Source organism: Kocuria sp. p3-SID1428 (assembly GCF_025149945.1).
In the GTDB taxonomy this organism is placed as follows: Bacteria; Actinomycetota; Actinomycetes; order Actinomycetales; family Micrococcaceae; genus Kocuria.
The window spans coordinates 1-42,767 of the sequence record NZ_JALXVH010000024.1 but is presented as its reverse complement, the minus strand read 5'-3'; the positions used below and the strand labels follow the sequence as shown (position 1 = coordinate 42,767).

Below are 42,767 nucleotides of genomic sequence, written 5' to 3'. Positions count from 1 at the left end.
GCGCAGTTCACCGCGAAAGGACTCCACGCCAGCTCTCGGAGCACCCACCCCGTCGACCATCTCGCGTCGCCGCGTCCTCCACTCCGCATATGATCCCGTCACCCGCACCACGCGCCTGCAGTGGATGATCCCGGCAGGGACCCGCGTGACGAGCGAATCGCGCTCCAGCAGGAACCCGCGGATCCTGTTCACGTTCCGCGACGGCGCCTCGAGCACCAGCGGGGCCGGCCGGATCACGAACAAGGTGGTGATCCGCAGCATCGCCGGCGGACGCATCGTCGAGCCCGGAAGCCTCCCCCTCGAGTCCTCCGTGGTCAAGGACTACAACCAGAGGGCGACCAGCCCCGACGGCATCTACTGATCCCGTCGGGCTCGTCCCGCACATATGGGCCATCTGTCATGGTCAGGTCGTGACACCTCATGACGGCGGAAAGCACCCCGCGCCGTGGACCATGGAGGCATGCGAACAGCACCCGATGCCCCAGACCCCCGCGCGGAGCCCGTCGCTCCCCCGGCTGTCGAGCTGACCGACCTGCACAAGAGCTTCCGTACACGCTCCGGCCGGATCGCGGCCGTCGACGGGCTGGACCTCACGATCACCCAAGGCGAGATCGTCGCCCTGCTGGGCCCCAACGGGGCCGGCAAGACCACAGCGCTGGATATGGTGCTGGGCTTCACCGACCCCACGTCCGGGACCTGCCGCGTCCTGGGGCTTCCCCCGCGCCAGGCGGTCAACCAGGGTCGGGTGTCGGCGGTGCTGCAGAGCGGAGCCCTGCTGGATGACCTGACGGTGCGCGAGACCGTGGCGATGGTCGCCACGCAGCATCCCCGCCATCTTCCCGTCGACGAGGCCCTGGAGCGTGCCGGAGCCTCCGGCATCGCCCGCAGGAAGGTCTCCAAATGCTCGGGAGGCGAGCAGCAGCGTCTGCGTTTCGCCCTGGCTCTGCTGTGCGAGCCCGAGCTGCTCGTGCTCGACGAGCCCACCGCCGGCATGGATGTGACCGTGCGACGCGAGTTCTGGGCCTCCATGCACCAGGAGGCCCAGCGGGGGCGCACGATCATCTTCGCCACCCACTACCTCGAGGAGGCGGAGCAGTTCGCCGACCGCATCGTCGTGGTGAGCGCCGGGCGCATCATCGCCGACGGCACGACCGAACAGATCCGCGCCATGGGCGGGCTGCGTCGCGTCACCTGCCGCTGGGACCCCGACGACGGCGACCCCGCCTCCGTGCTGAGCCGGCTTCCCGAGGGCGTGCAGATCGAGCAGACCCCGGAGCGCACCGTCTTCAGCGGCGCCGATACCGACCTGATCGCCCGCACGCTGCTGACCACGACCCGGGCCAGCGACCTGCTGATCGCCCAGGCCGGCCTCGAAGAGGCCTTCGTGGGACTGACCTCGACAACCGCCGACGACGCCGCCTGAGCGTCCCCGGGCAGCCGTCCACCCGCATGAAGGAGCCCTCGTCATGACCACCTCCACCGCATACGGCGCGCAGGCAGCGCCCTCGCCTGTCTCTGCAGCTCGACGCAGCCCCGTCCTGGCCGTCCTGCGCTACGCCGCCTACGACCTGCGACGGAATCTGCGCATGGTCGAGAGCCTGTTCTTCGTCATCGTGCTGCCCTCTGCGCTGTACCTGATGTTCGGGGCGCTCACGGAGTTCGGCGACTTCCCCGCCGGCTCAGGCAATGTCGCGGGGACGATCGCCGTCTCCATGGCCGTCTACGGAGCCACTGTGGCCACGACCAACATCGCCGGCACCGCAGCCGTCGAGCGCTCCAAGGGATGGGGCCGACTGCTGGGGCTGACTCCCATGCGCCAGGCGGAGTACGCCGCCGCGAAGGTCCTGGTGGCGCTGGCCATCGCAGCGCTTCCGGTGATCGTCGTCTTCATCGTGGCTGCGCTGACGGGCGCCGACATCGGCCCGATCGGCACCTGGCTCGCCACCGGCCTGATCACCGTGGCGGCCTCGGCCATGTTCGCGCTCTACGGGCTGACCTTCGGGCTGCTGTTCCGCTCGGAGTCCGCCGTCGGGGCCGCCTCGGGCCTGCTCGTGGTGCTCGCGTTCTTCGGCAACCTGTTCATGCCGCTGTCCGGGACGCTGCTGGAGATCGCCAAGTTCACTCCCATGTACGGGCTGAAGGGGCTGGCGTCGTGGCCGCAGCTGGAGGGGATGAACGCCGCGCAGGAGGACAGCCTGCTGGGGCTTCTGGTCAATGTGCTCGCCTGGACCGCGATCTTCGCCGTCACCACCCTGCTGGCGGCCCGACGCTCGACGGCTCGGGCATGACCATCTCCCCCGCCGAGACCACGCGCGACGAGCGCATCGGATCGACCCTCTACGCCTCCATCTGGCTGATCTTCCTGGCCTTCCCCCTGGTCGGGCTGCTGCGCAGCGGACACGGTCCGGCGGCCATGGCCGTCGGCATCGGGCTCCTGCTGCTCTTCGCCGTCGTCTACGTGCTGTCCTGGTGGGAGCCGGGCGCCCTGAGCCGCCTGCCGCGCATCCCGGCCACCCTCATGTGGCTGTTCGGCCTGACTCTGTGCCTCGCTCTGCTGACACCCTTGCTGGGCGGGTCGGTGCTGGGGTGCTTCCCCTTCCTGGTGGCGCTGCTCGCATTCCGCCTCCCCTCGGTGCGCTCCCGCGTGATGTGGATCCTGGTGCTCGACGCGCTGACGGCGGCCCTGCTGATCTGGGTGTGGCCTCAGCACCTGTTCTGGGGCGTCCCGGTCATCGCCATGTCCTCGGTCCTGATGGCCGTGCTGGCCTCCGTGATGGACCGCGAGGAGCGCACACGCGACCTCGCCGAGCAGCTGCTCCTGGCGCAGCAGCGGGAATCGCTGGGACGCGACGTCCACGACCTGCTGGGGCACTCGCTGACCGTCATCACGGTCAAGACCGAGCTCGCTCGCCGGATGGTGGAGCGCGACCCGCAGCGCGCGATCGCCGAGCTCGATGAGGTGCTCGCCCTGTCCCGCCAGGCCGCCGGTGAGGTGCGGCAGGCCGTCGGCGGTCAGCACAGCCCCGAGTGGGCGGCGCAGCTGCGCTCGGCGCGCACGGCCCTGGACGCCGCCGAGATCGAGGCGCGGCTGCCCGGTCCTGCTGGCCTGCCGGCCGAGCAGCAGACCCTGCTGGCCTGGTGCCTGCGCGAGGCCGTGACCAATGTGATCCGCCATGCCCAGGCCACCGTCTGCACGGTGGAGGCCGGACCCGGCAGACTGGTGGTGGAAGACGACGGCGTCGGAGCCGATCCGGACGCGGCCACGGGCAACGGCCTGCGCGGCATGCGCGAGCGCGTGCGCCAGGCAGGCGGCGAGCTGATCCTCAGCGCCGCCGACGCCTCCCCCGATCGCCCCGGAACCCGACTGGAGGTGCGGCTGCCATGACCGAGAAGATCCGCCTGCTGCTGGCCGATGACCAGGCGCTGGTCCGCGGCGCCCTGGCGGCGCTGCTGGAGCTCGAGGGGGACCTGGAGATCGTCGCCCAGACGGGTTCGGGAACGGAGGTCGTGGACCTGGCGCGCGAGCACCGCGCGGACGTGGCGCTGCTGGACATCGAGATGCCCGGCCGCGACGGCATCGAGACCGCCGCCGCCCTGCGGGACGCGGGGATCGGGTGCCGCAGCCTCATCGTCACCACGTTCGGGCGCCCCGGGTACCTGCGCCGGGCGCTGGAGGCGGGGGCACGCGGCTTCGTCGTCAAGGACACGCCTGCCGAGCAGCTTGCCGCCGCGGTGCGCACCGTCCACGGCGGTGGACGCGTGATCGACCCCTCCCTGGCCGAGGAGTCGCTGATCACCGGCGGCAGCCCTCTGACCGAGCGCGAGCGCGACGTCCTGCGCATCGCCCTGGACGGCGCCTCCGTGAAGGAGATGGCCGCCCGCCTTCACCTGTCCCAGGGCACGGTGCGCAACCACCTGTCCTCGGCGATCAGCAAGACGCATACGGCCAACCGCGCCGCGGCCGCACGTGCTGCGCAGGACAACGGGTGGCTCTGAGCTGTCAGAGCATCGGTGCGCATGGCGAACCTTTTAGGATGTTGGACACAGCCTGAACGATGACTGAATGCCCGAGAACCCGGAGGCCCCTGTGTCCCACCCCCGTCGCTCCCCTGTCCTTGCCCTCGGCACGCTCGCCCTGGCTCTGGCCCTGGCCGCCTGCACCCCTGAGGCATCCGACGACTCCGCCGAGCAGCCGGCTCCCGAGACCGTGACGGTCACGCAGACGGTTCCAGCCGAGGACCAGTCCTCCACGGAATCGTCGTCCGAAGCCGAGGAGGACTCAGCATCAGCCGACAGCGGAGACTCCGCCGAGCCGTCGAAGGCGGTCGAGGATGACGAGGCGGCCAAGCCTGCCGCCGACGCCTCCGGCCTCAGCGAGCGCGGCAACATCCCCAAGCAGATCGGCGAGGAGGCGAGCCTCACCGCCTCCTCCGGGGAGAAGGCGCTGTCCTTCGAGGTCACCGATATCCAGCCCGACTTCCAGTGCACCAGCCCCTACGCGGAGGCCCCGGAGAACGAGTCCTTCGTCAAGGTCGACATCACGGCCAGCACCGGATCCGCCGAGGACATGGAGGAGCTGTTCTACATCGACTCCATGATGTTCAATCCGTACGACTGGAAGTTCGTGGATTCTTCGGGCCGCACGGCCAACGACATCGGCACGGTCGCGACCTATGCCTGCCTCGAAGGATCAGAATCACTGACCAACGAGATCGGTCCGGGCGAGAACGTCTCCGGCTCGCTCGTCTTCGATGTCACCGACTCCTCTGGCACGCTGATCTATGCCCCCGTCTTCGACACCGAGGGCTGGGAGTGGAGCCTCTGACCTACTGAGGGTTCTCGTCACAGCGCGGCTCCGTCCGAGGACGGGGCCGCGCTGTGCTGTCGGAGCGGGCTGAGAATCTGAGTCGCATGGAACAGACCTCCTCCCTCGACATCGTCCTCCCCCTGGTGCTCTTCATCGCAGGCGCGGTGGCCGGTCTGGCCGTGGGCTGGCTGCTTGCGTCCCGTCGTGCGGCCGGTGGAGCGGACGGCCGGGAGCTCGAGAGCATGCGGCAGGACAACGTCGAGCTGCAGCGCCGCCTTGCCGCCGCGCAGGAGAGCTCCCGGCTGCAGACCGAGCGCGTGGCGGCGCTGGAGGAGCGCTCCGCCCAGGACCAGGACGTCCTCACCGCTCTGGCTCCGCTGGCCGATCGGCTGCGCGGGGTCCAGGAACACGTGACCCGGCTCGAGAAGGACCGCTCGCAGCAGTTCGGGGAGGTCTCCCGCGCGCTCGAGCAGGCTCGGGAGGCGGACGCCGAGCTGCAGCGCGTCACGGGATCACTGGCCGGATCGCTGCGCTCCAACTCCGCCCGCGGCGCCTGGGGCGAGGTCCAGCTGCGCCGTGTGGTGGAGGCCGCGGGGATGCTGCGCCACGTCGACTTCCAGGAGCAGGTCCACGTGCAGACCGAGGACGGTGCGCACCGCCCGGACATGGTCGTGAAGCTGCCCGGGGAGCAGCGGCTGATCGTGGACGCCAAGGCCCCCATGGCCTCGTACCTGCGCGCCCAGGACCTCGGCCACGACGGCTCGGAGCAGGCCCTCGCAGCCCGGACCAAGCTGCTCAAGGGCCACGCCGATGCCCTGCGAGCGCACGTGGACGCCCTGGGCTCCAAGAAGTACTGGACCTCGACCGTCGGCTCCCCCGAGCTGGTGCTGTGCTTCGTTCCCGTGGAGTCGGCGCTGTCGGCCGCGCTGGAGGCGGATCCCTCGCTGCTGGATCACGCTGCGGCGCGCAGCGTGGCCCTGGTGTCGCCGGTCTCCCTGCTGGCCTCGCTCAAGGCGGTCGCTTTCTCTTGGCGCCAGGAGTCGCTGGCCCAGGACGCCTCGCAGCTGCTGCAGCTGTCGCGGGATCTCTACGACCGGCTGGGCACCGTGGGCGGGCACCTCAGCGCCATGGGCGGGTCCATCCGCCGCTCCGTGGAGACCTACAACAAGCTCGTGGGCTCGCTCGAGACCCGCGTTCTGCCCACGGCCCGTCGCCTCAACGACCTGGATGTCACGGCACCGGCCGACGACCGCCTGGAGACGGCCACGGTCGAGTCCACCCCGCGTGCGATCACAGCCCCGGAGCTGCTGGACCAGGAGACGCAGGAAGGGCCGCAGGACTGACCTATCGATCGGCCGACAGGCTCAGCGGGCCGGGCGCGCTCCGCGGCCGCCGAGACTGCGGGAGGCGTCGCCGTCTGCCGTCAGACGCGCACGCAGCTCCTTGGGCAGCGAGAAGAGGATGTCCTCCTCTGCGGTGACAACCTCCTCGACGTCCTCGTAGCCGTACTCGGCCAGCAGGGCCATGACGTCGCGGACCAGGACCTCCGGCACGGAGGCCCCCGAGGTCACACCCACGGTGCGCACGCCCTCGAACCAGGACTCGTCGACCTCGTTCGCGGTGTCGACGCGCTCGGCGCGGGCTGCGCCGTACTCGGCGGCGACCTCCTTGAGGCGCACGGAGTTCGACGAATTCGGCGAGCCGACCACGATCACCAGATCCGTCTGCGGGGCGATCTCCTTGATCGCGCCCTGGCGGTTGGAGGTGGCGTAGCAGATGTCATCGGAGGGCGGATCCTGCAGGTTGGGGAAGCGCTCGCGCAGGGCGGTGACGATCTCCAGGGTCTCGTCCACGGACAGCGTGGTCTGCGACAGCCACACGAGGTTGTCGGGGTCCTCGACCTCGAGGCTCGGCACGTCCTCCGGGCCGTTGACGATGATCGTGCGGTCCGGGGCCTCGCCGTAGGTGCCCTCGACCTCCTCGTGGCCCACGTGCCCGATGAGCAGGATCTGGCGGCCCTGCTTGGCGAAGCGCACGGCCTCGCGGTGCACCTTGGTCACCAGCGGACAGGTGGCGTCGATGGTCTGCAGACCGCGCTCGGCGGCCGAGCTCACGACCGCCGGGGAGACGCCATGGGCGGAGAACACGAGCAGGGAGCCCTCAGGCACCTCGTCGACCTCCTCGACGAACACGGCGCCGTCCGCCTCGAGGGTCTGGACCACGTGCTTGTTGTGCACGATCTCCTTGCGGACGTACACCGGTGCGCCGTAGTGCTCGAGCGCCTTCTCGACCGCGATCACCGCACGATCCACGCCGGCGCAGTAACCGCGCGGCGAGGCCAGCAGGACCTTCTTGTCCCCTTCGACGGGCGCTGCCGCCGCGATCTCCTGCGGAGAGCGGCGCACGCGGGGGACGACAGGCATGGAAAGGGCGACGGGTGCGGACATGTCCCGCATTCTACGGGCTCAACAGGTGACGGGGACATGTCATGCATGTCACCGGGTCGCCCCGCGGCCCGCCACAGGCTCAGGCCTCGATGACCCGCCGTCCCCTGCGGCTCAGCCCGGTGGCCGAGCCCCCACGGGAATCGTCGCCGCCCAGCCGCCAGGTCAGGCGCAGCCCGCCCAGCACCACGCCCGCGGCGGACAACGCCACGCCGGCCCACAGCCAGGGGCTCAGTCGCTTATTCAGCCCGGCGTCGAGCGCGGCGAACATCCGATCGACCACCGTGCGCCCCACGCCCTCCAGATCCGGGGAGGCCATGGTCGTCTCGGCGAATCCCTGCAGGGCCATCCCGGCTGCGATCACGCCGCCGATCAGGCCGAGGCCGGCCCCCAGCAGCATCCACTCGCGGTGCCGGGCGATGACCAGCGCCAGCACGGCCGCGACGCCGGCGGCGATCCACCAGTACGGCGCCTGCTGCGAGACCTCGGCGAGCTGATCCAGGGCGGGGCCGGTAGCTGAGTCGGGGATCTCGGCCACGCCGCCGTCGATCCCGGGCAGATCCATGGAGGACAGATCGATCTCCAGTCCGAAGGGCAGTCGGTCGCTGATGGACCCGGAGAGCCCGTCCAGGACCGGGGCGACGTCGACCTGCAGGTCCTCCGGGGCGCCGTCGGGCCCCTCGGCGGCGGCCACATTGGCGTCGTAGGTCCCCTCCATGACCTCACGCATGTCCTGCGGGTAGTCATCGCCGTCGAAGTACTCGACCAGGGTCGAGCCCACCCTGCGATCCACCCAGCCGGTGATCATCCCGCCCACCGGGATGTCGCCGGTGTCGGCGTCCTGGATGGCTTGGGAGGCGGAATCCAGGGCCATGGCCTCGATCTCATCGCGCAGCTGCTGATCCGCCAGCAGATCCTCCGACAGCGCCGAGAACCCCTCGCGGTCCATGACCGTGTCATCGATCCAGGTGGTCGTCACGGCCATCACCGCAGCCAGCCCGGCGCACAGCGCCAGCACCGCGGCCACAACCGTGCGCAGCACACCGAGCGCACCGCGGCCTCGGCGCCGTGCGGCGGGTGCGGGGCGATCCCAGGGCAGGCCTGCGGCAGGGGCCTCGGAGCGCGGAGCAGTCATGCGCACCACGCTACCGGGACCGGCTGTCCACCGACCGGCGTCGGACCCGTGACCTGCCCGAGACGGGTGGTATGCATGGACCATGACGGAACAGCCCCCCGCCGGAGACCAGCGCCCGGCCCCCGCCCCGCGTGCGGGGCTGACCACGCCGGAGAACCCGTGGCCGCTGCGCCTGCTGGCCGAGAACCTCCACGCCTACATCGCCCGCTGCGACCCCACCTGGGTCGAGGGCCAGATCATCGAGATCAATCAGCGCCCGCGCGTCACCTTCCTGACCCTGCGCGACGTCGACCAGGAGATCTCAGTGCCCGTGACCCTGTTCCCGCGCGAGATGCAGGCGCTGGAGACCCCGCTCGAGAAGGGCATGCGGGTCGTGGCGCAGGTCCGCCCGGACTACTGGACCAAGACCGGTCGGCTGTCGATGATCGGCCACGGCGTGCGCCCGGTGGGCCTGGGAGACCTGCTGGTGCGCATCGAGCAGCTGCGCCGGGCACTGGCCGAGGAGGGCCTGTTCGACGCCGAGCGAAAGCGCCCCATCCCCCAGCTGCCGCAGCGCGTGGGGCTGATCACCGGGCGGAACTCGGATGCCGAGAAGGACGTGGTGCGCAATGCCTCCCTGCGGTGGCCGTCGGTGCAGTTCGAGATCCGCAACGTGGCCGTGCAGGGCGCCGCCTCGGCGGGCCAGGTCATGGGCGCGCTCGCCGAGCTGGACGCGCACCCGGACGTGGACGTCATCATCATCGCCCGCGGCGGCGGCGCCTTCGAGGACCTGCTGCCGTTCAGCGACGAACGGCTGCTGCGCGCCGTCGCCGATGCCACCACGCCGGTGATCTCGGCGATCGGGCACGAGAACGACCAGCCGCTGCTGGATCACGTGGCGGATGTCCGCGCCTCCACACCCACCGACGCCGGCAAGCGAGTGGTCCCTGATCTGGTGGAGGAGAAGGCGAATGTGGCTCGCGCCCGAGCGGTGCTGGATCGCGCGGTGACCCAGTTCCTGGACCGCGAGCGCCGCGCCCTGGACGCAGTGCGCTCCCGTCCTGTGCTGGATCAGCCGGAGGGCATGATCCTGGTGCGAGAGGAGGACATCGACCGGCTGCGCGAGCGCGCCCAGCGCACCACCGCCCACCGGATCGATCGCGATCGCACGGCGATCGAGCAGATGAAGCTGCGGGTGCGCGCGCTGTCGCCGCAGCAGACCCTCAACCGCGGCTACGCCGTGGTCCAGGACGATCACGGCGTCGTGGTGCGCGGCACCGATCAGGTGGCCGTGGACGACGAGCTCACGGTGCGCCTGGCCGCCGGCGAGCTGTCGGTGCGCGCCCTGGAGCTCTCCCAGCGCCGCCCAGGCCAGCGCCGCGACGACTGACCCGCACTGTCTGGAATTCCCGAAAGGACCCCACTCATGACCGAGACCACCCCGTCCTCCCCCGGCGCAGCACCGGATCTGTCCGATATCGAGTCCATGGGCTACGAGCAGGCTCGCGAGGAGCTCGTGGCCACCGTGTCCAAGCTCGAGGCCGGCGGCACGGCACTGGAGGAGTCGCTGGCGCTGTGGGAGCGCGGCGAGGCCCTGGCCAATCGCTGCGAGCAGTGGCTCGACGGCGCCCGGGACCGCCTGGACGCTGCCCGCGCGCGCCGAGAGAGCGTCGACGACCAGGACTGAGCCGGCAGCTCAGCCGCTCGGGCGCAGCCGCTCGAGCGCCTCGAGCAGCTGCTCCATGACCGCCTCGCGGTCCTGCGCCCGATCCGCCAGGATCCCGAGCGCGGCGTTCTGGTACAGCCCGTCGCCCATATGCAGCACGGCCTGAGCCGCCACGGGATCGCCCAGCTCGGCCTCGAGCATCCAGTACCAGCGGGCCTCGAGGCTCAGCATGGCCTCCCTCGCACCCTGATCGCCGCTCTGGACCAGGCGCGAGGTCGTGAGGATCGAGCGGTCCAGGGCGGTATCGGCCCACAGGGAGGAGCGCAGGTAGGCCCGGGCGGAGCCTTCGGCGGAGGCCTCCATGGCCTGCGTGCCTTCCTCGGCGAGTTGCCGCATGCGCTCCACCGAGGCGTCGGCCAGCTCCTGCCGGGTGGAGAAGTGGTAGAGCAGCCCGCCCTTTGAGACCCCGGCGCGCGCCGCCACGGCCTCGAGGGTCGCTGAGCGCTCGCCCTCGTCCACGACGATCCGGTCGAAGGCGTCGAGGAGCTTCTCCCGGGCTTGGGGCTTGCGTGCCACGTCTGCTGCCTCCTCCGTCTGCCGTCGTCGCGACGGGTCGAGCCGATGGATCCGCAGCGACGGAGGCGCCGCTGCGGTGAGCCTCACGACACTCGCGTGAAACCATACCGTCCAGACGGTACAGTTACGCGGGTGCCGCTGTCACGGCGCACCCAAGATGACGCCGCTCGCCCGAGCCGCCGGTGAGGCACCGCCCCGGTCCCGCTCGAAACCCGCGAGCCGAGAGCATGTGAGGAGGTCAGCGTGTCCACTGTCCAGACCGCCACCCAGGAGCAGGGCACCCAGCGCAGCGCGTGGATCGGGCTGGCCGCCCTGATGCTGCCGGTGCTCACCGTCGCGGTGACCACCACCACCCTGAGCTTCGCCCTGCCGGATATCGCCGCCGACCTGCGCCCCACCGGAACCCAGCTGCTGTGGGTCGTGGACATCTACCCGCTGATCCTGGCCGGCCTGCTGATCCCCATGGGCACCGTGGGCGATCACATCGGCCGTCGACGGCTGCTCATGATCGGGGCCGTGGGCTTCGCCCTGTCCTCCGCGGCCGGCGGGCTCTCCACGAGTCCCGAGATGCTCATCGCCTCCCGCGTGGCCGTGGCCGTCTTCGGCTCCATGCTGCTGCCTGCCACCCTGTCCCTGATCCGCGTGCTCTTCCCCTCGGACGACTCCCGCCGCATCGCGATCGCCGTGTGGACCGCAGGCTTCAGCGCCGGCGCCGCACTCGGCCCGCTCATCGGCGGCGGGCTGCTCACCTGGTTCAGCTGGCACGCCGCGATCCTGGCACCGGTGCCCTTCTGCCTGCTCTTCGCGGTGCTGGCTCCCATCGTGCTGCCGGAGTCGCGCGATCCGAACCCCGGCAAGCTGGACCTGGTCTCCGCCGCGCTGGCGATCCTGACCATGACCCCGATCGTCTACGGCATCAAGACCGCCGCCACCGCAGGCTCGGTCCTCACCGCCGCGGTGGCCCTGCTCGTGGGCCTGGCCTTCGGAACCCTGTTCGTGCTGCGCCAGCGCCGGCTGAGCCACCCCATGCTCGAGCTCGGGCTGTTCCGCTCGGGCCGCTTCTCCGGCGGCGTGCTGGTGAACATCGCCTCCAACTTGGCCCAGTTCGGCTTCCTGTTCTTCCTGACCCAGCACCTGCAGCTCGTGGTGGGCATGGACTCCTTCACCGCCGGGCTCATGATCATCCCCGGCATGTCCCTGGCCATCGTCTCCGGACTGGTGGGCGCGCGCTGGGCCGGCACCGCCGGGCCCCGCACGGTCGTGGTCACCGGAGTCCTGCTGATCGCCGCCGGCTACGCCGTGCTCGCGGTGTTCGCGAACGACTCCTGGTGGCCGCTGACGCTCGGCTACGCCGTGCTGTCGCTGGGGCTGGGCTTCTCGACCACGCTGTCCACCGAGCTCGTGGTCGGCTCGGTCCCGCCGGAGAAGTCGGGCTCGGCCTCGGCGATCTCCGAGACCGGCTACGAGCTGGGCTCCGTGCTGGGCACCTCGCTGGTGGGCGGGATCGTCACCGGGCTCTACCAGCGCTTCCTGCTGATCCCCGAGGACCTCGACCCCGACAGCGCCCAGGCCGCTCGCGAGACGCTGGGCGGCGCCTACGCGGTCGGCGGCCAGTCGGCCGACGGCCAGCAGCTGATCGACGCCGCGGGACTGGCCTACACCCAGGCGATCCAGATGACGGGCATCGTCTCGACGATCGCTCTGATCGCCTTCGCCATGCTGGCCCTGCGCCTGCTGCGCAGCCCGTCGTTCACCGCGACCGTCGATGCCCGCACGGGGCAGATGTCGATCGTGCCCCCGGCCTCGACGGATCCCGAGGACTGATCCGCCGCAGTCCCGGCTGGCGGCAGATCAGCAGGCCACCAGAGCTGATGGCCTGCTGAGCTGTCACGAGCTCCCAGCGCACCACGGTGCCGCGGTCGCCCTCGCCCGGAACGACGACGGCTCCCCAACTCGAGGAGTCGGGGAGCCGGCGTCGTCAGGGGTTCCGATCAGCGGACCTGGTGGTAGCTGCCCAGGAACTCCTCGATGCGATCCAGCGCCGTGGAGAGCATCTCGACCGAGGGCAGGAAGACCAGGCGGAAGTGATCCGGCGTGGGCAGGTTGAAGGCCGAGCCGTGGCTGACCAGGATCTTCTGCTCCTTGAGCAGGTCCAGGGCGAAGCGCTCGTCGTCCACGATGCCGAACTTCTCCACGTCCAGCTTGGGGAACAGATACAGCGCCCCGCGAGCGGGCTCGCAGGTCACCCCGTCGATTGCGTTGAGGCGCTCGTAGGCGAGGTCGCGCTGCGCCTTGAGGCGACCGCCCGGCAGGATCAGGTCGTTGATCGACTGATAGCCGCCCAGGGCCGTCTGGATGGCGTGCTGGGCAGGCACGTTGGCGCACATGCGCATATTGGACAGCAGCTTGAGCCCCTCGAGGTAGGACTCCGCCTTCCAGTTGGGGCCGGTGATCGCCAGCCAGCCGGAGCGGTAGCCCGCCACGCGGTAGGCCTTGGACAGCCCCGAGAACGTCAGGCACAGGACGTCCTCGCCGCACAGCGCGGCCAGGTTGATCATCTCCGCGCCCTCGTAGGTGATCTTCTCGTAGATCTCATCGGCGAACAGGATGAGGTCGTGCTCCTTGGCCAGATCCACGATCCCCTGCAGGGTCTCGCGCGAGTACACGGCCCCGGTGGGGTTGTTCGGGTTGATCACCACGATGCCCCGAGTGCTCGGCGTGATCTTGGCCCGGATGTCCTCGAGATCCGGGTTCCAGCCGTCGGCCTCGTCGCAGGCGTAGTGCACGGGCGTGCCGCCGGACAGGGCTGTGGCTCCGGTCCACAGCGGGTAGTCCGGGGCGGGTACCAGGATCTCATCGCCGTCGTCGCACAGCGCCTGCAGCGACATGGTGATCAGCTCGGAGACGCCGTTGCCCAGGAAGACCTCGGAGACGTCGAGGTTCATGATCCCGCGGGTCTGGTAGTACTGCACGACCGCGGTGCGGGCCGAGAAGATGCCGCGGGAGTCCGAGTAGCCCTGCGCGTTCGGCAGGTTCTTGATCATGTCCACCAGCACCGCGTCAGGGGCCTCGAAGCCGAACGGCGCGGGGTTGCCGATGTTCAGGCGCAGGATGCGGTGTCCCGCGTCCTCCATGCGCTCTGCCTGCTCGAGGACCGGGCCTCGAACGTCGTAGCGGACATCGGCGAGCTTCTTGGACTGGGTGATCTTGCGCATGGGTCCACGATACGCCGGAGCTAGTTCTGCGTGTCCCACCAGTAGTCGGCCGCTTCGTAGGGCGTGTACAGCGTCTGGGAGGTCGTCATCCGCGTCAGCAGGGTCATGGCCTCGGCATCCAGGCGGCCGTCGACGTCATCGACCACAGTCCGGACGCTCTGCGGCAGCTGCTCGTCGGCCACGGGGACCACGCGCTCGGGGATCATGGCCCCGGCGCCGTCGTCGAGGACCACGAGCGCGTTGTCCTCGATCTCCGGAAGCGTGGTGACCACAACGGCTGCCTGCACCTCATTGCGCAGCAGCGCCTCCACGGTCTCCTTCGGCGAGTCGAAGCCCACGATCTCCTTCGGCTGACAGTCGTAGAGCGCCTCGAGTGCCGGGACGGTGACCGGCTGGTCGGTCTCGGACCGAGGCACGCCGAAGGTCATCTCCGAGCAGTCCTCGCTCAAGGATTCGAGGGTGCTGCCGGACAGCTGCGCGCCCGTGGCCGCGGTGACAGCCATGGCCCGTGTGCGATCGGCGGAGCCCGTGGGCAGAAGGGTCAGGCCGTCGGGCAGCTGCTCCTGCACGGCTGCCTCGACATCGGCATCCGAGAACCCCGCGGTTCCTGGGTCCTGTCCCACCAGGGAGGTCAGCGAATCGATCAGTCCCCCGCTGTCGGCTGCCGCCTCCTCCCCGGGGCTTGGGGTCGGCTCTGCTGGGGACTGCTCGGCTGAGGCGGCGTCGAGCTCCAGATAGAGATCGCCGGTGTAGTCCGGGTAGACGTCGAGCTTGGCGTCCTCGACCGCCTGCAGATAGGCGGCACGGCCGCCCTCGACTTCGCGGACCTCGGCCGCGATGCCGCTGTCTTCAAGCGCCAGCACCCACGCATCCGCCACGGCCTGCGTCTGCAGGGTGGGGCCGGCCCCGACCAGGACCGGGCCATCGACAGAGGCCGCCGGCTGTGGGTCCTCGCCGCCGTCCCCGCAGCCGGTGAGCACCAGCAGCCCGGTCGCGGCGATCGCCAGCAGATCGCGCGGGGCCGTGCTGCCGCCCCCGGAAGACGTAGTGTCCCGCTGCCCGCTGATTTCCATGCGCGCCAGTCTAGGGAAGCGACGGCGAGCAGCTGACCGGCCGATTGCTCACACCACCCGCATCCGGGGGCCGAATCCTCACCGTCTCAGCGCGGAAGCAGTGACTACTCGGCCTGTCGATGACTGAACGGTGCGGATTCGGCCGGTCGCTGGGCGCACCGGGTCTCGCCGACGTCCCGAGCGGGTGCACCTAGGATCGGGGCCCATGAGCCTTCAGCACTGCGCCGTCTATCAGCAGGGACATCGGATCGGATCCCCCGGCACGATCGGCGAATGCGCGGCCATGCTCCATCAGGAGCCGGACGGGCGCTTCACCTGGATCGGGCTGGAATCGCCCACCCGGGAGGACTTCGATCAGCTGCAGCAGCACTTCGAGCTGCACGACCTGGCCGTCGAGGACTCCCTGCAGGCCCACCAGCGGCCCAAGGTCGAGCGCTACGGGCAGGACATGTTCACGGTGCTGCGCCCTGCCGTCTACGACGACGCCCAGGAGCAGATCCGGATCGGGGAGCTCCATATCTTCCTGGGCCCCGACTACGCCGTGACGGTGCGCTATGAGCCCTCGGAGGTGCTGCGCCGAGCCGCCCGTCGGCTGGAGGGCGATCCCGAGCTGCTGGCCTGCGGGCCCTCGGCCGTCCACTACGCGGTGGTCGATCAGATGGTGGACGACTACTTCCCGGTCCTGCAGGGGGTCTCGGCCGATCTGGATCAGATCGAGGACGACCTGCTGGCCGGCGAGGACCGGGTCTCTCCGCGCATCTACAGCCTGGCTCGGCAGGTCACCGCCTTCCACCGCGCCAGCGAGCCTCTCGAGGGCATGCTCGGGCAGGCGGCTCGGGCGGATCGGCTCAGGGACGATGAGAGCATGCGCCATCTGCTGCGCGACGTGTCCGATCACGCCGTGTCGGTGACGCGTCGCCTGGAATCGCTGCGCTCGGCGCTCAACGACGCCATGCAGCTCGACGCCACCCTGACCGCCGGCCGGCAGAACGATGCCGCCATGCAGCTCAACGAGCAGACCAAGAGGATCTCGTCCTGGGCTGCCATCCTGGTGGTGCCGACCCTCATCGCCGGGATCTACGGCATGAACTTCGACGACATGCCCGAGCTGCACTGGGCGCTGGGCTACCCGTACTCGCTGGGGCTGATGGCACTGTGCTCGCTCGTGCTCTACATCGTGTTCAAGCGCAAGGACTGGCTGTGAGCCCTCGTCGCTGAGCACGACGACGGCCGGTCCCCTTCCGCGGAAGGCGACCGGCCGTCGTCGTGGTCCGTGCGGTCCTCAGGCGCGCTTGGCGCGGCGGGCGGCCTTCTTCTCCTCGCGGCGCTCGCGCATCTGCTCGTCCTTGCGGGCACGCCGGGCGAGGATGTCATCGACCGACTCATCGCGGGCGAAGTCCGTCTTGCCGCGGCGCATCTTGACGATGCGGTTCACGACCCACCAGAGCAGGAAGAGGATGACCACGACGTAGACGATGTTGGAGAACACGCCGGCCCATTCCTCCATGAGGTGCCAGTTCGAGCCCAGGACCCAGCCGGCCACCACGAAGATCGTGTTCCAGATCAGCGACCCCAGCGTGGTCAGCCCCGTGAAGAACCAGAACGGCATGCGCTCCACGCCCGCGGGGATCGAGATCAGCGACCGGAACAGCGGCACCATGCGGCCGAAGAAGATCGTGTAGGGGCCGTACTTGTCGAACCAGTCCTCGGTGCGCTCGACGTCGTGGACGTCCACGAGCGGGATCTTGTCCACGATCAGATACAGCCGACGACGGCCCAGCCATGCCCCCAGCCCGTAGAGCGCCATGGCTCCCACCACCGAGCCCAGCGTGGTCCAGAAGATGGCCTCCCACAGGGTGAAGCCGCCCTGAGTGGCCGTGAATCCGGCCAGCGGCAGGATGATCTCCGAGGGCAGAGGCGGGAAGAGGTTCTCCGCCGCCACCAGGATGCCGGCCCCCGGTGCGCCGATCGCATCCATGAGGTCGACGGACCACCCGGCGATGCCGGTCAGCCCGGCTTCCTCGGAGGCCGACTGCGCGGCGATCTGCGGTGCGGACTGGGCTGCGATGGTCAGCGCTGAGGTGCTGATCAGGGGCATGGGTCTCCTCGGGAGGTCTGGCTCGCGGCTTCCGCGCCGATGGGCTGCTGCGGCACCGGGAACGATCTGCGTCAGGACATGCTCCCAGACCGGGCCGGGTATCCGCTGGGAGCCATCAGGTGCCGTTGAGGCGCGGACACTATCCTGCCCGCCATGCAGCTGCTGGCCTCCTCAGAGATCTCCCCCGCCGACATGACCACCTGGTCCTTCTGGCTCGGAGCCCCCTCCCGGATCCTGCTGATCATCCTGATCGCCCTGGTGGCCTCCGCGCTGGTCCGGCTGATCATCAAGCGCATCACGCGCGGCATCGCCAAGGGCACGCATTCCCGTGTGGTCGCCAAGGTGGAGGCCTCCGGGACCCGTCGCTGGGTCGAGGACTCCGGCATCGCGACCAAGCGCCAGGCGCAGCGGGCGCGCACCGTCGGCGCGGTGCTGTCCTCGGTGGTGGTGCTGATCATCTGGGCCGTGGCGCTGCTGATGATCATCTCCGAGATGGGCTTCAACATCGCCCCGGTGCTGGCCTCGGCCGGCATCGCGGGCGTGGCCCTGTCCTTCGGTGCCCAGTCGCTGGTCAAGGACTACCTCTCCGGCATCTTCATCGTCGCGGAGGATCAGCTCGGCATCGGCGACATCGTGGACCTGGGCGAGGCCTCGGGAACGGTCGAGGACGTGGGCCTGCGCATCACGCGCGTGCGCGATGTGGAGGGGACCCTGTGGCACGTGCGCAACGGGGAGATCCTGCGCGTGGGCAACCAGTCCCAGGGCTGGGCTCAGTGCGTGCTCGACATCCCGCTGCCCTACGACATCGACCTGGACGACATGATCCGCCGCCTCGAGGCCGAGCTCTCCTCGCTGCCCCGCGACCCCGACGTCGGCCAGCACGTGATGGGCGCCCCGGAGGTCTGGGGCGTGGAAGCCCTGTCCGGCGAGTCGCTGACCGTGCGCCTGGCGGTGAAGACCGCCCCGGCCCAGCAGTGGGCCGTGGCCCGGTTGCTGCGCGTGCGGATCAAGAAGATGCTCGACCGCGAGGGCCTGCGGGTGCCCCTGGTCAACCAGGCGGTCATCCGCGGCGGCGGCCTCACCGTCGACTCCCCGCACGACTCGACCCCACCCACCGGGGCGCAGCCGATCGTGGGCGGCGGGCAGCCGAAGCAGGGCTGAGGCCGGGGCGCCCTGCTCGGCAGCCCCGGCTCAGCGCCCCCGGCCGGGCCTTCCGCCGCGGCCCTTGGGCTTGCCGCCGGGTCGACCGCCGCCGGAGCGGCGCGGGCGGCCTCCGGCCAGCCGCTTTCCGGCCAGCTGATCGCCGCGGCTCGTGCCCTTGCCCGTGCGGGAGCCTCCCGAGGCGGCACCGGACTTGGCCTTGCCGCGCTTGCGCGCGGCCCGTGCCGCCCGCTGCACCTCTGGATCGCGGCTGTTCGAGAGGTCCTCGTCCCCGCGGGTCGCGGACGAATCGGACTCGCTGCCTCGGGAGCTGCCCTCACGGCGCCCGCGCACGATGCCCTGGAAGTCCTGGACCATCGCCTCGGTCTGCTCCGGCAGGCCCTTCGGCCACACCAGCACGACGGGCACGAGCGGCAGCTCCGGGATCGGGCGATAGGTCAGGTCTTTGCGGTGATGCCAGCGCGCGACCGACATGGGCGCCACGTACAGCCCCACCCCGGCGGCCACCAGCTCCACCGCCGCCCCGGAATCCGCGATCTCGGGCAGCTCGCGCGGTGCTCCGTCCTCATCCGTGCCGCGCCCCCGTGCCGACGGACGGTGCTCCGGGAGCTGATCGAGGTCCTGCAGCAGCCACTCGTCGGTCAGCTCGGCCACGGGGACGTCGTCGAGCAGGGTCAGCTCGTCGTCCACGGGCAGGATGACGACCTGCTGCTCGTCGTAGAGCTCGACCACGTGGAAGGTCTCCCGCAGCCGCTGCAGGTCGGTCAGCGCCGGGCCTGCGTCGTCACGCGGGTGGGGTGCCAGGCGGATCAGGGCGACGTCGGCCGTCTCCCCCAGCGCCTGCGGCCACTGCCCCGGCGCCAGCTGCTGCTCCTCGAGCCCGTCGCCGCGCTCGCGCCAGCGCCGCAGCCACTTGCCCGGCATCATCCCGGTCTCGTAGCCCACGCGCAGGACAGGGCCCTGCGCCGTGGCGGAAGCACTCGACGCAGGCCCCGGCACGTCCTGCTGGTCGGCGACATCCTGCTGCTCGGGCTCCGGGTGCGCGTGGGATTCCATGCCGCACAGACTAGAGGCTGCGCCCGGAGTTGGACGCCCAGCCACCTGGGGCGTACCCTGATCTGGTTCGTTCCGGGGCTATAGCTCAGTTGGTAGAGCGCTTCGTTCGCAATGAAGAGGTCAGGAGTTCGATTCTCCTTAGCTCCACCCCGTGAAAGGCCCTCCGATCAGGCATGACGCCGAATCGGAGGGCCTTCTTCATGCCCTGTTGCAGCAATCGCCCCGCGCCCAGCCCCCGAGCAGGTCGAGTGGCCTCTCAGTGTGAGTCAGCGTCTCCCCCGTCATCCAGTGGCGTCGTGGTGTGCGCCCGCGGGTGCACACCCACACCACGACGCCACTCGAATCGAGCGAGGACTCTGCGGGGCCACTCGATGCCGTGCGCATCCCCGCAAGGCTGCCTGGCGCGCCACGTCCTAAGCTGGTGGCATGTCTTCTCTCGCACTGATCACCGGAGCCTCCGCGGGCATCGGCCTCCAGCTCGCCCACGGCCTGGCCGACCGCGGATTCGACATCGTGGGCGTCGGGTCCGGAGCCCGGATCCTCGACCTGCCCGAGCAGCTGCCGGGCGTCGAGGTGCACCCGGTCCAGGCCGACCTGTCGACTCATGAGGGCGCGGACGCGGTCTGGCAGGCTGTCCAGCAGCTGGATCGGCCGCTCGAGGTAGCGGCCCTGAACGCCGGACGCAGCCTCGGCGGCTCTTTCCTGGACACGGACCTGGACGACGAGCTGGCCATGCTCGGGCTCAACGTGACCTCGCAGGTCGTCCTGGCCAAGCACGTGGCCCGGCACATGGCGCAGCGTCGAGCGGGGCGGATCCTGATCACGTCGTCGCTGTCGGCCACTACACCGACCCCCTATGAGTCGATCTACGGGCCCACCCGCGCCTTCATGAGCAGCTTCGCCCAGGGACTGCGCCAGGAGCTGCGCGAGTTCGGCGTGAGCGTCACGGTCCTGATGCCCGGGGCCACGGCCACCGACTTCCACCACACGGCCGGCATGGACGACACGAAGTTCGGCTCGAACGACTGGAAGAACGATCCGTCCGTCGTCGCGCGGCAGGGCCTCGACGCGCTGTTCGCGGGCAAGGATCATGTGGTGGGCGGAGACGCCGCCACCAAGCGCGCCGCTGCTGTGAACCGCGTCCTTCCCGAGCGCATCAAGGCGGAGCGCTTCGCCCGCGATTCCAAGCCGGAGAGCTAGAGGGAGCCTCGGCGTCGAAGTGTTCGATACGGATCGAGGGAGGGATCGAACTCGTCCGCGGCCGTGCGACGAATCGTCGCCAGCTCGTTCTGCAGGTTCTCAGCCGGAACATAGGAGGCGCCGCGCTTGTCGCCGCGACGATCCAGGACGCCGGCGCGGACGGCTGCTCCAAGGTCCCTCGAAGCCGTATTGGCGTTGACATCCGAGGACTCCCGATAGTGCGCGTTGGTGAGGCGCCATCCGGTGAAGCAGAACTCGAGCGCCGCCGCAGACCGCTCAGGAAGCCCGTTGGCTGCAATCAGCTCATCGACCAGCACCGCGATCTGCTCCAGCTCGCGGATCCTGCGCCTGATGGTCATGGCCTGACGGTAGTGGGCCGTGAGCATGAACTCGAGCCACGGCCCCGCGTCCCGCTGGGGAGACCACCGGCCGGCCCCGACACCGGCGAGAACGTCGTAGTAGGACTGGGTGTTGCGACCCAGATGCTCCTCCACAGAGACGAATTCGGCGTCGGAGACATCGTGGCGATATAGGCACCATGACTGCAGGATCCTCGACAGGCGGCCATTGCCGTCGCTGAACGGGTGGATCATCACCAGGTTCAGATGGGCCATGGCAGCCACGACGAGCGGATGCGCCGTTGCCTGCTCTGCGATCGACTCCAGCAGCTCGTTCACGAGTCCAGGGACATCCTGAGCATCCGGGCCGGTGTACACGGCGCTGCCCGTGTCCTGCTCCTGGACATAGACCTCGGACTCCCGAACCCGTCCCGGGCGCTTGCTGAGATCATGGCTGGTGACCATGAAGTGCAGTGCCAGCAGGTCCGGGAGGCTCATGGTCCGGCCTCCTTCAGCCATGACCCGCGCATAGGTCATCGCGTCTGAATAGCCTTTGACGGCCAGCCAGTCGTCGTCGACCTCGACCAGTTCCTCCTGCTCGACGGCCATCGCCAGGGCCTCGTCCCGGCTGACGTGGATGCCCTCGATCGAATTCGACCCCAGGATGTCCCGGGCCCGCTGCTGCCGTGCCAGGGTTCCGACCCACCGGTGCGGCGCAGCGAGGTTGTATCGCAGGTCGGTTCGGTGACGATCGATGGCCGCCAGCACCGCCGAGTCATCATCCGTCAGGGCCGGAGTCGTGAACAGCATGCGGCGCCTTTCCTCTGTGGAATCAGATAATAACTGACACAAGGCGACTATCTGATGCTGGCTAGAAGCCGGTCGGAGTCGAGGCGCCCTCTGGACAGAGGTTCGCGTCCGATGACGGCCCGACGCTGCGGCGCCCGGGGCCGCTCAGCCTCTCGGCGGCAGCGTCTCCCCCAGGGCGTCGGCCAGTTTCGGGTGGCGGAACGCGTGCCCGTGGGCCTCGAGCGCGGCCGGGCGCACGAGCTGGTCGGCCATCACGAACTCCTCGTTCGCCTGCTTCCCCAGCAGGAGCTGGGGTCCCAGCGCCGGGGTGGGCACGATCCGGGGCCGGTGCAGTGCGCGGCCGAGCTCGCGGGCGAACTCCCGCTGGCGCACCGGCTCTGGGGCCACGGCGTTCACCGGCCCCTCCAGACCGGCGTCGACGACTGCGAGGGCGTAGATCCGGGTGAGGTCCTCCAGCGAGATCCAGGACAGGTGATTGCGCCCGCCGCCCAGCGGGCCGCCGAGCCCGGCCAGGTACAGCGGCAGCTGGATCCGCAGCATCCCGCCCAGGCTCGTCATGACCACGCCCGTGCGGAGGCTGACCCGGCGCACGCCCAGGGCCTCCACACGGGCAGCCTCCGCCTCCCAGTCGCGGCAGACCTCGGCCAGGAAGCCAACGCCTGAGGCCGAGTCCTCGTCCAGCTGCTCGTCGCCGCGCTGACCGCCGTAATAGCCGATCGCCGAGGCGCACACGAAGGCCTCCGGGCGCACGGAGGCGGGCAGCTGCTCGCACACGTCGGCGATCAGCCCGGTGGAGGACAGCCGCGACTCGCGGATGGCGCGCTTGCCGGATTCCGTGAGGCGGCGCGCGATGCTCGCTCCGCCCAGATGCACGACGACGTCCGCCCAGGCCACATCCGAGGGATTCAGCTGCCCCGTGCCCGGGTGCCACGAGACCTCGTCCTCGCGCTGGGCCGCTCGCCGGACCAGTCTGCGCACGCTGTGCCCACCGGTCGAGAGCATGGCGGCGACCTGGGAGCCCACGAGCCCCGAGGCCCCGCCGATCAGCACGTTGAGCCTGCGCCCTCCGCTGATCCCGTCGAGCTCATCGTGGAAGTCCAGATCCGCGCGCAGCTTCCTCGAGCGCGCGCCGAATGTGGCCTCCAGCGTGGGACGCATCGCGGAGGCGACGAACCCTGCCCTCTCGCCCAGGCGGCCCGGCAGCGGCTCATAGTCGATCCGGTCGGTGATTAGCGTCCCGCCGTCCTCATGCGCGGCGAAGGTGTGCGTGTGCTCCCAGCTGCTCAGCGGGCCGCGCACCATCCGATCGACGAACGAGTGCTGCGTGGGCCCGGGCTCGTGCTCGCTGACGAACGGCACGCGCACCGACCCTGCGGTGCCCGGAGCGCTGGTGCGCAGATGGGCCCGTGAGCCCGTCGACAGCGGGGGCCAGGACTCCTGCAGCACCGTCTGGGCCCACTCGGGACTCAGCCGGGTCAGGGCCCCGGCACGGCAGTGCCAGTCCCAGACGGTCTCCAGCGGATGCTCGAGGACCTCCTGATGGTGGAAGACCGCCATGTCGCACTCCTTCCGGCTCGGGTCATCGGCCACGGGGCCGATCCCCTCAGTGTCCTCCGTGCGCGGCGACGGCGCCAGCCGCCGAGCCGTGGGCCGGCCCGGGCGAGGCGATCCCGCAGATGACCCAGGCCCCCGTCCCGACGCGCGGCGTCGGAGCGGGGGCCTGGTCCCTGCGGGGCTCGGGAGGACTCAGCTGCGCTGATCCGGGTCCGGGGCGTCCGGCGAGGGCATGGTCGACGGCGAGGAATCCGGCTGAGGGCCGGGCAGATCGCCGGGCACCGGCGTGAGATCCTCCGCCGGGTCCGTCTCCTGCGGAGGAGTCAGCACGGAGGCCGTCGAGTGCAGGGTCGAGTAGTCCAGGAACCCGAGGTGGGACTCGAAGCGGTCCAGGACGTCGTCGATGATCTGCTGGCGGGTCACGCTCATCAGGTCGTAGCCCTCCGAGCCCGTCTGCGTGAAGACCTCGAGGCGGAAGTAGCGCTCGGGGTTCTGGCCCATGCGCGCGCCCACCATGGGGACGTTCGTCTCCACGGCCGCGACCTCGTAGCGGAACGGGCGCTGATCACCCATGGCCACCTCGATCGACGACGACGGGATCTGGTGCTCGGTCAGCTCGTTGACCGCCATGGTGGCCTCGTAGCCCTGCTTCTCGAACTCATGGGCCACGTCACGCAGCGACGGCTGCACGGTGCCAGTCACGAACTCGACGACCTGGCGCTTGGACGGGTAGGAGCGCAGGTTGGCCAGGCGCTGGCGCCAGCTGCGCTCGGGGGCGTGGCCGCCGCTGGCGGCGGTGTTGGACCGACGCAGCTCACGGCCCTCGCGGTCGGCCTTCTCCATGCGCAGCGCCTTCAGGAAGGAGGCCATGATCAGGTAGGCCACGATCGTCACCGGCAGGGCGAAGATCAGCGTGGCGTACTCCATGGTCGTCACACCGCCGGCGATCAGCATCGCGATCGTGAGGATCGCGGTGAGCACGGCCCAGAAGATGCGCAGCCACTTGGGGCCGTCGTCGGCGGGGTCCGGGATGGTCGAGGAGTAGTTCGACATGACCATGGCGCCGGAGTTGGCGGAGGTCAGGTAGAAGAGCAGCCCGGACAGCGTGGCCAGCCCGATCAGGAAGGTCGCCCCCGGGAACATCTCCAGCAGCGCATACCAGCCCTGCTCGGGGCTGTTCATGGACAGCTGGGCGAACTCCTCATTGCCGTTGACCATGACCTCGTGCAGCGCGGAGTTGCCGAAGATCGTCACGATGAGGAAGTCGCACAGCACCGGCGCGGTGATCGCGGCGAGCACGAACTCGCGCAGGGTGCGACCGCGGGAGATGCGCGCCAGGAACAGGCCCACGAACGGACCCCAGGCCAGCCAGAAGGCCCAGAAGAACAGGGTCCAGGAGCCCATCCACTCCGCCCCGTCCGGGTTGTAGCCCATGGTCTGCAGCGTGCGCTCGGGCAGGGTGAAGATGAACCGGCCGATGTTCTGCACGATGCCGTTCATCAGGAACGCGGTCTGCCCGAAGATCAGGATGTAGACGAGCATGGCCGCAGCGGACCAGATGTTCAGCTCGGAGATGATGCGGATGCCCTTGTCCACGCCGGAGGTGCAGGCCGCGATCGTGAGCACCACGGCCACGATGATCAGTGCGATCTGCAGCCCGAGCCCGTCGGGGATGCCGAACAGGGTCGAGAAGCCGACGGAGAGCAGCACCACGCCGATGCCCATGGAGGTGGCCACGCCGAACACGGTGCCGACCAGGGCGAAGATGTCGATGACATCGCCGGTGGCTCCGCGCACGCGTTTGCCCAGCAGCGGGTACAGCGCCGCGCGGATCGACAGCGGCATGCCCCAGCGGTAGGCGAAGTAGCCCAGGGCCATGCCGATCAGGGAGTACATGGACCAGCCGGCCACGCCGTAGTGGAACATGGTCCACACGACCGACTCCTCCGCGGCCTCGAGGCTGCGCGGGTCGCCGTCGATCGGGTGGATGAACTGCGTGATGGGCCCGGTCACCGAGTAGAACAGCATGTCGATGCCCACACCGGCGGCGAAGAGCATAGCCAGCCAGGTGAAGAACTTGTACTCGGGACGCGAGTGATCAGGTCCCAGGCGGACGGAGCCCTCCTTGGAGAAGGCCACCCACAGGACGAAGCCGATCACGAGGGTCACGGTCAGGACGTAGTACCAGCCCAGATTCTCGGCGATCCACAGCACGATGCCGTGCATGGTCTCCCGAGCGCTGTCCGGGGCGGCCATCGCGAAGGCGGAGAACGCCAGGATCGCGCACGCCGCGATCAGGAACACCACCCAGTTGACCTGCGGGCCCCTGTCCTGCGTCAGTGCGGAGTATCCGGCCGAGAGCTCCGAGGAGGAGACGGGGGCCCGCCTCTCCTGGCGCTTGGTCTCGCGCTGCTGGTCCTTGTCCGTGCCGCCGAGGCGCTGGCGGTCCAGCGGCGTCCGCTGTCCCCCTTCACCTGCTGTCTTCACCTGCTCGGATTCGCTCACGCAGTGCTCCCTTCGCTGGATTCGAGTGCTCGGGACGAACCGCAGGAGCGTGCGTGCCAGCGCCTCATCCAGAGGAGATCACGACTGCTATGGGGAGATTCCCAGGCAACTCCTACGATTCGAGCAACCTGGTGATGGTATGGGGAATATCTGGAAACAGCCAGGTATCCAGGTCGAGTGTGAGCGGCCTGACCTGTGGATCAGCCCCGCCGGTCAGCTTGCGGGGCGCGGCTCGGTCGGGTCTTCGCCCGCACTGTCGGGGCTGGCCGCCTGGCCCGTCGCAGCGTTCGTGTCCTCGACGACGGCCGCCCAGGCAATGCGCAGGGCCTCGAGCAGCACCTCCGGCGGCTGCGCACCGGAGACCGCGTATCGGGACTCCAGCACGAAGAACGGCACGCCCTGCACTCCCAGGCTGCGGGCCACCGCCAGATCGTCCTGGACGGCCTGACGCCAGGTGCGCTCATGCAGGGCGGAACGGGCCTGCTCGGGTTCCAGCCCGATCTCCGAAGCCAGGGCCACCAGGACGTCGATGTCGTCCAGGACCTTCCCTTCCGAGAAATAGGCCCGGAACAGCCGCTGCATCATCTCGCGGCCCTTGCCTCTGGCCTGGGCGAAGTGCGAGAGCTCATGGGCCCTGCGGGTCGACGACGACTGCACCCGATCCATCGCGAAGTCGATCCCGACCTCGCGACCGCGCTCGATCACCGGATGATTCATCTGATCGACCTGCTCGAGGCTCATGCGCTTGTGCTGCGCAAGCATCTCGATCATGGGCATGGTCCGACCCTCCGGGAACTCCGGAGCCAGCAGGAAGGAGTGGTAGACCACGCGCACGGCATCGCGGTGCTCGAACTGCTTCAGCGCCAGCTGCAGATGCCGGTCGCCCAGGCAGCAGAACGGGCACATCACATCCGACCAGATGTCGATGCTCAGGGTGCCGGGCTCGGGTGCACTCAGGGGAGAATCCATGTCCGGGACACTACCGTCGGCCGCGACGGCAGCCGCTCAGCCCTGCGGGGCAGAATCGGCGCCTGCGGGTGCATCCTTCACCAGGGAGAGCTCGAACTCGAGGGTGATCTTGTCCGAGACGAGCACGCCGCCGGAGTCCAGCGGGGTGTTCCAGGAGACGCCCCAGTCCTTGCGGTCGATGCGCCGCGAGCCCTCCAGGCCGGCTCTCAGCTGCCCGAACGGATCGGTGTCCACGCCCAGCAGCTCCAGCGGCACGGAGATCGTTCGGGTCACGCCCCGGATCGTAAGCTCGCCGGTGACGATGAACTGATTCTCGTCCACCTCATCCACCGCCGTGGAGTCGAACTCGATGGTGGGGTGCTGCTGCGCATCGAAGAAGTCGGCACTGCGCAGGTGGGCATCGCGCTGAGGACTGCGGGTGTCCACGCTGTCCACGCTCAGCACGACGCTCACCTTCGAGCGCGACATGTCCTCGGCGTCCAGCTGCGCGGTGCCCGAGACGTCGTTGAAGGCCCCTCGGACCTTGGTGACCATCGCGTGGCGCGAGGAGAACCCCACCCGGCTGTGGGTCGGATCGATGCTCCAGGTACCTGTCAGCTCGCTCTGAGCGCTCATGTTCGTCTCCCCTGCCTGCGTCGTAGCTGCGCGGGCGACCAGACCCGCTCCCCCATCGTAGGACCGGGCCCCACCCCGATAGCACCTTATCGGTCCCCAGTTCAGGGGCGCTCATCTGCCCTGTGAACTGGAGCGATGCATTACCGGGCAGTCACGGGGACCCGCGGCCGCAGCGCCCAGTCGGCTAGTCTCGGTATATGAGAAGCCTCCTGTCATTCATCCTCAACATCATCTGGTTCCTGACCGCCGGATGGACCCTCTTCCTGGGCTACGCGCTGGCCGGGATCCTGGCCTGCCTGCTGATCGTGACCATCCCGTTCGGGCTGGCGTCGTTCCGCATCGCCGGATTCGTCATCTGGCCCTTCGGCCGCGAGGTCATCACCACCCGGCGCGCCGGTGCCTTCAGCGGGCTCGGCAACATCGTCTGGTTCGTGATCGCCGGCTGGTGGCTGGCTCTCGGCCACGTCGTCACCGCAGTGGCCCAGGCGGTCACGATCATCGGCATCCCGCTGGCGTGGGCGAACCTCAAGCTGATCCCCGTGACCTGCTTCCCGTTCGGTCGCGAGGTGGTCCCCGCCTCGCAGCTGCGCGCACAGATGTACCCGGTCGCACGGGCCTGATCCCCGGCAATCTGCCGGTTGGTGACAGATGAGCACCCCATCAGCGCTGATGGGGTGCTCATCTGTCACTGATCGGATGCGGGCCGTCGAACCGACGGTCGGCTGGTGCCCCCACTGGGACTCGAACCCAGACTGAGCGGATTTTAAGTCCGCTGCCTCTGCCGATTGGGCTATAGGGGCTATGACAGGAGCCCCTCCCGCCGAGAGCGGGAGGGGCTCCTGCGCGCATCAGCTCAGAGCTTGACCTGCTTGCGCACGACCTCCTGACCGGTGGCGGTCTCGAAGTTCAGGCGAGGATCGCGCACGTGGCGGATCTGGGTCGTGTTGCGCCCGAAGACCATGTTGGCGGCCCACTCACTGAGGATCCGGAACTTACGGTCCAGAGTCGGCATGGCGTAGGCGTGGTAGCCGCGGTGCATGAGCCAGGCCAGGGGGCCGGAGAACTCGATGCCCTTGAGGTTGGCCGCGCCCTTGTACAGGCCCAGGCCCGCCACGGTGCCGAGGCTCTCGTGGTAGTAGTCCTCCAGCGGCTTGCCCTCTCGGGCGGCCAGGATGTTCTTGACCATGACCTTGGCCTGGCGGATGGCGTGCTGCGCATTGGGCACGCAGAAGCCGCCGGGGCCCTGGCCGGACAGATCCGGCACAGCGGCGTTGTCGCCGCCGGTCCAGGCGCCCTCGATGGGGCCGTCGTCGCCGGTGACACGGAGGTCCGCGCCTGCGCGGACGCGGCCGCGGTCGTCGACGGGGAACGGGGTGCTCTTCTTGAACAGCGGGTTCGCCTGGACACCGGCGGTCCAGATCAGGGTGTCGGCGTCGAACTCGCCGGCAGGGGACTTGTCCTGCATGTTGATGAGCTTGATGTGATCGTCCTCGGCGGAGTCCAGCGAGGTGTTCAGCAGGACCTCGACACCGCGCGAGCGCAGCTCGGCGACGACCTTCTCCGCACGGTCCTTGGAGACCTCGGGCATGATGCGCCCTGCGGCCTCGACCAGCACGAAGCGCAGATCGGAGACCTTCACGCGCGGGTTGCGCTCGGCGGCCTTGCGCGCCGCGTCCTCGAGCTCGCCGATGGTCTCGATACCGGCGAAGCCACCGCCGACCAGCACGAAGGTCAGGGCCTTGCGGCGCTCGGGGCCGTCCTCCATCTGGGAGGCGGCGCTGATGCGCTCGAACATCCAGTTGCGCACGGCCACGGCCTCCTCGATCGACTTCATGCCGATCGCGGACTCGCCGAGTCCGGGGATGGGGAAGGCGCGGGTCACGGAGCCGGCGGCGAGCACGATCTCGTCGTAGGGGACCTCGAAGACGGGGCCGTCGTTGATGGAGGCCACGGTGGCCACGCGCTTGTCGTGATCGATCGCGATGACGCGGCCCGACAGAGACTCGGTCTCCTTGAGGAACTGCTGGAAGGGCGCCACGGCGGAGCGCGCCTCGAGGCTTCCTGCTGCGACCTCCGGCAGGAAGGGCAGGTACATCATGTAGGGATTCGGATCGACGATCGTGACGATGCCGCCGGATTCCTTGATGCGCTTCTGGAGCCCCTGGGCCACGTGATAGCCCAGGTACCCGCCGCCCACGATGAGGATGCGATTACGGTCCTTGGCCAGGAAAGAACTAGACATGCTTTCGAGTCTAGTCATAGGCGAGCGCCGTCCTCACACCCGTTCCGCCGTGCGTCTCGAGAGTTCACGCACATCTCATCCGGGCCCCCACCAGACGGCGGGAGGAGGTACCGGGAGGGTCCCCCGCTCAGTCGCCGCGGCGCAGCAGCCAGCGGATGTGCCGCACAGCTCCGATCGTGATCACAGCGACCAGCAGCCCGAATCCGGCCAGCACGACGATCGGCAGCGCACCGGTCGAATTCAGCGGCTCGACGGGCTCCGGCGGCTGCGCCTCGATCGTCACATCCTCCGTCAAGGCAGGCCCGGAGGTCGTGGACGATGCGCTCGGGGCACTGTCGTGGCGGCGATGCACCTGGATCCACTGCTGCATGGAGCCCAGCGGCGAGTCCTCCATCTGCGGCAGGTCGGCGGTCACCGCCCGGTCCACGTCCAGGACCCCGTATCCGTAGAGCGGGTCCTTGCCGGGCTCGCCCTCGTCCCGCGCTGAGGCCGTGATCCGATAGGCCACCTCATCGGCGCTGAGCTCAGGGTGCTCCGAGCGGATCAGCGCCGCCGTGCCGGCCACGATGGGCGCCGATGCCGAGGTGCCCGTCCAGCTGGCGTATCCGTCTCCGGGCGTGGCTCCCACGAGCTGCTCCGCCGGGCCCGCCACGGCGATCGAGATCCCCTGCGACGACGAGTCCCAGCCGGCCTGCCCGTCCTGGTCCACCCCTCCGACGGTCAGCACGCTGGGGATGGTCGCCGGGGCTCCCACCTGCACCAGGCCGTTGCCGCGGTTTCCGGCCGCGGCGACGATCAGGACGTCCTTCTCCTCCGCGTAGGCGAACGCCGAGTCCCAGGACTCGGGCCAGGACTGCTGCGGGGAGCCCACGGACATGTTGATCACGTCGGCCCCATTGTCGACGGCCCAGCGCACGGCGTCCGGGATCTGCTCGTCGGTCGAGCGCACCCCGGCCTCGTCGGTGCCCAGCGCTGTGGACACGGCCAGGATGTCGGCCTCCGGGGCCACGCCGATGATGCCCTCGGCATGATCGGCGCCATGACCGCGCCCGGCCGCCACCGAGGCGACCATGGTCCCGTGATCGGGATCCGCGCCCAGCGGCTCCTGGCCGTTCTCGGCGCCGATCCCGGAGACGTCCGTTCCTCCCGCGACGGCGCCCTTCAGGTCCGGGTGCGAGCCGTCCACGCCGGTGTCGATGATCGCGATCGTGGCGCCCTCGCCGCGCGTGGTCTGCCATGCCTCGCGGACGCCGTAGTCCTCGAGCCAGTACTCGTCAGCGCGCGCCTGGGCCTCGGTGATCGCCGTGGGCTCGGCCGGCTGCGAGGGCTCCGGCACAGGGACCTCCGAGGGGTCCGTGACGGGCACGGACGGCGCGGGGCCGTCGGGCAGGGGGGCCTCCTCCGTGGCCTGGGCCGGTCCGGCCAGCAGCGCGCCGGCGAGGATCCCGCTGGCCACGACGGCCGCTCCCAGCGCTGCGGCGAGGCCAGAACCGGCCCGTCCGCCCGTGACGGAGGTGCGCTCGGGGGCTGAGGGGCTCATGGTCTGGTCCTTCGTGGACTCCGCGCGGCGGATCCGGGGCGGCAGCGGCACCGGCGACGTCAGAGCAGCGGTGCCTTCTGGGGGATGGTGGACAGGCGGGACAGGGCGATGCCGTCCAAAATATCGTGCTCGCTGGTGGTGACGGTGCTCACACGCCCGTCGGAGGCCTCGGCGACGCGCTGCAGGATGCGCCGCCACACCAGCGCGCCGCCGCCGATCACGTCGCCGCGCCCGGGATGCATGACGCCCAGGGCATCGCGCTGCTCGTGGGTCATGGCGATGAGCTCGCGGCAGGTCCGGTCGATCTCGGCGAGGGGCAGCTCGGCGCCGTTGATGCGCTGCTCGTCGTAGACCTCCATGCCCATGGCCAGCGCGGTGATGGTGGTGACGGTCCCGGCCACGCCCACGATCCTGCGGGTCTGGCCCAGCGGGACACTCAGCGCCGCGGAGTCCAGGGCGCGGTCCACATCCGCCAGCACAGCACGCTGCTGTGCCTCGGTGGGCGGGTTGGAGCCCAGGTGGCGCTCGGTCATGCGCACGCAGCCGATGTTCAGCGAGCGCGAGGCCAGGATCCCCGCCGAGCTGCCGAGCACGAGCTCGGTCGAGCCGCCGCCCAGGTCCACGACCAGCGTGCGATCGTCCTCGGAGGCAGGAGCGGTCACCATGGTGGCCCCCGCGAAGGACAGGGCCGCCTCCTCCTCGCCCGAGATCACCTCGGGGGCCACGCCCAGGCGCGAGCGGATGCCGTCCACGAACACGTGCCGGTTGCCGGCATCGCGCGTGGCCGAGGTGGCCACGAAGCGCACCGAGTCCACGGCGTGCTCATCGAGCAGGCGGGCGAAGCCGTCGACGGCCGCGAACGTGCGCTCCAGCGCCTCCTGGGCCAGCCAGCCTGTCGCATCCACGCCCTGGCCCAGGCGGACCATCTCCTTGGTGCGCACGAGCTCGTTCAGCTCGATGTCGGCCGGGGAGGCGCCCACGGCGTCGTCGTCGGCCTCCGTGATCAGCAGACGGATCGAGTTCGTGCCGCAGTCGATGGCTCCGACGCGCATGGATGCTCCTCGGTGGTTGGGTCTGAGGGGAGAGGGCGCAGCTCAGGACTCGCGCCAGGCAGGATCGCAGCGGCAGGTCTCTGGCGACCAGGTCTGCGCGATCAGCTCGAGCGTCTCGTCTCCGAGCAGGTTCACTCCGGGTCCGGCGGACAGCGAGTGCCCCACCAGCACGTGCAGGCACTTCACGCGGGTCGGCATGCCCCCGGCGGAGATGCCGTCGATCTCGGGGACCTCTCCGGAGCCGGCGATGGCGCCGATGCGCTCGCGCCGGGCCAGGTAGTCCTCGTGCGAGCGCTGGTAGGACGCCGCCAGCTGCTCGTCGGTGCCCAGGCGGTCGGTCATGCCGTACATGGCCCCGTCCGCCTCTAGCCGCGAGACGGCGGCGGTGATCACGGGGTGGGCCAGGTAGTAGACCGTGGGGAAGGGCGCACCCCCGGACAGCCGCGGGGCGGTGGCCGCCACGAGCGGGTTGCCGCAGACGCAGCGGGCCGGGATCTCCACCACATCGCGCACGGGACGGCCCAGCTGACGGGCCAGCACCTGCAGGTCCAGCTCCTGCGGACGACGGTTTGCGGCCGTGGAGTTCAGGCCGCGGGCCTCGGCCACGTCGACCCCGGCCGGGGCGATGCCGGAGACGGTCTGCTCCAGGCTCGGACGGGGGTGATCGCTGGCGGTGCTCTGCTGGCTCACGGATGTCCTCAGTCGGTGGTCTCGGTGGTGGGCGACGAGGAGTCTGCAGGCTCCTGCTGCGTCTCGTCGATCTGGGGGAACTGACCGGCGGAGTCGTCGGCGCGCTGCGGCCAGGCCGAGTCCTTGAGCGAGCCCCAGAGGGCGTCCGCCCATGCGGGCCTGCCTGCAGACTCCTCCACGGCGGAGGTGTCCGCGGCGCCGGTGCCGACCTCATCCGCCCCGACCACCAGGTAGGAGCGCTGGCCGGGCTCGACCATCATGAGCCGCTCCCCCGCCTGCTGCCTGATGTAGTCCGGGTTCTCCCACAGCTCGAGCTCGTCCTGCAGGGCATCGCGGTCGTCGGTCTTCTCCTCGATGCTGGCCTCCAGCTCGGCGATCTCCGCCTTCTGGTCCAGGTAGATCTTGGTCGTGGGAGCCGCCAGGAAGATGATGAACAGCCCGATCGCCACGGCCCACAGCACTCGGCGACTCCCCGACGAGGTCGTGAAGCGACGCAGGCTGCGCGCGGGGACCTCGTGGCGCTCGGCCGGGTCCTGCGCGGAGCCGCGCTCGGATCCCGGCGCGCGGTCCTCTGTGCGGTGATCGGACACGGATGCTGCTCCTGGCTCTGCGACGGTCTGCATGCTCGGGCGCGGTCCCTCCCCCTGCCGGGGCGCGGGTCTGGCAGCGTCGCGAGCGAGCGGGCCCAGTCTAGTGGCACCTCTGCGTGCTGCCCGCCAGGACCGGGGCACCGTCGAGGATGCCCTGCCGGGACGACGGACCGCCGCCGCCCTCCCGGGCAGGAGGACGACGGCGGTCAGGGTGCGGGCGGCTGCGCTCAGCCGCTCACGCGCGCTCTCAGGCCGAGAAGCGGGGGAAGGCGGAGACGCCGGCGTAGGCGGCGGCATCGCCCAGGGCCTCCTCGATGCGCAGCAGCTGGTTGTACTTGGCCACGCGCTCCGAGCGTGCCGGGGCGCCGGTCTTGATCTGCCCGGCGTTGGTGGCCACGGCGATGTCCGAGATCGTGGTGTCCTCGGTCTCGCCCGAGCGGTGGGAGACCATGCAGCGGAACGTGTTGGTCTGCGCCAGGGTGATGGCCTCGAGGGTCTCCGTGAGGGAGCCGATCTGGTTGACCTTGACCAGCAGGGCGTTGGCGACGTCCTCGCGGATGCCGCGGGCCAGGAACTCGGGGTTGGTGACGAAGAGGTCATCGCCCACGAGCTGGACCTTCTTGCCGACCGAAGCGGTGAGCTTGGCCCAGCCCTCCCAGTCGTTCTCGTCCAGCGGGTCCTCGATCGAGACCAGCGGGTAGTCGGCCACGAGCTGCTCGTAGTAGGCGGCCATGTCCTCGGCGGACTTCTTGCCGCCCTCGAAGGCGTAGGAGCCCTTGTCGAAGAACTCGGAGGAGGCCACGTCCAGAGCCAGGGCGATCTGCTCGCCCGGCTTGTAGCCGGCCTTCTTGATGGCATCCAGGATCAGGTCCAGCGCGGCGCGGTTGGACTCCAGGTTCGGGGCGAAGCCGCCCTCGTCGCCCAGGCCGGTGGACAGGCCGCGGTCCTTCAGCACGGACTTCAGCGCGTGGTAGACCTCGGTGCCGGCGCGCAGGGCCTCGGAGAACGTGGCGAAGCCGATCGGAGCGATCATGAACTCCTGGATGTCCACGTTGGAGTCCGCGTGGGAGCCGCCGTTGAGGATGTTCATCATGGGCACCGGCAGCACGTGCGCGTTGGGGCCGCCCAGGTACTTGTACAGCGGGAGGTCGGCCTCCTCCGCAGAGGCGCGGGCCACGGCCATCGAGACGCCCAGGATGGCGTTGGCGCCGAGCTTGGACTTGTTCGGGGTGCCGTCCAGCTCGAGCATGACCTGATCGACCAGGCGCTGATCGGTGGACTCCATGCCGATGACGGCCTCGGCGATCTCCTCGTTCACGGCCTCGACGGCATCCAGGACGCCCTTGCCCAGGTAGACGCTCTTGTCGCCGTCGCGGCGCTCGACGGCCTCGTGCTCGCCCGTGGAGGCCCCCGAGGGAACCGCCGCACGACCGAAGCTGCCGTCTTCGAGGCGGACCTCGACCTCGACGGTGGGGTTGCCGCGGGAATCGAGGATCTGACGTGCGTGGACGTCGATGATCATGGCCATGGAAGGTCTCCTTCGCTCGGTGCTGCGGAAAACAGGCCGGGGCGTCACGCCCGGACCCGGTGCTTCTGCTGACGAGCCTATCGAGAAGGCTCTGCCACGGACATCATTATTGCCTGAGCTTCCGCTCAGTCCTGCGGGAGCCGTCCCGGATCGCGCTGACGCGCCCACTGCGCGCTGTGCTCGCGCAGCGCCCGCTCGGCGTCCAGGCCGTCTGCCGAGGCCCTGCGCACCAGCTCGAACAGGGCCTGCCCCAGCTGCTCCTGCGTGCGCGGGCGGTCCTCGCTCTGCTCGGAGGGCGCCTGCGGCTCCAGCCCGTGGCGCCTGGCCTTGGAGAGGATCTTCTCGGTGCGCTGCAGCGCGGGCAGCCCCGGCGGCACGCCGTCGAACGGGCCCGTGCGCTGGGGCTTCTCGGCCCGCTTGAGCTCCTCCCACCGGGCGTGCAGAACAGCGTCATCGGAGGCCTCCGCCTGCTCGGCGTCGGCGAAGACCTCCGGATGGCGGCGCACGAGCTTGTCGCTGATCCCCTCCACGACGTCCTCGATGTCGAAGCCGCCCTGCTGCTGGCCGCGCTCCTGGGCGATCCTGGCGTGGAAGACCACTTGGAGCAGGACGTCGCCGAGCTCCTCCACGAGCTCGTCGCGGTGGGCCTCCGGTCCGCCGGGGGCCTCGACGGCCTCGACGACCTCGTAGGACTCCTCGATGAGGTGCTTCACGAGCGAGGCGTGGGTCTGCCGTCCGTCCCACGGACAGCCCCCGGGCGATCGCAGGCGGTCCATGATCGCCAGCAGCCGCTCGAAGGCCGCCCCGGGCCCCTCCTGCTCCGGGTCCGCACTCACCAGGCGCCCCCGGATTCGTCCTGCTCCTGGGCGGCCATCATGTCCCCCAGGCCCAGCGGGATGCCCGAGCCGCGCACAGCGTCGAACTGCGCCCCGATCCGGGCCTCCAGGGCCACGCGCTGATCCAGCGGCAGGAACGCCGACTGGGCGGCGTTGCGCTGCAGGGTCTCGACGTCATCCAGCGAGAACCCGTGCAGGGCCACGAGCTCGCCGAGCTCGGTCGTGAGATCCGTGCCGGAGACGAGCCGGTTGTCCGCCCCGAGCACCACGCGGAAGCCCGCCCGGTGCAGGAAGCCGATCGGGTGGCGCTGCGTTCCGGGGCCCAGGACCCGCACCAGGTTATGCGGCGGGTCCCAGGCCGCGACCGCACCGGTCTGGCTGTTCGAGCGCGGGCAGACCTCCAGCGCGATGCCGCGATCGCGGACCCAGCGGGCCAGCTCGCCGAGCTCGATCGAGACGTCGTCGTCCGGGGCGTCCGACAGCGCCACATCCTCGACCAGGCGCACGCCGTGGCCCAGGCGCAGCGCGCGGCCGTCGACCACGGCAGAGCGCAGGGACTCCAGGCCCGCGCCCTCGCCCGCATGCAGGGTGACCGGCACCAGGCTGCGCGCCAGCAGATCCAGTGCTTCCTGGTGCCTGCTGGGGGCGAAGCCCTCCTCCGGTCCGGCCAGGTCGAAGCCCAGCACGCCGCCGGGCTCGTCCGGGGCGAAGCGCTCGACCGTCAGCTGCGCGATCTCGAGGCTGCGATCGGCCTGGCGCATGGCGCACAGCAGCTGACCGGCGGAGATCTCCAGGCTCTGCTGCGCGGCCAGGGCCGCGCCCTCGACCAGGCCCTCGCTCACGGCGTCGACGGCCTGGCCCAGGCTCAGGCCGCCGGCCACGTGCTGCTCGGGGGCCCAGCGCAGCTCGGCGTGGATCACGCCGTCTGCGGCCAGGTCCTCGACGGCCTCTCGGGCGGCCCGGCGCAGCGCCTCGGCGGACTGCAGGACCTCGAGGATCACGGAGAAGGTCTGCAGGTAGCGCTCGAGGGAGCCCGAATCGGCGCTGACGCGCATCCACTGCTCCAGCTCAGCGGCGGAGCCTGCCGGCACCTCGGTGCCTGCCGCCTCCGCGAGCTCGAGCAGGGTCTGCGGGCGCAGACCGCCGTCGAGGTGGTCGTGCAGGCTGATCTTGGGGAGGGAGCGCAGGACCCCGCCGGCCGAGCCGGCGGGGTCCTGGCTCCCGGGCTGACCGGCGGGGCCGGTGCTCGGGATCTGCGTCATGGGATCAGTAGTTCCAATCCTGGAGGGCGTCGTTCATGTGCTGCGGGATGTTCGCGCCGGTGCGCGGGTACATCCGCAGCTCCTCGACGTAGTTCTGCGAAGGCAGGCGGTTCTCGTAGCGCACGAACGCCTCCTCGTCGTCGTAGTCGAAGGAGACCTCCGGGGGGATGCCCGGGCGGAAGCGGAACATGATCGCCAGCGGGGCGCCCTCGCCCTCGACATACGAATCCTGCTTGAGCGCCTGGACCTGCAGGTCCTCCTCGGGGATCAGGTCGAACGTGGAGCGCTGGTCCCAGAAGCCGCCCTGGCGCACGTGGGTCAGGGCGTCGTAGTAGGTGCCCAGCGTGCGCACGCGGATCAGCACGGTCGAGACGTCCCGGGCCGAGCCGTCGGCGCCGAACAGGCGCTTCTGCGCACCGGCCACGCGGCGTGCGATCTCCTTCTGGGCCAGGACCTTGTTGCCCTGGGCCAGATCCTCGCCCCCGGAGGCCTGCTCCGCGGCCCGGTACGACGGGGCCACATCGGCACCGCTGGCGATCGTGGGGGCGCCGGCGCCGTCCGCGCCGGAGACCGACTGGGCAGCAGCGGCACCCGTGGGCGCTTCGGCCGTGGAGCGCTGCGCGCTGCGGTCATCGCGCCACTCTTCGTGATCCACGTGCGACGGGACCTGCTCGCCGTCTGCCTGCGAGGACTCGGCCCCCGAGACGCCGGCCACCTGCTCGCCCGTGCCGGAGCCGGCGGCGGACTGGTGGCCCGCCGTGCGCGCGACCGACTCCTGGACCTCGCGGTCCACCTCGATCGGCTCCTGGCCCTGCTCGCGCGGGGCCAGGTTGTCGACGGTGCCGTCCTGGGTCAGCTGGCCCTCGGGCACGCGCTGGTCATTCGAACCGCCGCTCGCGACGCCTGCCGCACCGGCGCCGACCGCGGCACCTGCCGCGGCGCCGGCGGCACCTGCGCCCGCAGAGCGCTGCTCGGTGTCTGCCTCCTGCGCCTCGGCGCCGCGATCCGGGGTGCCCTGCGCGGCGGTGCCGGGAGCCGCGGAACCCGCGACCTCGGTGTCCCGGGCCTCGGCAGCCCGGGTCTGCTCGGTCTGGGCAGGCTCATCCGCCTTGGCCTCGTCGGCCAGGGCCTCGGACTCGCGACGACGCTCCTGACGGGACTCGGCGCTCAGATCGGCCTGCTCCTCGGCCGCCCCGGTCTCCTGCGTGCGGTCCTGGTCGGCGGCGGCCGACTGATCGCTGCTGCCTGCGGCTGCGGTGGCGCCGGCAGCCGTGGCTCCGGTGCGGGCGCCGTCCTGCGCGGACTCCTCCGACCGGTCCTGCGAGGCGGAGTCGCCGTGCGCGGAGCCGGCCTGCGCCGAGCCGCCTGCGACCCGGTACTCCTCCGTGCGGTGCTCGGCGGCGGGGAAGTCGTAGTCGACGCTCACGCGACGACCATCAGCCTCCGGAGCCCCCGCGCTGATCACGACGGTCTGCCAGGCGCCCGTGGACGAGTTCATGGACTCGGTGTAGAGGGCGGCGACGTCATCGAACAGGGGCGAGGCCTGATCGACCACGCCGGAGTCGGTCTCCGGGGAGCCCCCGGCCGCGGCGCGCTCGGACTGGTAGCTCATGGTCGAGCCGCGCTGGACCAGGGTCAGCTTGGCGCGCTCGGCGCCGTCGACGAGCAGGCCGTTGACCAGGCTGCGCAGCGGGCCGGACTCCGGCAGCTGCTGCGCCGCACCGGACGCCTCAGCGCCGCCGGGCTGCGTCTGCTGGACATCCGCGTCCGCTGTGCGCGGCTCGGTCTCGGGGGTCCGCTTCCTGCTGAAAAGTCCCATCATGTCCTCCAGGTCGTCGGTCTCGTTCCGCCGGATCGGCGCACCGCCGGCACTGTCTGCCACCAGACTACAAGTCGCCTCTCACAAGTCCCCGAATTCCACGACGCCGAGGACCACATCGGACCGGCCCGAGGCCTGCGGCTGGGCAGGGCCCACGGCGATCGCCTCCCGAACGAGCTGCTCGGCCCGGTCGAAGGCCTCCGGGGTGTCCGTCATGAGCGTGGCCAGCCGCTGCCCGGCTCGGACCTGCTCGCCGCGCTGCACATGCAGGAGGACTCCGGCCCCGGCCTGCACCGGGTCCTGGCTGCGCTGCCGACCGGCGCCCAAGCTCCAGCTGGCCGTGCCGATCCCGAGCGCCTCGATGCCCTGCACCGTCCCGGCCTGCGGGGCCACGACCTCCTGCTCGTGCCGGGCTCGGGGCAGCTCGGCATCGGGGTCACCGCCCTGCGCGGCGATCATGCGGCGCCAGCTGTCCATGGCTCGGCCGTCGACCAGAGCCTCGGCGGGGTCGGCGTCGACCCCGGCCAGGGCGAGCATCCGCCGGGCCAGCTCGAGCACCAGCTCGACCAGATCCCTCGGTCCGCCCCCGGCCAGCACCTCGAGGGACTCCTGCACCTCGCAGGCGTTGCCCACGGCCCGACCCAGCGGAGCGGACATGTCGGTGAGCACCGCCGAGGTCGGCAGACCGGCGTCGCGGCCGAGCCCGACCATGGCCCGGGCCAGCTGCTCCGCGGAACTGCGGTCCTTCATGAACGCACCGGAGCCGACCTTGACGTCCAGCACGAGGCCGCCGGCGCCTTCGGCGATCTTCTTGGACATGATTGACGAGGCGATCAGCGGGATGGAGTCGACCGTGGCCGTCACATCGCGTAGGGCGTAGAGGCGCCGATCGGCCGGGGCCAGATCACCGCCTGCCGCGCACACGACCGCGCCGACGTCCTGCAGCTGCCTCAGCATCTGCTCGTGGGTGAGCTCGGCCCTCCACCCGGGGATGGCCTCGAGCTTGTCCAGCGTCCCGCCGGTGTGCCCGAGTCCGCGCCCCGACAGCTGCGGCACGGCCACCCCGTGGGCGGCCACGAGCGGGGCCAGCGGCAGCGTGGTCTTGTCCCCCACGCCGCCGGTCGAATGCTTGTCCACGCTCGGGATCGACCGCCCGCGGCGTGACAGCCCGATGAAGTCGAGGCGGGTCCCGGAGTCGATCATGGCCGCGGTCCAGGCCGAGGTCTCCTCCCGGTCCAGGCCCCGGAACCAGATCGTCATGGCCAGTGCGGCCATCTGCTCCTCGCTCAGCACCCCGCGGACGTAGGCGTCCACGGCCCAGCGGATCCGCGGCTCATCCAGCCGGCCCCCGTCCCGCTTGGCCCGGATGACGTCCACGGCAGCGAACGGCTCGCGGGCTGGGGACTGCTTCTGCGCGCTCACAGGACGAAGGCGTCCGGGAGGACCTGGTCCATGGTGCGCAGCCCGCTCACGGTGAGCAGCTGCAGCTGCTCACCGCCGTGCTCGTGCAGCAGCTGGCGGCAGCGCCCGCACGGCATGAGCACGGAGCCCTGACCGTCGACGCACACGAAGTGCGTCAGCCGCCCGCCGCCGCTGGCGTGCAGGGCGCTGACCAGGCCGCACTCGGCGCACAGCGTGAGCCCGTAGCTGCCGTTCTCGACGTTGCATCCGGAGACCGTGCGGCCATCGTCCACGAGCGCGGCCGCTCCCACCCGGAAGCGCGAGTACGGCACGTAGGCGTGCTCCATGGCCCGGCGGGCCTCCTCGATCAGCCCCGCCCAGGGCTGCTCGGCGATCAGCTCCTCCAGCCGTGCGCCTTCGATGCTCTCGGTCATCTCCTGCTCCTCCTCGTCTCGACGGCCGCGCCCCGTGCTGTGCGGGCCCGGCCGTGACGCCTCAGCCGGCGTCCTCCTGGGATTCGATCTCCAGCTCGCCGTCGATGATCTGCTGGCGCAGCCCGGCGACCTCGGCGGCCAGCTCCGGGCCCACGCGCTCCTGCTGGTCGTGGTGATCGGCGATGCCCACTCCCCCGTTCTCGAGGGTCCCCACGTAGGGGTCCAGATCGAGTTCACCGTCCTCCAGGTCGCGCACCAGCGACTCCACGGGCCCCGTGAGGTCCTTGAGCACCGAGGTCAGCTGGTGCGATCGCTGGGCCTCCGGCAGAACGTCGTAGCCGTCGGTGTCGATCCAGATGAACAGCGCCTGGTCCGTGCCCTCACCCGTGGCGGCCACGGCCTGCGCGGTGCCCTCGGAGGCGCCTCCGGCGGCCGGCAGGACGATGTCCGCGCCGTCGTCCAGGAAGCCCTCGGTGACCTCCCGGGCGCCCTCGACGTCCTTGAACGAGCCGAGCATGGTGCCCTCCTGCTCCTGCCGGTCCCAGCCGAGCAGCTCGACGTCGTCGTCCTTCTGCTCGTTCCAGTGCTCGACGCCCTCCGCGAAGCCGTCGAGCACGAGCCTCACCCGGGGGATGTCCTCGCCCCCGAAGGCCGCGACCGTGCCGGTCTCGGTGGTGCCTGCGGCCAGGTAGCCGGCCAGGAACGCGGCGGTGCCGGAGTCGAAGCTCAGCGGCTTGACATTGTCGAGGCCCTCGCCTGCGGAATCGTCCACGGTCGCGAAGGCGGCCTGCGGGTTCTCGGCGGCGACCTCCAGGGCGACCTGCGACAGCGGCTGCCCGTTCGCGATCGTGAGGTCGCAGCCGCTCTGGACCATGGAGCGCAGCGCAGGGTCGGACTCGGCATCCGAGCCCACCACGGACTCACGGGTCGAGACCCCCGTGTCACGGGCCGCACGCTCGAGCCCCTCGTGCGCGCTCTGATGGAAGGTGCGGTCCTTGAAGCCCTCTCCATCGGCCACCATGCAGACGGTGGCCTCCTCCGCCGCGCCGAGCCCGGAGTCCTCCGACAGCTCGCCGCAGGCGCTGAGCGCGAGCGCGCTCAGACCGACCGCGCAGGCGGCTGGCACGGGACGGCGGAGGGACATGGCTGCTTCCGGGTGCTGTGGGGAGGGCGATCGCCTGCAGTCTACGTTCCCGCGCCGGGTCGGGTCGGCTGCCGATCCTCGATGATCCGCTGGCGCAGCTGCCGCAGCTCCTGGGCGGTCTGCTCGTCCACGCGATCGGCCTGATCGTGGAAGTCCCCCAGGGCCACGCCGCGGTTGGCCAGGGTGCCGGAGTAGTCCTCGGCCTCGACCCCGGGGCTCGCGTACTGCGTCATCACGTCGGCGACGGCGTAGCCCACCTCCTTGAGCACCGAGGTCAGCTGCCGAGTGCGCTGCTCGTCGGGCAGCACGTCCCAGCCGTCCATGTCGACCCACACGAACAGGGCATCGTCGTCCTGGGCGATCGTCTCGGTCGCGCCCAGCCCGGCGCGCCCAGCCACCGGCATGATGACATCGGCGCCGTCGTCGAGCTGTCGGCGCGTCAGGGCGGCAGCGGCCTCTGTGCGGGCGAAGTCCCCCACGAAGTCCCCGGTCCGCTTGCGCGGATCCCAGCCGATCAGCTGCACGTCGTCGTCGTGGACCTGGTTCCAGTGCGCGATCCCCGCAGCGTAGCCGTCGAGGAAGTCGTGGACCTCCGGGATGTCCTCGCCGCCGAAGGCGCCCACGCGCCCGGACTCGGTGACCGATGCCGCCGCGTATCCGGCCAGGAAGCCGGGCTGGGAGGCGTCGAAGACGAGGGTGCGCACGTTGGGCCGGTCGATGGAGTCGTCGTCGATGATCGCGAAGTCCTGATCGGGGTGCTGCTCGGCGGCGGCATCGACCTGCTCCACGAGAGTGGAGCCCATGGCGACCACCAGGTCGCAGCCGTTGGCCGGGTCGGCCATCTCCTGGAGCAGCTGCTCGGCCTCGCGCGGCGAGTCCGACTCCTCGGTGCGCACGTCGATGCCCAGGGAGGCCTCGAGCACCTGGCTGGATTCGTGGATGTCCTGGTTGAAGCTGCGGTCGCCGAAGCCGCCGCTGGAGCCGAGCACGCAGCCGGTGAAGTCGGCCGCGGCCCCGGGTCGGGCCGC

Annotated in this window: 39 protein-coding genes and 2 tRNA genes; 15 read left to right on the top strand and 26 right to left on the bottom strand. The window is 70.4% G+C overall.

What is annotated here, in order from left to right; translation table 11 throughout:
• The 7 genes from M3E84_RS07015 to rmuC form a co-directional block, all read left to right on the top strand.
• The coding region (locus M3E84_RS07015; protein WP_259895502.1) for a hypothetical protein at positions 1–361 on the top strand (361 nt) is incomplete at its 5' end.
• Positions 362–460: 99 nt separating this feature from the next.
• Positions 461–1,423 (top strand): ABC transporter ATP-binding protein, encoded by a 963-nt coding sequence (locus M3E84_RS07010; RefSeq protein ID WP_259895501.1) that lies wholly within the window; start codon positions 461–463, stop codon positions 1,421–1,423.
• 43 nt (positions 1,424–1,466) lie between these two features.
• Positions 1,467–2,288 carry an ABC transporter permease gene (locus M3E84_RS07005; protein WP_259895500.1) on the top strand — a complete coding sequence of 274 codons (822 nt, stop codon included), beginning with the start codon at positions 1,467–1,469 and terminating at the stop codon, positions 2,286–2,288.
• The gene (locus M3E84_RS07000) at positions 2,285–3,385 is read left to right on the top strand and encodes a sensor histidine kinase (protein WP_259895499.1); all 1,101 of its coding nucleotides are present in this window, start codon (positions 2,285–2,287) and stop codon (positions 3,383–3,385) included. The genes M3E84_RS07005 and M3E84_RS07000 overlap by 4 nt, the downstream gene beginning before the upstream one ends.
• A complete protein-coding gene (locus M3E84_RS06995) occupies positions 3,382–3,996 on the top strand; it encodes a response regulator transcription factor (protein ID WP_259895498.1) in 615 nt (204 codons plus the stop codon). The genes M3E84_RS07000 and M3E84_RS06995 overlap by 4 nt, the downstream gene beginning before the upstream one ends.
• Before the next feature lie 67 nt (positions 3,997–4,063).
• Positions 4,064–4,825, top strand: a complete 762-nt coding sequence (locus tag M3E84_RS06990) for a DUF4352 domain-containing protein (protein WP_259895497.1) — start codon at positions 4,064–4,066, stop codon at positions 4,823–4,825.
• A gap of 86 nt (positions 4,826–4,911) precedes the next feature.
• Complete coding sequence (rmuC, locus tag M3E84_RS06985) at positions 4,912–6,150, top strand: DNA recombination protein RmuC (RefSeq protein ID WP_259895496.1); 1,239 nt, start codon at positions 4,912–4,914, stop codon at positions 6,148–6,150.
• Between the two features lie 21 nt (positions 6,151–6,171).
• Here the strand turns inward: rmuC and M3E84_RS06980 are convergent, their stop codons facing one another.
• Both M3E84_RS06980 and M3E84_RS06975 read right to left on the bottom strand, forming a co-directional pair.
• On the bottom strand, positions 6,172–7,254 hold the full coding sequence (locus tag M3E84_RS06980; RefSeq protein WP_259895495.1) for a 4-hydroxy-3-methylbut-2-enyl diphosphate reductase: 1,083 nt from the start codon (positions 7,252–7,254) through the stop codon (positions 6,172–6,174).
• Between the two features lie 79 nt (positions 7,255–7,333).
• Positions 7,334–8,386: a hypothetical protein gene (locus M3E84_RS06975; RefSeq protein WP_259895494.1), complete on the bottom strand. Its 1,053-nt coding sequence runs from the start codon at positions 8,384–8,386 to the stop codon at positions 7,334–7,336.
• Between the two features lie 82 nt (positions 8,387–8,468).
• On the opposite strand from M3E84_RS06975, the gene xseA reads away from it, so the two are divergent.
• Together xseA and M3E84_RS06965 are read left to right on the top strand one after the other, a co-directional pair.
• Positions 8,469–9,755, top strand: coding sequence for an exodeoxyribonuclease VII large subunit (gene xseA / locus M3E84_RS06970; RefSeq protein ID WP_259895493.1), 1,287 nt, complete (start codon positions 8,469–8,471; stop codon positions 9,753–9,755).
• A 36-nt stretch (positions 9,756–9,791) separates the two neighbouring features.
• Positions 9,792–10,052 (top strand): exodeoxyribonuclease VII small subunit, encoded by a 261-nt coding sequence (locus M3E84_RS06965; RefSeq protein ID WP_204782806.1) that lies wholly within the window; start codon positions 9,792–9,794, stop codon positions 10,050–10,052.
• A gap of 9 nt (positions 10,053–10,061) precedes the next feature.
• Here M3E84_RS06965 and M3E84_RS06960 read toward each other — a convergent pair whose 3' ends face one another.
• Positions 10,062–10,607 carry a TetR/AcrR family transcriptional regulator gene (locus M3E84_RS06960; protein WP_259895492.1) on the bottom strand — a complete coding sequence of 182 codons (546 nt, stop codon included), beginning with the start codon at positions 10,605–10,607 and terminating at the stop codon, positions 10,062–10,064.
• A gap of 243 nt (positions 10,608–10,850) precedes the next feature.
• Between M3E84_RS06960 and M3E84_RS06955 the strand changes: the two genes are divergently transcribed.
• A complete protein-coding gene (locus M3E84_RS06955) occupies positions 10,851–12,431 on the top strand; it encodes an MFS transporter (protein ID WP_259895491.1) in 1,581 nt (526 codons plus the stop codon).
• A gap of 167 nt (positions 12,432–12,598) precedes the next feature.
• Here M3E84_RS06955 and M3E84_RS06950 read toward each other — a convergent pair whose 3' ends face one another.
• A complete protein-coding gene (locus M3E84_RS06950; RefSeq protein WP_259895490.1) occupies positions 12,599–13,822 on the bottom strand; it encodes a pyridoxal phosphate-dependent aminotransferase in 1,224 nt (407 codons plus the stop codon).
• Positions 13,823–13,842: 20 nt separating this feature from the next.
• Complete coding sequence (locus M3E84_RS06945; RefSeq protein ID WP_259895489.1) at positions 13,843–14,895, bottom strand: glycine betaine ABC transporter substrate-binding protein; 1,053 nt, start codon at positions 14,893–14,895, stop codon at positions 13,843–13,845.
• A gap of 205 nt (positions 14,896–15,100) precedes the next feature.
• On the opposite strand from M3E84_RS06945, the gene M3E84_RS06940 reads away from it, so the two are divergent.
• Complete coding sequence (locus M3E84_RS06940; protein ID WP_259895488.1) at positions 15,101–16,099, top strand: magnesium and cobalt transport protein CorA; 999 nt, start codon at positions 15,101–15,103, stop codon at positions 16,097–16,099.
• A gap of 78 nt (positions 16,100–16,177) precedes the next feature.
• Here M3E84_RS06940 and M3E84_RS06935 read toward each other — a convergent pair whose 3' ends face one another.
• On the bottom strand, positions 16,178–16,993 hold the full coding sequence (locus tag M3E84_RS06935) for a DedA family protein (protein ID WP_259895487.1): 816 nt from the start codon (positions 16,991–16,993) through the stop codon (positions 16,178–16,180).
• A gap of 153 nt (positions 16,994–17,146) precedes the next feature.
• Between M3E84_RS06935 and M3E84_RS06930 the strand changes: the two genes are divergently transcribed.
• Entirely contained in the window at positions 17,147–18,154 is a 1,008-nt protein-coding gene (locus M3E84_RS06930; protein ID WP_259895486.1) for a mechanosensitive ion channel family protein, read from the top strand.
• Between the two features lie 30 nt (positions 18,155–18,184).
• Here M3E84_RS06930 and M3E84_RS06925 read toward each other — a convergent pair whose 3' ends face one another.
• Complete coding sequence (locus M3E84_RS06925) at positions 18,185–19,210, bottom strand: LysR substrate-binding domain-containing protein (protein ID WP_259895485.1); 1,026 nt, start codon at positions 19,208–19,210, stop codon at positions 18,185–18,187.
• 74 nt (positions 19,211–19,284) lie between these two features.
• Here M3E84_RS06925 and M3E84_RS06920 point away from each other — a divergent pair.
• Both M3E84_RS06920 and M3E84_RS06915 read left to right on the top strand, forming a co-directional pair.
• Positions 19,285–19,357 (top strand) — tRNA-Ala (locus M3E84_RS06920).
• Between the two features lie 279 nt (positions 19,358–19,636).
• Entirely contained in the window at positions 19,637–20,410 is a 774-nt protein-coding gene (locus tag M3E84_RS06915; protein WP_259895484.1) for an SDR family oxidoreductase, read from the top strand.
• Here M3E84_RS06915 and M3E84_RS06910 read toward each other — a convergent pair.
• From M3E84_RS06910 to M3E84_RS06890, 5 genes are all read right to left on the bottom strand, one after another.
• Complete coding sequence (locus M3E84_RS06910) at positions 20,407–21,558, bottom strand: Fic family protein (RefSeq protein WP_259895483.1); 1,152 nt, start codon at positions 21,556–21,558, stop codon at positions 20,407–20,409. The two genes, M3E84_RS06915 and M3E84_RS06910, sit on opposite strands and share 4 nt — an antisense overlap.
• 144 nt (positions 21,559–21,702) lie before the next feature.
• Complete coding sequence (locus M3E84_RS06905) at positions 21,703–23,115, bottom strand: TIGR01777 family oxidoreductase (RefSeq protein ID WP_259895482.1); 1,413 nt, start codon at positions 23,113–23,115, stop codon at positions 21,703–21,705.
• 189 nt (positions 23,116–23,304) lie between these two features.
• Positions 23,305–25,617, bottom strand: coding sequence for a choline BCCT transporter BetT (betT, locus tag M3E84_RS06900; protein ID WP_259895481.1), 2,313 nt, complete (start codon positions 25,615–25,617; stop codon positions 23,305–23,307).
• Positions 25,618–25,830: 213 nt separating this feature from the next.
• Entirely contained in the window at positions 25,831–26,586 is a 756-nt protein-coding gene (locus M3E84_RS06895) for a DsbA family protein (protein WP_259895480.1), read from the bottom strand.
• A 36-nt stretch (positions 26,587–26,622) separates the two neighbouring features.
• Complete coding sequence (locus M3E84_RS06890; RefSeq protein WP_259895479.1) at positions 26,623–27,201, bottom strand: YceI family protein; 579 nt, start codon at positions 27,199–27,201, stop codon at positions 26,623–26,625.
• Between the two features lie 197 nt (positions 27,202–27,398).
• Between M3E84_RS06890 and M3E84_RS06885 the strand changes: the two genes are divergently transcribed.
• Positions 27,399–27,821, top strand: coding sequence for a YccF domain-containing protein (locus tag M3E84_RS06885; RefSeq protein WP_058871401.1), 423 nt, complete (start codon positions 27,399–27,401; stop codon positions 27,819–27,821).
• Positions 27,822–27,924: 103 nt separating this feature from the next.
• On the opposite strand, the gene M3E84_RS06880 is transcribed toward M3E84_RS06885, so the two are convergent.
• From M3E84_RS06880 to M3E84_RS06815, 14 genes are all read right to left on the bottom strand, one after another.
• Positions 27,925–28,001, bottom strand: a tRNA-Leu gene (locus M3E84_RS06880).
• Positions 28,002–28,054: 53 nt separating this feature from the next.
• Positions 28,055–29,443 (bottom strand): NAD(P)/FAD-dependent oxidoreductase, encoded by a 1,389-nt coding sequence (locus tag M3E84_RS06875; RefSeq protein ID WP_259895478.1) that lies wholly within the window; start codon positions 29,441–29,443, stop codon positions 28,055–28,057.
• Positions 29,444–29,570: 127 nt separating this feature from the next.
• A complete protein-coding gene (locus M3E84_RS06870) occupies positions 29,571–30,983 on the bottom strand; it encodes a S8 family serine peptidase (RefSeq protein WP_259895477.1) in 1,413 nt (470 codons plus the stop codon).
• A gap of 59 nt (positions 30,984–31,042) precedes the next feature.
• Positions 31,043–32,035, bottom strand: coding sequence for a Ppx/GppA phosphatase family protein (locus tag M3E84_RS06865; protein WP_259895476.1), 993 nt, complete (start codon positions 32,033–32,035; stop codon positions 31,043–31,045).
• A 42-nt stretch (positions 32,036–32,077) separates the two neighbouring features.
• Complete coding sequence (locus tag M3E84_RS06860; protein ID WP_259895504.1) at positions 32,078–32,641, bottom strand: DUF501 domain-containing protein; 564 nt, start codon at positions 32,639–32,641, stop codon at positions 32,078–32,080.
• Between the two features lie 92 nt (positions 32,642–32,733).
• Positions 32,734–33,315 (bottom strand): septum formation initiator family protein, encoded by a 582-nt coding sequence (locus M3E84_RS06855; RefSeq protein WP_259895475.1) that lies wholly within the window; start codon positions 33,313–33,315, stop codon positions 32,734–32,736.
• Between the two features lie 247 nt (positions 33,316–33,562).
• On the bottom strand, positions 33,563–34,843 hold the full coding sequence (eno, locus tag M3E84_RS06850) for a phosphopyruvate hydratase (RefSeq protein WP_259895474.1): 1,281 nt from the start codon (positions 34,841–34,843) through the stop codon (positions 33,563–33,565).
• Positions 34,844–34,968: 125 nt separating this feature from the next.
• Complete coding sequence (locus M3E84_RS06845) at positions 34,969–35,679, bottom strand: MazG family protein (RefSeq protein ID WP_311200448.1); 711 nt, start codon at positions 35,677–35,679, stop codon at positions 34,969–34,971.
• The gene (locus M3E84_RS06840; protein WP_259895473.1) at positions 35,676–36,941 is read right to left on the bottom strand and encodes an adenosine deaminase; all 1,266 of its coding nucleotides are present in this window, start codon (positions 36,939–36,941) and stop codon (positions 35,676–35,678) included. Before M3E84_RS06840 ends, M3E84_RS06845 begins: the two co-directional genes overlap by 4 nt.
• Positions 36,942–36,945: 4 nt before the next feature.
• Positions 36,946–38,823 (bottom strand): hypothetical protein, encoded by a 1,878-nt coding sequence (locus tag M3E84_RS06835; protein WP_259895472.1) that lies wholly within the window; start codon positions 38,821–38,823, stop codon positions 36,946–36,948.
• An 18-nt stretch (positions 38,824–38,841) separates the two neighbouring features.
• A complete protein-coding gene (locus M3E84_RS06830) occupies positions 38,842–40,182 on the bottom strand; it encodes a thymidine phosphorylase (protein ID WP_259895471.1) in 1,341 nt (446 codons plus the stop codon).
• Positions 40,179–40,595, bottom strand: coding sequence for a cytidine deaminase (locus M3E84_RS06825; protein ID WP_259895470.1), 417 nt, complete (start codon positions 40,593–40,595; stop codon positions 40,179–40,181). The genes M3E84_RS06830 and M3E84_RS06825 overlap by 4 nt, the downstream gene beginning before the upstream one ends.
• Before the next feature lie 61 nt (positions 40,596–40,656).
• Positions 40,657–41,739 (bottom strand): BMP family ABC transporter substrate-binding protein, encoded by a 1,083-nt coding sequence (locus tag M3E84_RS06820; protein WP_259895469.1) that lies wholly within the window; start codon positions 41,737–41,739, stop codon positions 40,657–40,659.
• A gap of 41 nt (positions 41,740–41,780) precedes the next feature.
• A partial coding sequence (locus M3E84_RS06815) for a BMP family ABC transporter substrate-binding protein (RefSeq protein WP_259895468.1) occupies positions 41,781–42,767 on the bottom strand: 987 nt, incomplete at its 5' end.

Excerpts from the sequence above, each read along its gene's own strand:
- M3E84_RS07010 (WP_259895501.1), top strand. The coding sequence starts at position 461 with ATGCGAACAGCACCCGATGCCCCAGACCCCCGCGCGGAGCCCGTCGCT.
- M3E84_RS07005 (WP_259895500.1), top strand. The coding sequence starts at position 1,467 with ATGACCACCTCCACCGCATACGGCGCGCAGGCAGCGCCCTCGCCTGTC.
- M3E84_RS07000 (WP_259895499.1), top strand. The coding sequence starts at position 2,285 with ATGACCATCTCCCCCGCCGAGACCACGCGCGACGAGCGCATCGGATCG.
- M3E84_RS06995 (WP_259895498.1), top strand. The coding sequence starts at position 3,382 with ATGACCGAGAAGATCCGCCTGCTGCTGGCCGATGACCAGGCGCTGGTC.
- M3E84_RS06990 (WP_259895497.1), top strand. The coding sequence starts at position 4,064 with ATGCCCGAGAACCCGGAGGCCCCTGTGTCCCACCCCCGTCGCTCCCCT.
- rmuC (WP_259895496.1), top strand. The coding sequence starts at position 4,912 with ATGGAACAGACCTCCTCCCTCGACATCGTCCTCCCCCTGGTGCTCTTC.
- M3E84_RS06980 (WP_259895495.1), bottom strand. The coding sequence starts at position 7,254 with ATGTCCGCACCCGTCGCCCTTTCCATGCCTGTCGTCCCCCGCGTGCGC.
- M3E84_RS06975 (WP_259895494.1), bottom strand. The coding sequence starts at position 8,386 with ATGACTGCTCCGCGCTCCGAGGCCCCTGCCGCAGGCCTGCCCTGGGAT.
- xseA (WP_259895493.1), top strand. The coding sequence starts at position 8,469 with ATGACGGAACAGCCCCCCGCCGGAGACCAGCGCCCGGCCCCCGCCCCG.
- M3E84_RS06965 (WP_204782806.1), top strand. The coding sequence starts at position 9,792 with ATGACCGAGACCACCCCGTCCTCCCCCGGCGCAGCACCGGATCTGTCC.
- M3E84_RS06950 (WP_259895490.1), bottom strand. The coding sequence starts at position 13,822 with ATGCGCAAGATCACCCAGTCCAAGAAGCTCGCCGATGTCCGCTACGAC.
- M3E84_RS06945 (WP_259895489.1), bottom strand. The coding sequence starts at position 14,895 with ATGGAAATCAGCGGGCAGCGGGACACTACGTCTTCCGGGGGCGGCAGC.
- M3E84_RS06940 (WP_259895488.1), top strand. The coding sequence starts at position 15,101 with ATGAGCCTTCAGCACTGCGCCGTCTATCAGCAGGGACATCGGATCGGA.
- M3E84_RS06935 (WP_259895487.1), bottom strand. The coding sequence starts at position 16,993 with ATGCCCCTGATCAGCACCTCAGCGCTGACCATCGCAGCCCAGTCCGCA.
- M3E84_RS06930 (WP_259895486.1), top strand. The coding sequence starts at position 17,147 with ATGCAGCTGCTGGCCTCCTCAGAGATCTCCCCCGCCGACATGACCACC.
- M3E84_RS06925 (WP_259895485.1), bottom strand. The coding sequence starts at position 19,210 with ATGGAATCCCACGCGCACCCGGAGCCCGAGCAGCAGGATGTCGCCGAC.
- M3E84_RS06915 (WP_259895484.1), top strand. The coding sequence starts at position 19,637 with ATGTCTTCTCTCGCACTGATCACCGGAGCCTCCGCGGGCATCGGCCTC.
- M3E84_RS06910 (WP_259895483.1), bottom strand. The coding sequence starts at position 21,558 with ATGCTGTTCACGACTCCGGCCCTGACGGATGATGACTCGGCGGTGCTG.
- M3E84_RS06905 (WP_259895482.1), bottom strand. The coding sequence starts at position 23,115 with ATGGCGGTCTTCCACCATCAGGAGGTCCTCGAGCATCCGCTGGAGACC.
- M3E84_RS06895 (WP_259895480.1), bottom strand. The coding sequence starts at position 26,586 with ATGGATTCTCCCCTGAGTGCACCCGAGCCCGGCACCCTGAGCATCGAC.
- M3E84_RS06890 (WP_259895479.1), bottom strand. The coding sequence starts at position 27,201 with ATGAGCGCTCAGAGCGAGCTGACAGGTACCTGGAGCATCGATCCGACC.
- M3E84_RS06885 (WP_058871401.1), top strand. The coding sequence starts at position 27,399 with ATGAGAAGCCTCCTGTCATTCATCCTCAACATCATCTGGTTCCTGACC.
- M3E84_RS06875 (WP_259895478.1), bottom strand. The coding sequence starts at position 29,443 with ATGTCTAGTTCTTTCCTGGCCAAGGACCGTAATCGCATCCTCATCGTG.
- M3E84_RS06870 (WP_259895477.1), bottom strand. The coding sequence starts at position 30,983 with ATGAGCCCCTCAGCCCCCGAGCGCACCTCCGTCACGGGCGGACGGGCC.
- M3E84_RS06865 (WP_259895476.1), bottom strand. The coding sequence starts at position 32,035 with ATGCGCGTCGGAGCCATCGACTGCGGCACGAACTCGATCCGTCTGCTG.
- eno (WP_259895474.1), bottom strand. The coding sequence starts at position 34,843 with ATGGCCATGATCATCGACGTCCACGCACGTCAGATCCTCGATTCCCGC.
- M3E84_RS06840 (WP_259895473.1), bottom strand. The coding sequence starts at position 36,941 with ATGACGCAGATCCCGAGCACCGGCCCCGCCGGTCAGCCCGGGAGCCAG.
- M3E84_RS06825 (WP_259895470.1), bottom strand. The coding sequence starts at position 40,595 with ATGACCGAGAGCATCGAAGGCGCACGGCTGGAGGAGCTGATCGCCGAG.
- M3E84_RS06820 (WP_259895469.1), bottom strand. The coding sequence starts at position 41,739 with ATGTCCCTCCGCCGTCCCGTGCCAGCCGCCTGCGCGGTCGGTCTGAGC.